Annotated in this window: 53 protein-coding genes (2 of these 53 running past the window's edge); 38 read left to right on the forward strand and 15 right to left on the reverse strand. The window is 60.6% G+C overall.

The features are described from left to right. On the forward strand, nucleotides 1-194 hold the 3' end of the coding sequence (locus MRBLPB4O_RS11795; RefSeq protein ID WP_341798566.1) for a DUF1329 domain-containing protein. It extends 1,177 nt beyond the left edge of the window; only the last 194 of its 1,371 coding nucleotides appear in the window; its start codon lies off the left edge, out of view; its stop codon occupies nucleotides 192-194. Nucleotides 195-417: 223 nt separating this feature from the next. Continuing rightward, on the forward strand, nucleotides 418-3,939 hold the full coding sequence (gene car / locus MRBLPB4O_RS11800) for a carboxylic acid reductase (protein ID WP_341798567.1): 3,522 nt from the start codon (nucleotides 418-420) through the stop codon (nucleotides 3,937-3,939). A 264-nt stretch (nucleotides 3,940-4,203) separates the two neighbouring features. On the opposite strand, the gene MRBLPB4O_RS11805 is transcribed toward car, so the two are convergent. Together MRBLPB4O_RS11805 and MRBLPB4O_RS11810 are read right to left on the reverse strand one after the other, a co-directional pair. Beyond that, entirely contained in the window at nucleotides 4,204-5,043 is an 840-nt protein-coding gene (locus tag MRBLPB4O_RS11805; protein ID WP_341798568.1) for an oxidoreductase, read from the reverse strand. Nucleotides 5,044-5,212: 169 nt separating this feature from the next. Further along, on the reverse strand, nucleotides 5,213-6,139 hold the full coding sequence (locus MRBLPB4O_RS11810; protein ID WP_341798569.1) for an FCD domain-containing protein: 927 nt from the start codon (nucleotides 6,137-6,139) through the stop codon (nucleotides 5,213-5,215). Between the two features lie 245 nt (nucleotides 6,140-6,384). Between MRBLPB4O_RS11810 and MRBLPB4O_RS11815 the strand changes: the two genes are divergently transcribed. Further along, complete coding sequence (locus MRBLPB4O_RS11815; protein WP_341798570.1) at nucleotides 6,385-7,443, forward strand: hypothetical protein; 1,059 nt, start codon at nucleotides 6,385-6,387, stop codon at nucleotides 7,441-7,443. A 76-nt stretch (nucleotides 7,444-7,519) separates the two neighbouring features. On the opposite strand, the gene MRBLPB4O_RS11820 is transcribed toward MRBLPB4O_RS11815, so the two are convergent. Beyond that, nucleotides 7,520-8,542 carry a hypothetical protein gene (locus tag MRBLPB4O_RS11820; protein WP_341798571.1) on the reverse strand — a complete coding sequence of 341 codons (1,023 nt, stop codon included), beginning with the start codon at nucleotides 8,540-8,542 and terminating at the stop codon, nucleotides 7,520-7,522. Nucleotides 8,543-8,816: 274 nt separating this feature from the next. Between MRBLPB4O_RS11820 and MRBLPB4O_RS11825 the strand changes: the two genes are divergently transcribed. Continuing rightward, on the forward strand, nucleotides 8,817-9,386 hold the full coding sequence (locus MRBLPB4O_RS11825) for a helix-turn-helix domain-containing protein (protein ID WP_341798572.1): 570 nt from the start codon (nucleotides 8,817-8,819) through the stop codon (nucleotides 9,384-9,386). Nucleotides 9,387-9,613: 227 nt separating this feature from the next. Here the strand turns inward: MRBLPB4O_RS11825 and MRBLPB4O_RS11830 are convergent, their stop codons facing one another. Continuing rightward, entirely contained in the window at nucleotides 9,614-10,513 is a 900-nt protein-coding gene (locus tag MRBLPB4O_RS11830) for an alpha/beta hydrolase (protein ID WP_341798878.1), read from the reverse strand. A 473-nt stretch (nucleotides 10,514-10,986) separates the two neighbouring features. Beyond that, nucleotides 10,987-11,685, reverse strand: coding sequence for a TetR/AcrR family transcriptional regulator (locus MRBLPB4O_RS11835; protein WP_341798573.1), 699 nt, complete (start codon nucleotides 11,683-11,685; stop codon nucleotides 10,987-10,989). 168 nt (nucleotides 11,686-11,853) lie between these two features. Between MRBLPB4O_RS11835 and MRBLPB4O_RS11840 the strand changes: the two genes are divergently transcribed. Beyond that, complete coding sequence (locus MRBLPB4O_RS11840; RefSeq protein WP_341798574.1) at nucleotides 11,854-12,993, forward strand: hypothetical protein; 1,140 nt, start codon at nucleotides 11,854-11,856, stop codon at nucleotides 12,991-12,993. Nucleotides 12,994-13,274: 281 nt separating this feature from the next. Then, nucleotides 13,275-13,499: a hypothetical protein gene (locus MRBLPB4O_RS11845; RefSeq protein WP_341798575.1), complete on the forward strand. Its 225-nt coding sequence runs from the start codon at nucleotides 13,275-13,277 to the stop codon at nucleotides 13,497-13,499. Nucleotides 13,500-13,619: 120 nt separating this feature from the next. On the opposite strand, the gene MRBLPB4O_RS11850 is transcribed toward MRBLPB4O_RS11845, so the two are convergent. Next, the gene (locus MRBLPB4O_RS11850; protein WP_341798576.1) at nucleotides 13,620-14,552 is read right to left on the reverse strand and encodes an NADP-dependent oxidoreductase; all 933 of its coding nucleotides are present in this window, start codon (nucleotides 14,550-14,552) and stop codon (nucleotides 13,620-13,622) included. A gap of 225 nt (nucleotides 14,553-14,777) precedes the next feature. Here MRBLPB4O_RS11850 and MRBLPB4O_RS11855 point away from each other — a divergent pair, with 225 nt between their 5' ends. Both MRBLPB4O_RS11855 and MRBLPB4O_RS11860 read left to right on the forward strand, forming a co-directional pair. Then, entirely contained in the window at nucleotides 14,778-15,335 is a 558-nt protein-coding gene (locus MRBLPB4O_RS11855; RefSeq protein ID WP_341798577.1) for a nuclear transport factor 2 family protein, read from the forward strand. A 370-nt stretch (nucleotides 15,336-15,705) separates the two neighbouring features. Then, entirely contained in the window at nucleotides 15,706-16,473 is a 768-nt protein-coding gene (locus tag MRBLPB4O_RS11860) for a 3-oxoacyl-ACP reductase family protein (RefSeq protein WP_341798578.1), read from the forward strand. 35 nt (nucleotides 16,474-16,508) lie between these two features. Here MRBLPB4O_RS11860 and MRBLPB4O_RS11865 read toward each other — a convergent pair whose 3' ends face one another. Further along, nucleotides 16,509-17,387 (reverse strand): LysR substrate-binding domain-containing protein, encoded by an 879-nt coding sequence (locus tag MRBLPB4O_RS11865; protein WP_341798579.1) that lies wholly within the window; start codon nucleotides 17,385-17,387, stop codon nucleotides 16,509-16,511. Nucleotides 17,388-17,566: 179 nt separating this feature from the next. Here MRBLPB4O_RS11865 and MRBLPB4O_RS11870 point away from each other — a divergent pair, with 179 nt between their 5' ends. From MRBLPB4O_RS11870 to pyk, 4 genes are all read left to right on the forward strand, one after another. After that, nucleotides 17,567-18,844 (forward strand): ribulose-bisphosphate carboxylase large subunit family protein, encoded by a 1,278-nt coding sequence (locus tag MRBLPB4O_RS11870; protein ID WP_341798580.1) that lies wholly within the window; start codon nucleotides 17,567-17,569, stop codon nucleotides 18,842-18,844. Nucleotides 18,845-18,847: 3 nt separating this feature from the next. Continuing rightward, nucleotides 18,848-20,239, forward strand: a complete 1,392-nt coding sequence (locus MRBLPB4O_RS11875; protein WP_341798581.1) for a four-carbon acid sugar kinase family protein — start codon at nucleotides 18,848-18,850, stop codon at nucleotides 20,237-20,239. Nucleotides 20,240-20,297: 58 nt separating this feature from the next. After that, the gene (locus MRBLPB4O_RS11880) at nucleotides 20,298-21,641 is read left to right on the forward strand and encodes an MFS transporter (RefSeq protein ID WP_341798582.1); all 1,344 of its coding nucleotides are present in this window, start codon (nucleotides 20,298-20,300) and stop codon (nucleotides 21,639-21,641) included. A 142-nt stretch (nucleotides 21,642-21,783) separates the two neighbouring features. Continuing rightward, a complete protein-coding gene (gene pyk / locus MRBLPB4O_RS11885; RefSeq protein ID WP_341798583.1) occupies nucleotides 21,784-23,220 on the forward strand; it encodes a pyruvate kinase in 1,437 nt (478 codons plus the stop codon). Between the two features lie 35 nt (nucleotides 23,221-23,255). Here pyk and MRBLPB4O_RS11890 read toward each other — a convergent pair whose 3' ends face one another. Then, complete coding sequence (locus tag MRBLPB4O_RS11890) at nucleotides 23,256-24,164, reverse strand: LysR family transcriptional regulator (RefSeq protein ID WP_341798584.1); 909 nt, start codon at nucleotides 24,162-24,164, stop codon at nucleotides 23,256-23,258. Nucleotides 24,165-24,291: 127 nt separating this feature from the next. On the opposite strand from MRBLPB4O_RS11890, the gene MRBLPB4O_RS11895 reads away from it, so the two are divergent. Beyond that, nucleotides 24,292-25,044 (forward strand): SDR family oxidoreductase, encoded by a 753-nt coding sequence (locus MRBLPB4O_RS11895; protein WP_341798585.1) that lies wholly within the window; start codon nucleotides 24,292-24,294, stop codon nucleotides 25,042-25,044. 153 nt (nucleotides 25,045-25,197) lie between these two features. Next, nucleotides 25,198-25,737: an Rrf2 family transcriptional regulator gene (locus tag MRBLPB4O_RS11900; protein WP_341798586.1), complete on the forward strand. Its 540-nt coding sequence runs from the start codon at nucleotides 25,198-25,200 to the stop codon at nucleotides 25,735-25,737. A gap of 28 nt (nucleotides 25,738-25,765) precedes the next feature. Here the strand turns inward: MRBLPB4O_RS11900 and MRBLPB4O_RS11905 are convergent, their stop codons facing one another. Further along, on the reverse strand, nucleotides 25,766-26,677 hold the full coding sequence (locus MRBLPB4O_RS11905) for an AraC family transcriptional regulator (protein ID WP_341798587.1): 912 nt from the start codon (nucleotides 26,675-26,677) through the stop codon (nucleotides 25,766-25,768). Between the two features lie 103 nt (nucleotides 26,678-26,780). Between MRBLPB4O_RS11905 and MRBLPB4O_RS11910 the strand changes: the two genes are divergently transcribed. The 5 genes from MRBLPB4O_RS11910 to MRBLPB4O_RS11930 all read left to right on the forward strand — a co-directional run bounded on the left by MRBLPB4O_RS11910 (nucleotide 26,781) and on the right by MRBLPB4O_RS11930 (nucleotide 31,270). After that, the gene (locus tag MRBLPB4O_RS11910) at nucleotides 26,781-27,341 is read left to right on the forward strand and encodes a carboxymuconolactone decarboxylase family protein (protein WP_341798588.1); all 561 of its coding nucleotides are present in this window, start codon (nucleotides 26,781-26,783) and stop codon (nucleotides 27,339-27,341) included. A gap of 99 nt (nucleotides 27,342-27,440) precedes the next feature. Beyond that, the gene (locus tag MRBLPB4O_RS11915) at nucleotides 27,441-28,505 is read left to right on the forward strand and encodes an acyl-CoA dehydrogenase family protein (protein ID WP_341798589.1); all 1,065 of its coding nucleotides are present in this window, start codon (nucleotides 27,441-27,443) and stop codon (nucleotides 28,503-28,505) included. Further along, nucleotides 28,502-29,323 (forward strand): ABC transporter ATP-binding protein, encoded by an 822-nt coding sequence (locus MRBLPB4O_RS11920; protein ID WP_341798590.1) that lies wholly within the window; start codon nucleotides 28,502-28,504, stop codon nucleotides 29,321-29,323. Before MRBLPB4O_RS11915 ends, MRBLPB4O_RS11920 begins: the two co-directional genes overlap by 4 nt. Continuing rightward, entirely contained in the window at nucleotides 29,310-30,515 is a 1,206-nt protein-coding gene (locus MRBLPB4O_RS11925; protein ID WP_341798591.1) for an ABC transporter substrate-binding protein, read from the forward strand. The genes MRBLPB4O_RS11920 and MRBLPB4O_RS11925 overlap by 14 nt, the downstream gene beginning before the upstream one ends. Further along, complete coding sequence (locus MRBLPB4O_RS11930; RefSeq protein WP_341798592.1) at nucleotides 30,515-31,270, forward strand: ABC transporter permease; 756 nt, start codon at nucleotides 30,515-30,517, stop codon at nucleotides 31,268-31,270. The genes MRBLPB4O_RS11925 and MRBLPB4O_RS11930 overlap by 1 nt, the downstream gene beginning before the upstream one ends. Nucleotides 31,271-31,370: 100 nt before the next feature. Here MRBLPB4O_RS11930 and MRBLPB4O_RS11935 read toward each other — a convergent pair whose 3' ends face one another. Together MRBLPB4O_RS11935 and argC are read right to left on the reverse strand one after the other, a co-directional pair. After that, nucleotides 31,371-32,057 carry a GNAT family N-acetyltransferase gene (locus MRBLPB4O_RS11935; RefSeq protein WP_258652205.1) on the reverse strand — a complete coding sequence of 229 codons (687 nt, stop codon included), beginning with the start codon at nucleotides 32,055-32,057 and terminating at the stop codon, nucleotides 31,371-31,373. 79 nt (nucleotides 32,058-32,136) lie between these two features. Continuing rightward, nucleotides 32,137-33,078 (reverse strand): N-acetyl-gamma-glutamyl-phosphate reductase, encoded by a 942-nt coding sequence (gene argC, locus MRBLPB4O_RS11940; RefSeq protein WP_341798593.1) that lies wholly within the window; start codon nucleotides 33,076-33,078, stop codon nucleotides 32,137-32,139. Nucleotides 33,079-33,192: 114 nt separating this feature from the next. Here argC and MRBLPB4O_RS11945 point away from each other — a divergent pair, with 114 nt between their 5' ends. Both MRBLPB4O_RS11945 and MRBLPB4O_RS11950 read left to right on the forward strand, forming a co-directional pair. Next, nucleotides 33,193-34,074 carry a LysR family transcriptional regulator gene (locus MRBLPB4O_RS11945; RefSeq protein WP_341798594.1) on the forward strand — a complete coding sequence of 294 codons (882 nt, stop codon included), beginning with the start codon at nucleotides 33,193-33,195 and terminating at the stop codon, nucleotides 34,072-34,074. Between the two features lie 176 nt (nucleotides 34,075-34,250). Next, the gene (locus tag MRBLPB4O_RS11950) at nucleotides 34,251-34,523 is read left to right on the forward strand and encodes a hypothetical protein (RefSeq protein ID WP_341798595.1); all 273 of its coding nucleotides are present in this window, start codon (nucleotides 34,251-34,253) and stop codon (nucleotides 34,521-34,523) included. Between the two features lie 60 nt (nucleotides 34,524-34,583). Here MRBLPB4O_RS11950 and MRBLPB4O_RS11955 read toward each other — a convergent pair whose 3' ends face one another. After that, nucleotides 34,584-35,234 (reverse strand): TIGR04211 family SH3 domain-containing protein, encoded by a 651-nt coding sequence (locus MRBLPB4O_RS11955; RefSeq protein WP_341798596.1) that lies wholly within the window; start codon nucleotides 35,232-35,234, stop codon nucleotides 34,584-34,586. A 257-nt stretch (nucleotides 35,235-35,491) separates the two neighbouring features. On the opposite strand from MRBLPB4O_RS11955, the gene MRBLPB4O_RS11960 reads away from it, so the two are divergent. Beyond that, nucleotides 35,492-35,971 carry a VOC family protein gene (locus MRBLPB4O_RS11960; protein ID WP_341798597.1) on the forward strand — a complete coding sequence of 160 codons (480 nt, stop codon included), beginning with the start codon at nucleotides 35,492-35,494 and terminating at the stop codon, nucleotides 35,969-35,971. A gap of 145 nt (nucleotides 35,972-36,116) precedes the next feature. Here the strand turns inward: MRBLPB4O_RS11960 and MRBLPB4O_RS11965 are convergent, their stop codons facing one another. Beyond that, on the reverse strand, nucleotides 36,117-37,865 hold the full coding sequence (locus tag MRBLPB4O_RS11965) for a BCCT family transporter (protein ID WP_341798598.1): 1,749 nt from the start codon (nucleotides 37,863-37,865) through the stop codon (nucleotides 36,117-36,119). A 311-nt stretch (nucleotides 37,866-38,176) separates the two neighbouring features. On the opposite strand from MRBLPB4O_RS11965, the gene MRBLPB4O_RS11970 reads away from it, so the two are divergent. From MRBLPB4O_RS11970 to MRBLPB4O_RS11980, 3 genes are read left to right on the forward strand one after another with little or no spacing between them, the layout of a single operon-like run. Continuing rightward, on the forward strand, nucleotides 38,177-38,494 hold the full coding sequence (locus tag MRBLPB4O_RS11970) for a hypothetical protein (protein WP_341798599.1): 318 nt from the start codon (nucleotides 38,177-38,179) through the stop codon (nucleotides 38,492-38,494). Nucleotides 38,495-38,502: 8 nt separating this feature from the next. Then, nucleotides 38,503-38,703 (forward strand): DUF1289 domain-containing protein, encoded by a 201-nt coding sequence (locus tag MRBLPB4O_RS11975; protein ID WP_012271937.1) that lies wholly within the window; start codon nucleotides 38,503-38,505, stop codon nucleotides 38,701-38,703. 50 nt (nucleotides 38,704-38,753) lie between these two features. After that, complete coding sequence (locus tag MRBLPB4O_RS11980) at nucleotides 38,754-39,395, forward strand: LysE family translocator (RefSeq protein WP_258652161.1); 642 nt, start codon at nucleotides 38,754-38,756, stop codon at nucleotides 39,393-39,395. A gap of 29 nt (nucleotides 39,396-39,424) precedes the next feature. Here MRBLPB4O_RS11980 and MRBLPB4O_RS11985 read toward each other — a convergent pair whose 3' ends face one another. Further along, nucleotides 39,425-40,996, reverse strand: coding sequence for an IclR family transcriptional regulator C-terminal domain-containing protein (locus MRBLPB4O_RS11985; protein WP_341798600.1), 1,572 nt, complete (start codon nucleotides 40,994-40,996; stop codon nucleotides 39,425-39,427). Between the two features lie 172 nt (nucleotides 40,997-41,168). Between MRBLPB4O_RS11985 and MRBLPB4O_RS11990 the strand changes: the two genes are divergently transcribed. From MRBLPB4O_RS11990 to MRBLPB4O_RS12035, 10 genes are all read left to right on the forward strand, one after another. Next, a complete protein-coding gene (locus MRBLPB4O_RS11990) occupies nucleotides 41,169-41,978 on the forward strand; it encodes a ribonuclease activity regulator RraA (RefSeq protein ID WP_341798601.1) in 810 nt (269 codons plus the stop codon). Nucleotides 41,979-41,981: 3 nt separating this feature from the next. Next, nucleotides 41,982-42,428 carry a nuclear transport factor 2 family protein gene (locus tag MRBLPB4O_RS11995; RefSeq protein ID WP_341798602.1) on the forward strand — a complete coding sequence of 149 codons (447 nt, stop codon included), beginning with the start codon at nucleotides 41,982-41,984 and terminating at the stop codon, nucleotides 42,426-42,428. 64 nt (nucleotides 42,429-42,492) lie between these two features. Next, a complete protein-coding gene (locus tag MRBLPB4O_RS12000; protein ID WP_341798603.1) occupies nucleotides 42,493-43,899 on the forward strand; it encodes an aldehyde dehydrogenase (NADP(+)) in 1,407 nt (468 codons plus the stop codon). 13 nt (nucleotides 43,900-43,912) lie between these two features. Further along, on the forward strand, nucleotides 43,913-44,206 hold the full coding sequence (locus MRBLPB4O_RS12005; RefSeq protein ID WP_341798604.1) for a Dabb family protein: 294 nt from the start codon (nucleotides 43,913-43,915) through the stop codon (nucleotides 44,204-44,206). An 87-nt stretch (nucleotides 44,207-44,293) separates the two neighbouring features. Beyond that, nucleotides 44,294-45,583 (forward strand): MFS transporter, encoded by a 1,290-nt coding sequence (locus MRBLPB4O_RS12010; protein WP_341798605.1) that lies wholly within the window; start codon nucleotides 44,294-44,296, stop codon nucleotides 45,581-45,583. A gap of 70 nt (nucleotides 45,584-45,653) precedes the next feature. Continuing rightward, nucleotides 45,654-46,463, forward strand: a complete 810-nt coding sequence (locus MRBLPB4O_RS12015) for an NAD(P)-dependent oxidoreductase (protein WP_341798606.1) — start codon at nucleotides 45,654-45,656, stop codon at nucleotides 46,461-46,463. Then, entirely contained in the window at nucleotides 46,460-47,548 is a 1,089-nt protein-coding gene (locus MRBLPB4O_RS12020; protein WP_341798607.1) for a mandelate racemase/muconate lactonizing enzyme family protein, read from the forward strand. The genes MRBLPB4O_RS12015 and MRBLPB4O_RS12020 overlap by 4 nt, the downstream gene beginning before the upstream one ends. A gap of 91 nt (nucleotides 47,549-47,639) precedes the next feature. After that, nucleotides 47,640-48,509: an aldose 1-epimerase gene (locus MRBLPB4O_RS12025; RefSeq protein WP_341798608.1), complete on the forward strand. Its 870-nt coding sequence runs from the start codon at nucleotides 47,640-47,642 to the stop codon at nucleotides 48,507-48,509. A 51-nt stretch (nucleotides 48,510-48,560) separates the two neighbouring features. Further along, the gene (locus MRBLPB4O_RS12030; protein ID WP_341798609.1) at nucleotides 48,561-49,841 is read left to right on the forward strand and encodes an OprD family porin; all 1,281 of its coding nucleotides are present in this window, start codon (nucleotides 48,561-48,563) and stop codon (nucleotides 49,839-49,841) included. 103 nt (nucleotides 49,842-49,944) lie between these two features. Continuing rightward, nucleotides 49,945-50,871 (forward strand): alpha/beta hydrolase, encoded by a 927-nt coding sequence (locus MRBLPB4O_RS12035; protein ID WP_341798610.1) that lies wholly within the window; start codon nucleotides 49,945-49,947, stop codon nucleotides 50,869-50,871. A 5-nt stretch (nucleotides 50,872-50,876) separates the two neighbouring features. Here MRBLPB4O_RS12035 and MRBLPB4O_RS12040 read toward each other — a convergent pair whose 3' ends face one another. Next, nucleotides 50,877-51,914, reverse strand: coding sequence for a LacI family DNA-binding transcriptional regulator (locus MRBLPB4O_RS12040; protein ID WP_341798611.1), 1,038 nt, complete (start codon nucleotides 51,912-51,914; stop codon nucleotides 50,877-50,879). Nucleotides 51,915-52,194: 280 nt separating this feature from the next. Here MRBLPB4O_RS12040 and MRBLPB4O_RS12045 point away from each other — a divergent pair, with 280 nt between their 5' ends. From MRBLPB4O_RS12045 to MRBLPB4O_RS12055, 3 genes are all read left to right on the forward strand, one after another. Continuing rightward, nucleotides 52,195-53,583: an MFS transporter gene (locus tag MRBLPB4O_RS12045; RefSeq protein ID WP_341798612.1), complete on the forward strand. Its 1,389-nt coding sequence runs from the start codon at nucleotides 52,195-52,197 to the stop codon at nucleotides 53,581-53,583. A gap of 13 nt (nucleotides 53,584-53,596) precedes the next feature. Beyond that, complete coding sequence (locus tag MRBLPB4O_RS12050) at nucleotides 53,597-54,784, forward strand: mandelate racemase/muconate lactonizing enzyme family protein (RefSeq protein ID WP_341798613.1); 1,188 nt, start codon at nucleotides 53,597-53,599, stop codon at nucleotides 54,782-54,784. A gap of 64 nt (nucleotides 54,785-54,848) precedes the next feature. Continuing rightward, nucleotides 54,849-55,436: the start of an altronate dehydratase family protein gene (locus MRBLPB4O_RS12055; RefSeq protein ID WP_341798614.1), read on the forward strand. The gene runs 945 nt beyond the window's last position; only the first 588 of its 1,533 coding nucleotides appear in the window; it begins with the start codon at nucleotides 54,849-54,851; the stop codon falls past the right edge of the window.

Consider the following 55,436-nt stretch of genomic DNA (forward strand, 5'->3'; position numbering starts at 1 on the left):
ACATGCCTTCCTACCAGATGTATGACAAGCAGATTCCGCATGCATCGTCGACCTGGTTGTTTGATTTCGCCACCGGTGTCTACTACCACAGCAGCATCAGCGGCGGCGCACGCAACGGGATATTTCCTCAGGCCAATATGCAACCTGTTCAATTCTTCACCCCAGAGTCACTGGCTCGTCAATCCCAGCGCTGATTAGTACGCCAGCAGCAGGCTCAAGTGCTGCTGGCGTTCGGCAGCATGGGCCGCGAATCGACGACGCCAGACTCTGTGTGGCGAGGAACGACCGTTCAGAAGACGCTCATATACTATATTTGAACAGCGTTCATATAAAGGAACGATAATGCCTTTCGCGCACTGCGAGTCCACTTAGGCCATGCTCAGGTGCCAATGGGGCGACCTACCCATAGGAAAAGAAATGCAGACCACCAACCCGCAATTACAATCAGCGCCTCTCAATCTCTCGGAACACATCAAGGCACTGGTAACAGGCGATGCTCAGTTGCGCGAGGCCATGCCCCTTACGCCAGTCAACGAAGCCAAGCTCAACCCTGCCTTAGGATTGGCGCAAACGGTCGCACTGTGCATGGAGGGCTATTCAGACCGCCCTGCATTGGCTCAACGCTGTATCGAGCGTGTCACCGACCCGGTTAACGGGCGAGTCAGCCAGCGTCTGCTGCAAGAATTCACAACCCTCTCGTACGCTGAACTCTGGAGGCGTGCCAAGGCCTTGGCCAGTCTCTGGCAGCAGGATGAAGCCCGACAGCTGGGGGCTAATGATTTCCTCTGCATTATCGCGTTTGCCGGGAGCGAGTTCGTCACCGTCGACCTGGCGGCCATTCATAACGGCGTCGTGGTCGTCCCCTTACAGACCAATGCCCCTTTGAGTCAACTGACTGAGATCGTCAAGGAAGTGCAGCCGCGCTGGTTCGCCACCAGCCTGGAATGCCTGCACAATACAGTGCAGCTGGTACTGCAGGGCCATCGCCCGTTAGGCGTGCTGCTATTGGACTACGATGAGCAAATAGATGACCACCGCGAAGCATTGGCCGCCGCCCAGGCCGAGCTATCGGCGGCCGGCCTGAAGGATCTGGTGCTGACACTGGAGGACGCCTGCGACATGGGCACGAAACTCCCCGTGCCACAGCTATTCGCAGAACAAGTAACAGGCAACCGCTTATCCACGCTGTACTACACCTCAGGAAGTACTGGCCTGCCCAAAGGCGCCATGTATCCGGAATCGATGCTGATGCCTAACTGGCGTCTGAATGCTCCTATTCCTCTCATTTATATGCACTACATGCCGATGAACCACTCATTTGGCCGAAGTGGCGTATTCAGTACACTAGGCAGTGGTGGTACCTGCTATTTCACTGCGAAGAGCGACCTTTCTGAGTTGTTCAATGACATCCAGCGTGTGCGGCCAACTGTCATGGCCATCGTGCCGCGGATCTGCGAGATGGTCTATCAACACTATCAGACTCAGCTGGAGCGCCGCAGTGCCGGGTGCAATGAGACCGAGGCCCTGCGAGACCAACTGATGGGCGAAATTCGAAATGTCCTGCTCGGCGGACGCCTGCTCAGCGGCAGTTTCGGTTCCGCACCGCTAGCCCCCGAATTACGCCTCTTCATGGAAAACTGTCTGGGCTTTCGGATGGACGAGTTCTATGGGGCTACCGAAGTTTCCGGCGTTTCGCGTAATAACCGCTTACTGCGACCACCGATCATCGACTACAAACTCATCGACGTCCCGGAACTTGGCTATTTCACCACCGACAAGCCACATCCCCGTGGCGAGCTACTGATCAAGACTCACTCCATGATGCTGGGGTATTATCAGCGGCCTGAAGTGACCAACTCAGTCTTCGACGAAGACGGTTACTACAAAACTGGCGATATCATGGCAGAAACGGCGGTGGATGAGCTCGTGTACCTCGACCGCCGCAACAACGTCATCAAGCTGTCCCAGGGCGAGTTCGTCGCCATCGCGAGGTTGGAGGCAGTGTTCACCAACGGTCACCCACTGATTCGCCAGGTGTATCTCTATGGCACCAGCGAGCGCTCGTTCCTGCTAGGCGTTTTAGTGGCGAACGAGCAGACGGCTCGGGATATGGGCATCAACGACGAAGCTGCGCTCAAGGCTGCGCTGCGCGAAGCGGTCAAGAAGGTTGCTCGCGACGAGCAGCTCAACGCCTACGAGGTGCCGAGGGACTTCCTGTTAGAACATACACCGTTCAGCGTTGAAAACGGCCTGCTGACTGGCATCGGCAAATACCAGCGCCCCAAGTTCAAGGAGCGCTACGCCGCCCGTCTGGAGCAGCTCTATGATGACATTGCGACCCGTCAGGCTGACAAACTTCAAGCGCTGCGCCGTGAGGGCCGCAGTGCACCGATCTTTGAGACGATTGTGCGTGCCGTGCAGGCGACGCTGGGCATGGAAGTGCTCGACCCGCAAACCCAAGCGAGCTTTACAGAGCTAGGTGGTGACTCTTTGTCTGCGCTCTCCTGCTCTGTATTGCTGGAAGACATCTACGAAGTCGAAGTACCTGCCAGCGTGATCAACCATCCGACGGGCAACCTGGGGCAGGTGGCGCAGTACATAGAACGTGCCCTGGACGAGACGTTCCAACACCCGACCTTCGCTTCTGTTCACGGTCGCGGTGCCACCGAGATTCGCGCCAGCGACCTGGTTCTTGATAACTTCTTCGATGCCAGGACACTGAAAGAAGCGTCCCATGCAACGCCACCGTCCAGGGAGCCGCGTACGGTGCTGGTCACCGGCGCGAACGGCTATCTGGGGCATTTTCTCTGCCTGGAGTGGCTGGAGCGCATGGCGGCGGTTGGCGGCCAGGTCATTTGCATCGCCCGTGGGCGAGATGCCGACTCAGCGCGCCAACGCATTGCTGAAGCGTTCGAGAGCGGCGACGCGCAGCTCAAGCAGCACTTTGAGACCCTCGCCGACAAATACCTATACGTACTCCCTGGCGATCTGGGCGAGCCGGATTTGGGTCTGAGCGCCAGTGATTGGCAGTCGCTAGCAGAGACAGTGGACGTCATCGTCCATCCTGCTGCCTTTGTCAATCATGTGCTGCCGTATGCGCAACTATTCGGCCCCAACGTTGCGGGCACCGCCGAACTGATAAGGCTGGCATTGAGCAAGCGCGTGAAGCCGATTCACTATGTCTCCACCGTAGCGGCCGCAGCGATCCCCGGCGGTGTCATTGATGAGGAAGCCGACGTCCGCGAGGCCAGCCCAGTGCGCCCCCTCGAGACTGAGAGATATGCCGACGGCTACGCAAACAGCAAGTGGGCCGGCGAAGTACTGCTGCGCGACGCCCACGAGCGCTTTGGCTTACCGGTGGTGGTGTTCAGATCGGACATGATCCTGGCGCACAGCGTTTATCACGGGCAGCTCAATGCCTCCGACATGTTCACCCGTTGGTTGTCCAGTGTAGTGCGCACGGGCTTAGCGCCACGTTCGTTCTACGCGCAGGGTACAGATGAGCCTCATTACGACGGCTTGCCGGTGGACTTCACCGCCAAGGCTATCACTGTGCTGGGCGCCGAGGCAGGCGATGGCTACCAAACTTATCACGTGATCAATCCGCACGAAGACGGCATTTCGATGGACACGTTTGTCGACTGGGCAATAAGCGCTGGGTATCCGATTCAGCGTATTGATAATTACGATAACTGGTTCACGCGCTTCGAGACTGTGCTGCGTGGCCTGCCGGAGAAGCAGCGGCAACAGTCTTTCCTGCCGCTGTTACACCAGTTGCGCAAGCCGATGCCGCGCACGGCTGGCGCTTGGGTATCAGCGACGCAGTTCCAGCGAGACGTGCGCAAGTTCGGCGTCGGCCCGGGCGGAGATATTCCTCATCTTTCAGCTGCGTTCATTGGCAAATATCTGGCGGATCTCAACCACTTGGGGCTGGTATAGGCAACTTCGACAGGTGCCCTACAGTACGGGGGCAGAGCTAAAGACCATTGATTGAAAGCGGAGGCGGCGCGTTCCCGGAACGCGCCGACATCCATTGAATTATCGCGGCGCAGCTTCAAGCAAACTTGGCGCGGCTCAGGAGAGTGCGGGGTCAATTCGGCATGTACCACTGAGTCAAGGCTGCGGCGCTTTGCACCAATAACGCTCCACCACGGCACGGTGATGGCCGTGGTAGAGGCGCTTGATTACAAGGACCCTGGGCAATCAGTCGTATAGGATGTTTTCGCTGACTTCGCGCCAGGTATCCAGCTGGTCGCTAGTAGCCTGCAGGATCGATTTGTAGGTACTGAAAGCGCTGGGATGAACCGGCAGATGCAAGGGCGGGTGTTCTGCGTCGACTGCGGCCAGAATCGCCAGTGCCGCCTTGGCAGGGTCACCGTCTTGACGACCATCCAGTTTCGCCAGCCCGCCGCGCACTGCACCGGCCGTACGCTGGTAATCGTCGATCACCCGCTCCGAGCGTACGATGGCGTCGCCAGAAGCCCATCGGGTGCGTAGGGCGCCTGGCTCGACATTGGTAACGCGAATCCCTAGCGGCCCTGCTTCGGCGGCGAGGGCGGCCCCGAGCCCTTCAAGGGCGAACTTGGAAGCGCTATAAATTGGCATGCCGGGAATTCCCATGAAACCGGCCATGGAGGTGATGTTAACTACATGCCCCCAGCGTTTTGACCGCATCGATGGCAGCACCGCTTGAGTTGCCGCCAGGGCGCCAAAAAAATTCGTCTCCATCTGCTCACGCGCTTCGCGCTCGCTGACTTCCTCCAGAGCACCGGCAAGACCGTAGCCGGCGTTGTTCACGAGAACGTCGACCCCTCCATGCTGCTGCGCTATCTCGGTGATGCGCTCCACCACCCGTGCATAATCGCGCAGGTCCAATTCCAGCGCATGGGCGCGCCCAGGAGCGAGGGCTTCGAATGCCTGCATTTGCCCAGGCTGTCGCAGCGTACCAATGACCACATCGCCACGCGCCAGTACGGCCTTGGCCAACGCCTCTCCAAGACCACTTGATACGCCAGTAATCAACCACTTTCGAATCGAAGACATGCTAAAGCTCCTTCTCTTTTATGGATATTGCGGGCTTGATGCTCTAACATACGCATTTGTGAACACCATTCACAATACCCATCTGAAAAATTCAGAGCGGCGGAGCTTGAGCCTTAGCAAAATCGCGAACAACCAGACGTATGAAATCAGCGTCATCACTCGCACCGGCTCAGGTCAACCAAGCTTTGATACCGCCGATATAGTGATCCATTAAGGCCAATGCCTGTTCTTTGTCGCGTGCGATAAGTGCCTCAGCGATTCGTGCATGCAGACGTTTAACCCGTTTAACCACCGCATTTCGGTCATGCAAAGAGCGAAAATGGAAAGTCGAATGCGCATTCGCTAATTGCAAGACCACGGAGGTGAACAGGCGCAAGGCCGCATCGCCACACAATTCACCGAGTAAGAAATGAAACTGCAAAAGCTCATCAGCGCCCGCCCGACCATCCAACGCCTCCTCAGCTGCAATTTGCTCCCTCAGGCGCAGCTCCCCTTCGTGATTCAAACGTGCAACCACTAGATTTACCGTGGCGGCCTCCAGGGTCTGCCGCGTAGCCAAAATTTCACCTGGGCCAATTTTCGCGTACTCCAAATAAACTTTGATAGCACGTGTGGTGGCCTGCAGGTCGGGCCTAGCTACCACCAGGCCGCCGCCTGCGCCTCGTTGGACCGTCGCTATGGAATCATGCTCAAGTAAACGTATTGCCTGTCGTAAAACAGCGCGACTGACCTTGTATTCTTGCATCAAGTCCGACTGTGACCCCAAGGGCAGTCCTACGGGCCATCCGAGTTGATAGATACGCTTCATGATTTCGCCAACAAGTGCTTCAGCCTGGCTCAACCCTTGCCTTAGCCCCTTAGCTGCTTGTTCCCCGTCCGCGCTCTGTGCTCGGGCATGCAGTGCCACAGCTGCCAGCCACTGACGCGATGAGAATTCGCTCTCAGGCTGCTCGCTTCGCTGCTTGCGTCGCTGAGCTGCGAGCTCCGCAAACATTTCGGTGTCTTGCGTGGGTATCAGCAAGGACACAGTGGTAAATCCTTCAGATTTCTTTCGCGCACGAAAGCTAGCAACACGCTCTGCAGTTGATTTTGGCAAGTGAATCACCCTCACGTTACATGTAACGATAAATATTTTTAGTACGCATTCATGAGTCTGCCTACTTAAAAACCGTTATACATCAATGGCAAGGCCCCAAGCGTGCAAGCCATTGCATTGAAATTAACCTCGGCGCATTTAGCCACGGTTCAAAAGGCTTTGCGTCAAAAAATAGGTGCCTTTAATCTTGCCACAAGCCCCAGCGGCCCGGAATCGAGACCTCACAAACAAAAAGGAAAATCTATATGGTGAACCTAACTCGCCCTCGTCGCGGCGGATTTGGCTGGCAGCCTCTCGTGAGCGCCTTTGAGCCCACCCTTGAGGACATGATGTCCAATCGCGCCTATTTCGGTATGCCACCGGAAGCCCTTTATCTGTGGGGGACGTTCCGCGACGAGGACGGTGAAATTTATACCGCCATGCGCCGCATCCCTGCTGGCCTGCCTGGAGACGCAAAAGACTCGCGCCGACGTTTTTATCTGCTGACCACAGCAGGTCATGAAGATGGTATGCACATGCATCCTGCTGGCCGCGACTCTGTACCCAACGACAACTGCCGCCGGACGCTCGAGACCGATCATGTTCACTGGCGAAGTGATCCCGATATGGCTGGCAACCCATTTCACGTTACCTGGAGTCCAGAAGACTGCAGCTGGCAAGAAGAGGGGGTCATGGACATACGCGGGACGCTCGTCAAGCCGGGCATGCACTGGTACCTCCCCGGCGCCGACGCAGGCATGTACTACGTAGCCAATATTTTTGAAATGGAAGGGACCATCCTGGGTAAAAAAGTGCGCGGGATGATCGGATTTGATCCCATCTACATGTATGAGGGCGGCGAGATCTACAAGACCAAGGACGCCTTGGTGCAGGAAAAGCTCGAGTTGGTCTGGTACACGTGGGCCACCCGTTACAAAGACGGCAGTATTGATGCCGGCCACTTCACGCTGGGTAATGATCAGTTTGGATTCGCCATTCTCACCAACGAACGAGGTGAAGTTCGCTTCACCTACGATGTCACCGGTAAAGTGGATTTCGGCGCCAATGGTTATTGGCAAGAAGGCATCCGCTACAGCGCGTTTGGTGAAGAATGGGAATTCATTCCTGACCCCAAGGGCCGCTTGGTGGGGTTGGGCACACTGAAGAATCCGCAGGTAGATGGTCGCTGGCGTCGAGTCGGGGATACTCGCGAGCCGGATGTTTGGTTTGCCTGGGGAGAGGCAGCGCCAGAAAACGGCCATCAACCGGTCAACCGCTTCATTGATCTTGGCGAGCGAATTGGTGTCGACTTCAAGAAATACTAATGTCTTGGACCCGGGACCCACTCTCAGCTGATGTAGAAGGTCAAGGCGAAGAATTCGCCTTGACCTTTCAGGTGTTTCAGAGTCTGAATCGGAGTTTGCGCTCGGTGCCGGTAAGCGGACTGGTTTCGCCCCAAGCCCAGTAAGTCTCTGGTTCCCTGGTGTCGCCTACTCGGCGCCAGCGGCCTTCGTTCTGCGGGGTGGATGGCTGAGATTTCCCAAGAAAATCAGGCATGCGCCCTTTCGGATCAGGGATGAATTCCCATAGCGAGTCCGCGGCGCGCAGGTAAATGGCCTCTGGGAAGTTTCGATCGGGGCCAGACTTTACGATGGCTTCGACATCGGTGCAGGTGGTGACTACCTGTTGGTCCGTGGTTATCAGTGCGAAACCCCATCGGTCATGTCCGGCGCTAAAGTGGCCTCCTTCAAATGAGCCATCCTTATAGCGCGTTCCCCACGTGTACCAGGTGACGTGTGTATGGTCGCCGGCCATTGGATCGCCTTTGCCATACAACATCGCGTCTTCGCGCATGAACACCGTGTCGGCGCAGACGAAGCCTCGAACATCCCGACCTGCCAGCTTACCGCTGACCTGGAACATGGCAGAAGCGTAATAGATGCCGGAGTCAGTCTGCGGCAAATACCAATGCAGGCCGGGGCCACAGAGTATACCGTCAAGTTCCATTACACCCTGCTCGCGCCACTGCAGGGTGTCCGAGCCGTAGACGATCTCATAGGCGGCGCCATCAGCGTCGGCTGGGCTACGACGAAATGCGATACCGTTCTCAACGCCGCTGACGACATTCTTGCCTGAGGCGGCGCTTTGGAATAGCGGGGTATCGAAATGCAAGCATCCCTCAGCATTGCGCGTTGACTGGATGATCAGAGTGTCACGCCCTCCCTTGCTCGTATCGCAGAAGCGCCGGGTGAGGGAATACAGATGACCTTCGTTGTCTCGCAGCGTCCCATAGTGCAGCGCGCCTTCCCAACCAAGACCAAAATAACCCCGGGTTTCAATCAATCGTTCGGGCTCATATAAATGAGGCCCGACAAGTGCCTTGTACCCGAAGTTACCTCGTTGAGGCCATTGCAGAGTGGACATGTGCAGTATTCTCCCTTATGTGAAACCCTGCAGTGGTGTCGGGATCAGTGATTGACAGGTGCACCGCAGAGACTAATCGCAGGATTCACCAAGGCCGTTCGAAGCGAGCAAGCGGGCCGCGGCTCGGACCATAATGGTACGAGGCTGTATCTTTATCAAGGGTTACTTGTACATGAAGCAGACTAACGAGCCTATTTCTGGCCACGCAGCAACAGCATCCGAGGAGCTTCACAAGCCGCGCAGAGGCCGCCCATCGCGAGCGGATGCTCCGCGCATGGAGCAGCATCTGCTCGATATTGCTTGTCGGCTTTTCGTCGCCAGCGGATACGATCTGACAACCATGGACGCCATTGCGATGGAGGCTCGCGTGTCCAAGCGGACGCTTTATCTACGCTACCCCAAGAAAGAGCTGCTGTTTGCGGCGGTGGTAGCCGACCATACCGCTCGTAGCTTCGCTGCGGTAGAGGCGGTGCTGGAGCGATTTGCAAGCGACCCTAGCTTGAGTTTGCGTGCACGGTTACAAATGTTGGGTCATGTCTTCGTAGAGCAGGCTGTTAATCCGGACACCTTATCCTTGGATCGGAGCATGGCGACGACCGCCCAGCGCTTCCCCGAACTGCTTGATTCGCTGCACAGGGCCGGATATGAGCGAGCTACCTCCATCGTTCAGACCTTGCTCTCAGAGGCGGGGGCCAAGGAGTCGGCAATTTCCGCACAGGCGTTTTATTCGTTGCTGGTGCTCGCCCCCATTCGAGAGCGGCTAAGGGACGGGAAGCAACAGGTTCCAGACGTTGACCGAGTGGTTGACTTCATCACCGCTGGGGCTCGAATTTCGACGACATGATGAAGTTGGCATTTGCACGGGTAGAGCGCGCCTTTGAAATGAAGGTAGAAGGCGCGACACCTTTTCCTGGGCGATTCAAAAGGCTGCTCAGGATTTACAGGGTTTCCTAACGTCCCTTCAGATCGATATTCGTCAGGACCACCAACGGCACACGCTCTAGCTCATGCTGGAAAATTCACTCACCGCTGTGTACGAATGGCAGGTAGCAAGCGCACTTTGGCTGCCAGTCACGCTGGCCGATTGATCAGCAGGGCGCGTAATACCGCGACCAGCGTAAGCGGTTGATCGAGCATTAGATGGTGATGGCCCTGGGGAATACAGATCGCACCCCGAGAATAACGCAGAAGCGAGGCGATTCTCTCGGCGCGCCAAGGCTCTACAACGCTGCTTCCTTCGCCGTACACGTAGTCCACCGGCACGTCGATGCGTCTGAGTAACGCGCTGCCGTCGCACTCGACAAGGGTGTAGGGCAGCGCGGAATCGGCGCGCCAGCGCCAGCCTCCCTCAACCTCTTCAATGGAGTGAAAGGCAACGTGCTCGAACAGATCGTAGAGGGGGAGCGGTTGTTCCGGGAGCACGCGGTAGCGTTGGCGAATGGCCTCGTAGCTGGGGTGCAGCTGGGTGCTCCCGCTTCTTGGCGAAGGGGTCGAGATAGTCTGACCGCTGTCCACGTCCAGAAAGCGCACCCGGCTGTCGAGGATAATCGCATGCCGGATCAGATCCGGACGATCGGCGCATGCACGCAGTGTGCGCAGGCCGCCGTAACTGTGGGCAATAACTGTAGCCGGGCCAAGGTCGGTCTCCAGGATGACGGTCAGATCTTCAGTGAAGGCTTCTGGGGAGTACTGCGCTCGCGGGCCGCTTTCACCCATGCCCGAAAAGTCCATCGCGAAAACCCGGTAATGATCGATGAAATAGGGAGCGATGAAGTCCCACCAGTGGCTGTTAGCCCGATAACCGTGGGCGAAAAGCAGTACGGGCTTGTTGGCGTCGCTGGCGTTCCAGCTGCGATAGTGCAGGCGTACATCCGGGTGTTGGACAAAGTGGGATATGCTCGGGGCTGAGACAGCGCGCAAAAGCCACTCGGGTGGGGCAACGTATTGAGGTGCGCCTGGTTTTTGATGCATGTGCACGCTGTCTCCTGGGTCTGTTGCCGTGATGGCCACGATATCTTCTTCGCCGTTCAACCTCGGCGGGTTAACGTGACGCCGGCGCGAATCATTATGTCCTTCTGCCGCCCGAGCACGAGCAGTGCTCCGTCGCTGCCTCCGATCCGGATCGCCACTGACGGTCCAGCGTAGGCAGGCCGTTCAGCGGTTTAGACAAGATTGCGGTAGTAGCCCAGCATCGTCGCAAGAACCCCACATCCTCAGCTGCCCAATGGGCCTGTGGTTGCGGCCTTGGTTTCGTGATTTGTATGAGGGTCGACCCCGTCGCCATGCGCCATCATGAACACTGTTCGTTAATGTAAATACAGCGAGTTTGCGTGTCAACGCGCCAGGACGCTGATGACTGAGGGTGGCAACGCCCGCCGTATGCGGAGGGTGGCTGATGTGGTATTTGTGACCGGTTACGACCGGTCACGAACGCCGCTATGGGCCTACGCCGAAACCTGCTGGGGTCGAAGATAAATGCCGTACAGCATCAGATCTATGGCCTTTTGCAGGTAGGCTTTCATCATCGTCGCATCACCCTTGGCAATCGGGTTCGCCAGTAACTCCCGCCTGGGCTGAGTGACGAGAATGTCGAAGACGATCGAGGCGGCGATGTGAATCGACTCTTCCTCGATCTCACCTCTATCGGCAGCCGAGCTTAGTAGAGACTCGATCAACGACAGTCGCCCTTTCTGAATGGTACCGGATACGCGCTGGTAGACATCGGGTATCCGGTATTGCACCAAGGCTATGAGCCGTTCCAGGCCGATCACCTCAGGGCGCAGCGAAATCTGCATCATCTCGCCGCCTAGAAAAAGCAGCTGATCTCGAAGCGTTCCGTCGGGTATCGCAGTCGAGATCGGGGTGATCAACCGCTCGATACCATGCTCTATCGCGTCCACCAACAGCGTTTCACGGTCCTTGAAGCGTGTATAGAGCGTGCGTTTGGATACCTGTGCCTCCTGGGCAATCTCGCTCAGCGTCACGCCATCAAGCCCGTGCTGGCAGTAGGCGCGCAGTGCCACCTCCAGTAGATGATTGCGTAGCTGCGCGGCAACCTCGCGGCTGGGTCGCCCCCCTTTGCTGGAACGGCCTTCAAGCAGGGCAGGCGCCTGCTGTGCCTCTTCTGTAGCTGCTCGTTTCAATCCTGTATCCCTTCAAATTGCGCCAATGATCAGCAAGTCCTTCAAGAAGAAACGGAACCCGTGAGTATACTTTACGATTATGAGCCTGTAGATTCTCAGTCTGCTACCTCTGCTTGTCGCCTATGACCGACGACACCCCGAAGCACGATAATCGAAAAGGACTGATCAATGAGCGATGATTACAATTCCAAGTACACGTCCATCAAGCATTCCCATGCGGCGATTACCCTTGACGATGAGGGAACCCATTTCGAATCACTGTCCAAACCCTCTACCGAGACCGACTTCTGGGAAGAGACGGCGTTAGGTGTGGTCGGCCAGGCTGGCGATTACGACGTGCTTCTGTGGGCCGCGGGTTATGCGCTGTCGGGCAATGGCGAAGGCATCTGGGGCAAAGGCCTGAGCGCCGAGCGGGAGATTCAGCTCATCGTAGTGCCCCGGGCTCAACGAGGCACGATGAGTGACAACAACTTCCTGCGCGTGGGCTGGACACCCACAGAGCGCTTATCGATGGACCAGCTGAAGGTGACCCGTACCGATGAGAAGGTCACGTGGGACTTCAAAGGGCTGCGCTTCGAGGCGGCCCCCCCGCACTGGGCACTGAAAGGGGAGGCCGGGGGGGCCCAGTTTGACCTTGCCTATGAGCAAAACGGCACGCCGCTCTGGAACTGGGGGCCGTTCAACAACGCCGCTCAAGCGGATCGTGCTGGCTACGATACCTTCGTGAGTGTCAATGGCTCGATCACGCTACCTGAACAGACGCTGGAGCTTACAAACGCTTATGGCGTGCGCGAGCACATTCTGACGGGGCAGATGAACGACCCGGTCAAGAACCTTCCGGCGCCCAATTGGATGTGGTGGCTTTACACCATCGATGGTGACGTGAAGGTTAATTTCTTCCAGGTCAATGACACGATGCAGCTCGGTTTTGTCAAATACGGCGAGCACGAACAGGTCAATATTTCATCGCAGGGCGATGCAGGGTCGATTCGCTTCGAAGTAACAGAGAAATGGGAAGACCCGCGGACCGGTATGAACCTGCCGGTCAAATGGAGGCTGGACATGGAGCGTGAGGGTTGCAAGGTTGCCGTTGATATCGCCGCTCATGGTCGAGCATACAGCCACTGGCCGACAGCGCATGGCACACGCATGTACTGCTACCTGTTGTCGACCATGAGCGGCACAGTCGAATTGCCGGACGGCCGAACGATTCAGTTGCACCAGCACCTGACGGTAAACTCCTTCTGCCGCACGGTCCTGACAGCCACTGAGACCATCGCAGGGGCTGCTGCCAAGAAGCCTGTCTGATCGAGAACACTCAAAAGGCGATTGGCTCGGTGAGTCGATCGCCTGTCGGGCTATTTATCGACTTACAGCGCGATCGCGTTTCGCCGCAGCCAATGCCTCGGCAAATTCGGGGTTGACCGCGGCGATACCGGCCGACAGCCTCGCGCCCGATTGATCGGAGCTCTTCGGCACTGCGTAACCCGATTCATCGAGAATACGCGGCAAGGCCTCGAGCAAGCTCTCCGGCGACATCGTCTCCAGAGTGAATGAGGCGCCCCAAGGTCGGCATAAGTGCTCGCGTTATGGATCAGCATGTCAATCCTGCCCCATTGCGCGATAACCGCATCCACCATCTGTTCAGCTTGGGCACGGTCACCGATATCGCAGCAGGCCGCCATGGTTTGGCCGCCGGTGGCGCGAATTTCTGCCACCACCGAATCGGCAGGGCCAGTATTACCACCGTGCTCGCCGCGCCCATCCACACCATAGTCATTAACCACGACCAAAGCCCCGCGTTCAGCGAGTGAAATGGCATGCTGTCGGCCTATGCCGCGCCGCGCCCGGTAATGAGCGCGACTTGCCCATCGAATCTCAACATCGTGTTGTTCCCCTGGGTGATCGCGGACGGAAATGGGTTTGCCGATCAGTCAGTCTACCGTCAGCACGATCTTGCCTCTTGCCCGGCCGGACTCGCTGCGTACATGCGCCTGACCTGCTTGGGCCAGGGGAAGGACCTGGTCAATGATGGGCGTGAGCACACCGTCGTCCAGAAGCGAGGCAAGCTTAGCGATGCGTTTGCCATTTGCCGCGACCTCGACCAGCGCCGTGCGTACCTTCAGCTGTTTTGCGAGCATGGCCTCGATCCCAGGCGGTTGCAGGGTCACGATCAAGCCATCGGTGCGCAGGACTTCCATCGATTTGACTTGGGTTTCGCCGCCCAAAGTGTCAAGCACAATGTCGATGTCTTTCACGGTGCTGGCGAAGTCAGCTATTCGGTAATCGATGACCTGGTCAGCACCCAGCGAACGTACCAGCTCGACGTTGTCTGTAGAGGTTGTTGCTATGACTTCAGTGCCGGCAAGTTTGGCCAGCTGAACCGCAAACACGCCTACGCCTCCCGAGGCTGCATGAATGAGCACTCGCTGCCCCCGTTTGAGCTCGGCGTGGTCGAACAAGGCGCTCCAGGCCGTCAGGGCGGCCAGCGGCACGCCGGCTGCCTGGGTGTGGCTCAACCGTCTTGGCTTCAAGGCAATTGCATCACTGCGCACGGCGATGTACTGGGCATAGCTTCCGCCCACCTGGACGTCCCGCATGCCGAATACTTCATCGCCTGGCTTGAAGCCCTGGACGCCTGGACCAACCCGCTCGACCGTTCCGGAGAAATCCGCTCCGGGTATGAAGGGCAGGGTGAGGTTTACGAAATCCTTGAACCAGCCGGCGCGGAACTTGTAGTCGGCTGGATTGACGCCTGCGGCCTGAATCCGCACCAGGACTTCGCCTGCGCAAAGATTCGGGGCCGGTACGTCATCCAGCACCAGCAGGTCAGGGCCACCGTAGTGGTGGAAGCGGATGGCTTTCATTCCATGTCCCCTCATTAGGCCCGGGGTCAACGATCGCCCGGTAGATAATTGTCATCCCGTCACGCTGCGTACGCGCCCAGTTGTGTTGGACAGCAGAAAGCAGAGGCGCAGGTGGCATGAGGATGCTATTGTTTTCGTGTTCCACTATACGCCCCTTGTTCTGATATTCGCACGATCAGATTCAGTGGTGAAGCGAATTCTCATCAACAAAAATAAGGAAGAGCCATGAACAGCGCAGCCATTGCACCCGAACTGCAGGAACTGATTGACCGGCAGAAAATCCATGACTGCATCGTTCGGTATTGCAGCGGTGTTGACCGGTTTGACCGAGACATGGTGAGGGGCGTGTACCATTCTGATGCCATGGATGACCACGGCGCCTTTGTCGGGCCAGTCGAGGCCTTCATTGATTGGGCTTTCGCTTACCACGCGAAATACCAACACACCCACAAACACTACGTCCTCAACCACCGTTGCGAGCTCGACGGTGATACAGCGCATACCGAGACCTATTGGCTGTTTTCGGGCAAGAACCAAATCGGGCCAGGGCTGACCCTGAGCGGCGGTCGGTACATCGACCGTTTTGAGAAGCGCGACGGCCGGTGGGCAATCGCTGCGCGTAAATGCGTCATTGAATGGAACGGCGCACTGGGCGAATTTCCCATGCCTCAGGAAGCACTTGATGCGTACGCTGCAACGGGCGTCGCTTCTCGGGATAAAAACGATCCTTCCTACGAGCGTCCGCTCTGTGTAACGCGCTCCAGCACAGTATTGCCATTCTGAAGGCCCATGTCGTCCAACAATAGGGGTTTACGATGTGTTTGAAGCGCAACTGGTTGATCACAGGTATTTCAAGTGGGCTGGGCGAAGCACTGGCTAAGGCTGTATTGCCGTTGCACAGTGTCAGCGAAAATATCTTATACGACTGATCGGTTGTCAGAGGCTGGTTGAGAATAATTTGAAACCAGCCTTGGGGAGCAACGCATGATGCCTTGCTGCCGATCCTGCTCAGCAAACGCCTTATTACCCAGCGTCGTAGTGTGAGGTTTTGTGATTTCAGCGCGAGTTTTTATCCATTGCGCAATGCCTTGTGCGGCTCTAGCCTTCTGTCCATCCAATATCGCTTTGGCGAACATAACAAGAGAGGGTTTCGATGAGCCACACAGGCAAGAAAATCGCCGTAGTAACAGGCGGTGCGATGGGTATCGGTGCTGAGGCTGCCGTATCACTGGCAAAAGACGGGCATCACATCGTTATTTGCGACATCAACGTTGATGCGGCGGAGCGATTCTCTCGACAGCTCCGAGAGCAGGGCTACACGGCAGACGCTTGCCAGGTGGATGTAGCCTCGCTGGATTCTGTAACGAATGCATTTTCCTGGATCGATAGCGAGTTCGGTAGGTGCGATGTACTGGTGAATTCCGCAGGTATCGCCAAGACCATGCCGTTCCTGGAGTTTGATCTCGACGTTTTCAACAAGACCCTGCACATCAACGTCACTGGCACGTTCATGTGCTGCCAGCGTGCTGCTCAAATCATGCGAAAAAATGGCTTTGGCAGGATTATCAACATCGCGTCGGTCGCTGGCTTGCGTGCAGTGGGCAAGGGCCGTACCGCCTACGGTACTTCTAAAGGTGCAGTCATTGCACTGACCCGGCAAATGGCCGTGGAGCTTAGCGAGTATGGCATCACTGCCAATGCCATTGCACCGGGCCCGGTCGATACGCCCATGACCAAAGAACTGCACAGCGACAGCTTCCGCCAGGCGTATAGCAATGCTATCCCCGCCAAGCGATACGGAACGACTCAAGAGATTGCCGGCGCGGTCAGCTATCTCGCATCTGACGTCGCCGCTTACGTAAATGGTATTGTTCTGCCTGTCGACGGCGGATTCCTGGCCTGGGGCGCAGGCGACCTGTAATTGGCAAGATCACAAGCGCCCATACGGGCGCTTGTTTAGCTTTGAGCCATCTCTTTTTTCAACCACGTTTCCAAATCTGCAGTATCGGGACGCAGCCTTGCATTGGGTGAAACCCACAGCACCAATTTTGCTGCGCCTTGCGCAAAGCCAAATGGAGCCACCAAGGCACCACTCTCAAGCTCTGCTTCCACCAGCATGCGTGGTACACAGGCGAATCCCAAGCCAAGCTTTGCTGCCTGGATCAATAAATAGAAATGCTCGAAATACTCCATTTCAAGCAGCTCTCCAGCCTCTCTATCAATGGAGGCGTACCAGGCTTTCCATGCGTGCGGTCGGGTTTTCGTGGTCAGTAAGCGCTCTTTACTCAAGTCGCTGACCTCCAGGACACCGGATGCTGCCAGATACCCAGGCGAACAGATGGCGCCTATCCATTCATTGGTCAATGGTATCGGTTCTATGCCTGGAGGTGGTTCGATGCTGTCGAGCCGTATCGCAACGCTCACGCCTTCATGCGCGAAATCAATAGGGCCGTGACCTGTCTTCAAGCCCAGTTCCATGGTGGGAAAACTGCTATGCAGCCTGGCCAGTCGAGGCAGCAGCCAATGCATCATGATCGAGGCGGAGCAGGACAGCTCAAGCGGGCGGGGGCGAACCTCATCGATACTTTCTTGTATCAAGGCAAAAGCCCTGGCCAGGCCCGAGGCGAGGCGTGATCCCTCTGGGGTCAGTTTGGTGCCGTGCGCATTTCGAGTGAGCAAAATGACACCTAACGCGTCTTCCAGACTTCGAACATGACGGCTAATAGCGCCATGAGTCACGCATAAGGCATCCGCTGCATCACTGAACGATCCTTTGCGCGCGATCATTTCAAAGGCTCGTAGAGCGTTGAGCGAAGGCCTGACTGGCGACGTCATTTATGCACCTCTGTAGGACCGGAGTCTTGAACTCGACAACAATTCTAATGTGAGTTTTTCTCACGCTCGACGGAAATCATATCGGTTGGATTGATGCAGGGTCAATGTATATTGATTTGAAACTGCCATGCGACATTCCGGGCAGATTCAAAATAACAAATAGATTTGAGGCACCCATCATGGTCGATCTTAAGGCCGGGCGAGAGGAGTTTACTGCCCGATTTTTTGTAGAGAGCAGCTACCCGATTGAACGGGTCAGCGAGGTAATCGCAGGGGAGCAATCCAGCGGTACCTTCCTCTCTCTTCCTGGCGAATCGGCGGAGCTTAAAGAACGCTCTCGTGCGCGTGTAGTCGCTATCGAGCCGCTGCCCTCCGTTTCAAGTGCTTCTCTGCACAGTGATTACCTGGCCCGCCACAACCCCTCTGAGACGTATCACCGAGGTGAGGTCACTATCGCGTTCCCCACGGCTAATATTGGAACGAACATCCCTGCGTTGCTGACCACAATTGCAGGCAATCTCTTTGAGATTGGCGAGGTCAGCGGGCTGAGGGTGCTAGATCTGGAGCTTCCCGAGCGGTTCGCATCTGGCTTCATCGGCCCGCAATTCGGAATCGAAGGCACCAGGGCGTTAGCCGGTGTTCATGACCGTCCGATCATAGGCACCATCGTCAAGCCGAGTATCGGCCTTACTCCAGAGCAGACTGCCTCTGTGGTCGATGAGCTCTGCGCCGGAGGTATCGATTTCATCAAGGATGATGAGCTGCTCATTGATCCTGCCTACGCGTCGTTTGATGCCCGGCTAAGTGCGGTGATGCCTGTCCTCCACAAGCATGCAGATCGCCTCGGACGCATGCCCATGTATGCAATCAACATCTCAGGCAGCATCGACGAGATGATGCGTCGCCAAGATGCAGTGCTTGAGGCGGGTGGTACCTGCGTGATGCTTTGCCTGAATTGGGTTGGGCACTCGGCGGTTGAGCACATCCGAAAGCATGCCCAGTTGCCAATTCATGGCCATCGCAATGGCTGGGGGGCTCTGACCCGCTGCCCCCAACTAGGGTTCTCATTCGAGGTGTATCAGAAGATCTGGCGGTTGGCCGGGATCGACCATCTGCATGTTAACGGTATTCAGGGCAAATTCTATGAGGCGGACGATTCGGTAATCGCTTCTGCGAAGAGCTGCCTTGCCCCATTTGCCGGCATGCGTCCCCTGATGCCTGTGTTCTCCTCCGGTCAATGGGCGGCCCAGGCGCCTGAGCTTTTCAACAGGCTTCAATCCGTTGACCTGATGCACCTCGCTGGCGGCGGCATCATCGGTCATCCAATGGGTATCGAAGCAGGCGTTCAAAGCATGCGTGAAGGTTGGGAGGCGGCTGTACAGCACGTGCCTCTGGAGCGTTATGCCGAGGGTAGGGCAGCCCTGTCAGCTGCCCTGCAGAAGTTTGGAGGCCAATAAGTCATGAGCTCCCAGCACGTTCCCACACTCCCGTTGGTCTTTTACGGCGATGACTTCACTGGTTCGACGGACGCTCTAGAGGTTTTGACGGCGGCTGGACTCAAGTGTGCCCTGTTCCTCGCGCCTCCAACCCCGGAGCTCCTGGCAGAACTGGGTGGATTTGACGCCATCGGTATCGCCGGTGACAGCCGTGCTTTGTCCAATGCTGAAATGGACGCGGTGCTGCCCGAGATTTTCGAAAGCATCAAACGTCTGTCGCCAGCGCTGATTCACTACAAGGTGTGCTCGACTTTTGACAGCGCCGACGCCGTGGGCAGCATCGGCCACGTAATTGAGTTGGCATCCCGCATTTATGATGTAAAAGGCGTTCCGATCATCGCGGGCAACCCTGCACTGGGCCGCTACTGCGTTTTCGGCAATCTCTATGCCTTGTCCAAGACGGATCACAAGGTTCACAGGATTGACCGGCACCCTATCATGCGTGCCCACCCGATCACCCCGATGCATGAAGCGGACTTGAGTATCCATATCGGCAAGCAAAAAAACTTGTCGATTGGCAAGCTTGATATTCGCCAACTCGAAAGTGGTGCAACGCTCGGCCGCTTGGTCGACGAGATATCACGGCAGCACGATGCAGTGTTGTTCGATGGCACTCATGAGTCACATATGACCACCGCTGGCCAAGTGTTGACCGAGCGCTCGTCGGCGGCGGCTCCGCTTTTCATCGTCGGTTCATCCGGAGTGGAGTATGGCCTCACACAATACTGGCGTACCGCTGGGGTGTTTCCGGCACGAGCGTCGCTGGCCGTCCCTCTGGAACCTGTCGACCAGGTGCTGGTGATCTCAGGCAGTGCTTCGCCGTTGAGTCAGTCCCAGATCGAAACGGCGATCGATTTCGGCTTTGTTGAGCTTGAAGTCGATGCTGCCGCATTGATTACGGAGTCCCGAAAAAGCGCCGCGATACGAGATGTGGTCATGGCCGCAGTATCGCACCTCGAAGAGGGGCGGTCGGTGCTGATTCACACTGCCAAAGGCCCGGGTGACGCTCGGATTGAACAGATGATCGAGGCCATGCTGCAAAAAGGTTTGCCTCGGGATGAAGCGAGGGTTCAGGGAGGTAAGCAGCTAGCCATGGAAGTAGGCCACGTTGCGCTTGAAATCCTTAAAGCATTCCCATTGAAAAGATTGGTGGTTTCGGGTGGTGACACATCGAGCCAAGTAACCAAAGTACTCGCACCCGATGCTTTGGTTATCAAATCTGATATTTCTCCTGGCGCGCCTTTGTGTCAAATGCACGCGCGCGAGCCGTACCTGAAAGACGTTGAGATTGCACTCAAAGGTGGCCAGATGGGAGACCAGGATTATTTCGTCAAAGCACTCAGGGGTGTTGAATAAGCTCTGAGGATTTTTAGCAAGACAGACTTGCCTATCTACAATAACAAAAGGTGAAACCATGCATACCTCAATATCGAGCCCTGTCGAAAGTGACCTCGATCACATGGATGATGGCGAGAAAAAAACCATGAAGAATGTTGTTGCCGGAAGCCTGTTCGGAACAGCATTGGAAACCTACGATCTCTACCTGTATGGCACTGCCGCTGCCCTTATTTTTGGACCTTTGTTTTTTCCTGGGAGCGACGAAACCGTTTCCCGGCTAGCCTCTCTTGCATCCTTCGCCATTTCATTCGTCGCCCGGCCTTTAGGGTCGCTTGTACTCGGGCATTTTGGGGACAGGATTGGCCGCAAGAAACTGCTGTATCTCACCCTCATCATCATGGGTTTGAGCACGGTAGGTATTGGTCTTTTGCCCACCTACGCCAGCATTGGCATTTGGGCGCCTATCATGCTTTGCGTGCTCCGCTTCATCCAAGGCTTTGCGTTTGCGGGCGAGTACAGTGGCGCTGTGCTGATGCTCTTAGAGCATGCGCCAAGAAGAAGGAGGGGCTTCTATGCGGCGATCAATAACATTGGCCCAGTCTTTGGCTTCATTGCATCCGCTGGCATGCTTCTGGTTGTCAGTGCCTTGCTTTCCAAAGAGGATTTCACCGCGTGGGGGTGGCGCATTCCTTTCATCGCCAGCCTTGCGCTGTTGGTAGTGGGGGTGTTTGTCCGCTCCAAAGTGCCCGAGTCTCCTGTGTTCGAGAAGACGGCTGAGAAGAGGGCAGCCACGCCTGGCAAGTCGCAATCGCCCGCGCTGCGCTTGTTCACTCGCTATCCTAAGCAACTGCTGTTAGTGGCCGGCGCTAATATCTGCCACTTCTCGACGTTCTACCTGTTCACTGTATTTGCACTGAGCTATGGCCAGCGAGAACTAGGCCTGTCAAATGCTTTCGTGCTGTCAGTGGCCATGGTTGCAATCTGTACGCATTTGGTGGTCGTACCTTTTGCAGGTTCGCTGGCAGATCGTATTGGCCGCCGTACCACGATGCTCATTGGTTTTCTGGTGACCGCCCTCGCAGCGTTTCCTTTCTGGCACCTTTTTTCAACTGGCGAGTTCTGGCCAATGGTCGCTGGATCATGCATGTTCATGACGGGATATGGTTTGGTATATGGCGCGGTGCCGTCGTTTACCGGCGAAGCCTTCGGCCCGAGCGCTCGCTTCACCGGTTTCGCAATGTCTACCAACGTCGGTGGGATCATAGGCGGTGGTACTGCTCCAATCGTAGGGGCATTCCTCCTGAGCCATTACGGTACGCCGTATGCGATCTCGACGCTCACGATAGCCCTCGCGGTGTTTTCTGGACTCTGTGTATACCTGTCTGCTGAGACAAAAGACGTGGACATCATCGACGAGTGAATGAGGCAGTTTCGTGCTTCCTTGGGGGCGCACGCAGCCTCACCCGTCAACCTCATGCGCAATGGCTGGATGCTCAGCCAGCCATAAACTTTCGAACTTAGTCAGTGCGATGAGGGCATCCTCGTGCCTGAAAGGTATCGGTATGACCATCCGTAGAACAAAGATCGTTGCAACGCTAGGCCCAGCCAGTAATTCGCCGGAAGTAATTGAAGCGCTGATCTTGGCCGGATTAGATGTAGCGCGTTTGAATTTTTCCCATGGTACGCCAGATGAACACATCGCCCGAGCTCGCTTGATCCGTGAGATTGCTGCCAGACACGGTAGGCATGTGGCTTTGTTGGGTGATTTGCAGGGCCCTAAAATTCGGATTGCAAAATTCACTGACAAGCGGATCGAGCTGAAGGTTGGCGATACTTTCTCGTTCTCCACGAGCCATCCCCTTGCATCGGGCAATGAGCGAGTCGTAGGCATCGATTACCCAGATCTGGTGAAAGATTGTGGCGTGGGCGACCAGCTCCTGCTGGATGATGGGCGGGTGGTTATGCGTGTTGAGTCGACTGCGCCCGATGCCTTGAATTGTATCGTCACCGTGGGCGGGCCGCTGTCCGATCACAAGGGTATCAACCGCAAGGGGGGAGGGCTCACTGCGCCTGCCCTTACCGAAAAAGACAAAGCGGATATCAAGCTGGCTGCGCAAATGGAGCTTGACTACTTGGCCGTTTCATTCCCGCGGGACGCCAAGGACATGGAGTACGCTCGCAAGCTGCGTGATGAGTCAGGGGGGACAGCCTGGCTCGTGTCAAAAATCGAACGAGCTGAGGCCGTTGCCGATGATCAGACCCTTGATAAGCTGATCGCAGCTAGCGATGCGGTAATGGTCGCTCGGGGAGATCTGGGTGTGGAGATTGGAGATGCGGAGCTTATCGCTATCCAAAAGAAGATCATTCTGCACGCCCGGCGCAACAACAAAGCGGTAATCGTGGCGACCCAGATGATGGAGTCGATGATCTCCAGTCCGATGCCTACCCGCGCAGAAGTGTCTGACGTGGCCAATGCGGTGCTCGACAATACTGATGCCGTCATGCTGTCCGCTGAAAGCGCTGCAGGGGCCTACCCTGTTGAGGCAGTACTTGCCATGGCTCGTATTTGCAGGGGGGCTGAAAAGCATCCAACCACTGTAAAGTCCAGCCATCGATTGCATACCTCCTTTCGGCGTTGTGACGAAAGTATTGCGCTGGCCGCGCTCTACACCGCGAACCACTTTCCAGGTGTCAAGGCAATCATTTCTCTCACCGAGAGTGGCTTCACACCGTTGATAATGTCTCGGCTGCGTTCTCATGTGCCGATCTATGCGCTTTCGCCTCATCGTGCAACCCAGGCTCGCGCCTCCCTGTTCCGTGGCGTTTATCCAATAGCGTTTGATCCTGCTTCGCTGCCCTCTGAAACAGTCAGCGAAGCCGCCATTGGCGAATTGCTGAAACGTGACCTGGTACAGCCTGGTGATTGGATTATTCTCACGAAGGGGGACCGTTATGATGTCACGGGTGGCACCAATGGCCTGAAAATTCTTCAACTGTAACGCTCAGGCGCCAGAGGCGGGTTATGCCGCTTTCCTTACCGCGTCGGCACAGGGGTGCTGCCATTCAAGGCTGGAATCTGTGAAAACACTTCAGCCATAAAATCCATGAACACGATAGCCCGCGTGGGGAGCAGTCTGTTGGCGACATAAACCATCTGCACGGGGACAGGGGGGGCCACATGGTTGGTGAGAATGAACTGTAATCGCCCGCTGTTCAGCCCTCCCTCGAACAGCCACGCAGGTCCATGCGCCACACCCAGGCCTGCCGTGGCCGCCGCGCTCACAGCGTCCGGCGAGTTGACCCTGAGTCTGCCGGTAACCGGAATGTCCACGTCCCTGAATCGCCAGGTCGCCCCGGACGACAGTAAGGTGTAGATGATGCAATCGTGGTCGAGTAGATCATCCGGGGTCTGCGGAACTCCGCGTTTGGCCAAATAATCCTTACTGGCGACGAAGACCCGGTCGTACCCTCCAAGAGGCCGGGCGCGCAAACTGCTGTCTTCCAGCTTTCCTATGCGAATGGCGAGTTCGGTGCCTTCATTGACTAGGTCTACGTATCGATCGTTGAGTTGGAGATCCAGGATCAATTGAGGGTAGCGCTCCAAAAAGGCCGGCACGTGCGGCAGGACAAACGCATGTGCGAGCGCTGTCGGACAGGCTACGCGCAAAAGCCCCGATGGGTCGACTTTGTTCCTGAAGGACGATTCGGATTCATCCACCGCATCCAGGATGCGCCGGATGTCGGCATAGTAGCGTTCACCCTCCGGCGTCAGGGAGAGCTTGCGCGTAGATCGGTGGAGCAAGCGCGTTTGCAAATGATCCTCCAGTGCCGCTACATAGCGGCTGACATTGGGCTGCCCCAGCCCCAGATCGCGCCCTGCCGCCGAAAAGCTGCCGGTTTCTACAGCACGCGCGAAGCATGTCATCAACAGAAATCGGTCCACTTCGTCCCCTCTATTCATGCTTGATTTGCATGAATTATATGCGAATAGGCTGTCTTATCTACTGTTAGGCATGAGCGCATATTTCTCCATGTCGACCGCGGTGGTCGTCATTCACCGGAGAATTCAAATGTCGCGCTTGCAAGGTAAACGTACTCTCATCACTGGCGGGACCAGCGGCATCGGGCTGGAAACGGCAAAGCAGTTCCTGGCGCAGGGGGCTCGCGTTATCGTAACGGGTGTGAACCCCGATTCGATTGCCAAGGCCCAAGCCGAATTGGGCCCGGAGGTGCCGGTGCTGCGGGCCGACTCGGCCAGCGTTGAAGCACAAAGGGAGCTGGCACAAGTCATCAAGCAACACTACGGCCAACTCGACGTTGCCTTCCTCAATGCCGGCGTATCCGTCTGGGTGCCCATTGAGGAATGGACCGAAGACATGTTCGACCGCTCTTTCGACATCAACGTCAAAGGGCCGTACTTCCTGATGCAGGCGCTGTTGCCGGTCTTCGCAAATCCTGCTTCCGTCGTGTTGACCACTTCCGTAAGCGCGCATGCAGGCGCCGATCGCTCGTCCGTATATGCCGCAACGAAAGCCGCATTGCTGAACATGTCGAAGACGCTCTCGACCGAATTGCTGGGCCGTGGAATCCGTGTCAACGCAGTGAGCCCTGGCCCCGTCGAGACCCCTCTTTACGATAAGCTCGGTATTCCTGAGGCTTATCGCGAGCAGCTTAACAAAGCGATCGCGGCAACCATTCCGCTTGGGCGCTTCGGTAGCGCCGACGAAGTGGCCAAAGCAGTGCTGTATCTGGCATCCGACGAGTCGCGCTGGACGGTCGGCTCTGAAATCGTCCTTGACGGTGGCCGCCTGCTGAATGGCTAAGCACCCAGCTTCAAAATTGCGTGAATGCCACTTCAGCTGAGCTGAGTCAGTTTGGTACTCAAAGCCCGCATCTCGGCCAGTCAAGCGGGGAAGTGTTTTGCCGTACTGGCGCTCCCCGCGTATCATTTGCGACATGGTGGGTCGGAGATTGATATGTCGCTTTACAGTGCTGGCGTCGAATACGGCATCCATTGCCTGCTGTTTCTGGTAGGCGAGGGCGGTGAGAGCCGTGATTCCAGCGTGCGCGACCTGGCCGAGTTGCAGGGCGTGCCGCAGGAATACCTGGCCAAGGTTTTCACCAAGCTGGCGCGTGCCGGCTTGGTGGCCGCCACCGAAGGCGTGCGCGGTGGCTTCCGCCTGGCGCGACCGGCGGCTGAAATCACCGTGCTGGATATCGTCAACGCCATCGACGGGCCGAAGAAGATTTTCGATTGCCGCGAGATTCGCGAACGCTGCACGTTGTTCGAAGGCTCGCCGCCCGCTTGGGCGACTGAGGGCACCTGTGCGATTCATGCAGTGATGCTAGGGGCGCAGAAGCGCATGGAAGAGGCCTTGGCGCAGCAGACCATCCTCGATCTTGCGAGACGGTTCGGGCGCAAGGCCCCGGCCGAGTTCGGTCAACAGGTGAATAGCTGGATGGGGGAGCGGCGCGAGGGTAAAGGTGGCGGGGATATACCGGTCAACCAGGTCTGATCGTCTTGCCTGTACAGGAGTAACGCGTTCAGCGCCCCTCATGCTGGCGCCGATACGCCCCCGGCTGCACCCCCATCGCCTTGGCAAACGCCCGGGTAAACGCTGCCACCGACTGATACCCCACTTGCGCGCCCACCTGCTCCACGGTATTGCCCGCCCGCAGCAACTGGCTGGCATGGCGCATGCGCAACGCCAGCAGCACCTGCCCCGGCGATTGCCCAGCCAGTTCATTGAAACGCTTGAAAAACGCCGACCGCGACAAGCCGGTGCAGGCGGCCATGCTCTCCAGCGTCCAGGCTTGACCCGGTTGCTCGATCAACTGTTCCAGCAGCCCGGCAAACGCTGGCTGGCGGGCGAGGGTGACCAGCCCGCCCAGTGACTGCCCGGCTATGACCTGCTGGCGCAGCACGTACAAGAACAACAGGTGCGTCAGGCGCTCCAGCAACGCCTGCGACGGGCCGGCGGTGCGCCGGCATTCTTCCAGAATCAGCTCGAACAGCGCCCGCGCCGCACTGCCGGCGGGGTCTTCGGCGCGCAGCAGGATCCAGTCGGCCAGGCCTTCGACAATCAGTGAAGACAGGCCGGACTGGAAATGGAAGAAGCCACAAACCAGCCCGACGCCGTCGCTGGCCTCGTTCTCCAGTGCCTGCATGGCCTGGCGCGGTTGGGCACAGGCGTCGACCGGGTCCTGAACGCTGGACAAGCGATAGGCAAGGTCGCGCAACAGGAATACTGCATCTCCCTTCTTTAGGCGCACCGGTTGCGGCTGGCCGTCGATGTGCAGCCAGCAATGCCCTTGGACCACCAGGTGGAAGCTGGCGCGGCCCATGCCCTGGGTGCTGGCGTGCCAGCCACCGCAGTAGCGGCCGACATGAAACAGGCTGGCATCGAGCTCCAGGCCTTCTAATAACCAATCAACAAGGTGGCTGGACGAAATCATCTAATGCAAAGACTCAGGAACAAGGAAAGGCGACTGATGAATATGGAGGGTAATTCTTATAACCAACAGACTGTACTGACACCCATCAAAAGGAGACCACTCCATGTCCTCGCGCATTACTTTACACACGCTGCAGAGTGCTCCGGAAGCGGCCCGGCCGTTTCTCGAGAATGCCCAGAAGAATTCCGGCTTCATCCCCAACCTGCTGGGCGTGCTGGCCAACGCCCCGGCGGCGCTGGAAACCTACGTGACCGTTTCGGCACTCAATGGCAAGTCTGAGCTGAGCCTGGCCGAGCGAGAAGTGGTGCAACTGATTGCCGCCACCCGGCATGGCTGCGACTTCTGTGTAGCCGGCCACACCGCCGTGGCGCTGAACAAGGCCAAGCTGCCGCAGGAAGTAGTCGATGCCTTGCGCGCCCGCGGCGAACTGCCCGATGCCCGTTACGAAACCCTGGCCGCCTTCGCCCGTGAAGTGATCGACACTCGCGGTAACGTCAGCGAAGCCACCTACATGGCGTTCCGTGAAGCTGGCTTCAGTGAAGGCAACGCGCTGGAAGTGATTCTGGGGGTAAGTCTCGCAACCCTCTGCAACTTTGCTAATGTTTTCGCCCAGACGCCGCTCAACGAAGAGCTTGGCAAGTACCGCTGGCAGCCTTCTGCATAGCCCACGTGTGAGAGCGGCCCTGACGCGGTCGTTGTAGGAGCGGCCTTGTGCCGCGAATGGGCCGCCAGGCGGCCCCGGCGTTCCAAAAGGAGCAAGACCATGCAAGATTGTGCATTTCGACACTGGCTGGATGCCAATGCCGAGGCCATTGACCGGGGCCTGTGCGAACCGCAGCAGGTACTGGCGCAGATCGCCGAATCGCAGCTGTTGCGCATTGGTGTCGACCCGGCCCTGGGCGGCACGGGCGGGCAGGTGACTGATGCGGTCGAGGCGATTGCCGCCATCGCCAGCCGCTCGTTGGCCGCAGCCTTCGTCTGCTGGGGCCAGCGTGCCTTTATCGAATATCTGTTGCACAGCCCCAACCAGCCCCTGCGCGAGCGCCTGCTGCCGCGCTTGCTGACGGGCGAACTGGCCGGGGCCACCGGGCTGTCCAACGCCATGAAGTTCCTTTCCGGCATCGAAGCGTTGCAGGTGCGTGGCCGGCCCGCAGCCGATGGCTGGCACCTGGAAGGGCGCCTGCACTGGGTGACCAACCTGCGCAAAAGCGGCTTCGTGGTGGCGGCGGCCATCGAAGATGAAGCCGGCGGCGCGCCGTTCGTACTGGCCATTCCGTCCGACGCCCAGGGCCTGGAGCGCTCCGACGACCTGCAACTGATGGGCCTGCAGTCGAGCAACACGGCGGCACTGGCCTTCCACCAAGTGCCGTTGGCCCGTGACTGGCTGCTGCACGCGAATGCGCGCGAGTTCCTGCCACGGGTACGTCCGGCATTCCTGGCGCTGCAATGCGGCATGGCCATCGGCCTGGCGCGACGGGCGCTGCAAGAAGTTCAGGCGCACCTGCACGGCCGGGCCTCGTTCCTCGATGAAGCCCGTCAGGTGCTCAGCGAGCGGCTGGAAAACACCGTCAGCGAGCTCAAGCAGGGCCTGCTCGATGACCGTTTTCAGCAACAGCCGGCGGCCCTGTTCAAGCTGCGCATTACCTTGGCTGAATGTGCCGCCGATGCAGTACAGCTTGAGTTGCAGGCCAGCGGCGGCAAGGCCTACCTCAGCGAGTATGGCGAAGGCTTTGCCCGCCGCTGGCGCGAGTCGGCCTTTGTGCCGATCGTCACCCCCAGCCTGGTGCAATTGCGCGCCGAACTGCAACGCCAGGCGGGCGCGGCATGAGTGACGTGTTGCTCGAAGCCCGCGACATCAGCCTGGGCTACCCGCGGGAGGGTGGCTGGCAGCAGGTGCTGGCGCAGTTCGACCTGCAGCTGGCACCGGGCGAAGTGGTGAGCATTCTTGGCCCCAGTGGCGTCGGCAAATCCAGCCTGCTGCGGGTGCTGGCCGGTCTGCAACAGCCCGGCGGCGGCAGCGTGAGCCTGCACGGCCAGCCGTTGCAAGGGCCGCACCCGCGCCTGGCGGTGGCCTTTCAGGACCCGAGCCTGCTGCCTTGGCTGAGCCTGGAGAAGAACGTCGCTTTTGGTCTGGACTTCGCCCGCCAGCCGAAACTGGCCGCTGCCGAGCGGCGCGCGCGCATCGACCACGCGATTGCCGCCGTGGGCCTGGCCCACGCCCGTGGCCAGTACCCGGCGCAATTGTCCGGTGGCATGGCCCAGCGCACCGCACTCGCCCGCTGCCTGGCCCGCCAGCCCGAGGTGCTGCTGCTGGACGAGCCGTTCGGCGCGCTGGATGAAGTGACCCGCGCCGACATGCAGCAACTGCTGCTGCAACTGATCGCCACCCACAACACCGCGGCAGTACTGATTACCCACGATATTGACGAAGCCCTGCTGCTGTCCGACCGGGTCCTGCTACTGGGCAACCATCCAGCGCACATCCTCGGCCAGTGGCACATCGACCTGCCGCAACCGCGCGACCACCGGGTCGAAGAACTGGGCGCCTTGCGCATCGAAATCCTCAAAACCCTTCGGCGGGCAAGCCGCACAGTCGAACCTACCTCAACCCCGTTGCCCTCGGAGGCTGTCCATGTGCTTGGATGACTGCTGTTCCTCTTCATCGCGTCGTGATTTTCTCAAGCTTGGTGCCATGCTCACGGCCGCTGGTGCGCTGCCATTGCTCTCGAGCCTGCAAGCCCGTGCCGCTTCCGAGCCGGACGCGCCAGTGCGTATCGGCTACCTGCCAATCACCGACGCCACGCCATTGCTGGTGGCGCATAACAACGGGCTGTTCGAGGCCGAAGGCATCAAGGCCGAGCGCCCGGTGTTGCTGCGCAGTTGGGCGCAGGTGATCGAGGCGTTCATCTCCGGGCAGGTGAACGTCATCCACCTGCTATCGCCGATGACCGTATGGGCGCGCTACGGCAGCAAGGTGCCAGCCAAGGTCGTGGCCTGGAACCATGTGGGCGGCTCAGGCCTGACCGTGGCGCCCGATATAAGCGACATGAAACAGCTCGGGGGCAAGACCGTGGCCATCCCGTTCTGGTATTCGATCCATAACGTGGTGTTGCAGCAGATGCTCAACGACAATGGCCTGACGCCTGTGTCGAAGCCTGCCAATGCGCAGTTGGCCGCCAACGAAGTCAACCTGCTGGTGCTGCCGCCATCCGACATGCCGCCAGCCTTGGCCAGCAAGCGCATTGCCGGCTACATCGTCGCCGAGCCGTTCAACGCCCTGGCCGAGAACCTCAAGGTTGGCCGCGTGCAGCGCTTTACCGGCGATGTGTGGCGCAACCACGCGTGCTGCGTGGTGTTCATGCATGAGCATGACTTGAACAACCGCCCCGAATGGTCGCAGAAGGTGGTCAACGCCATCGTCAAGGCCCAGCACTGGACCCGCGACCACCGCGCCGAAGCAGCTGCGTTGCTGTCGAAGGCCGGCCCCAACAAGTACACCCCGCACGAGCCCGCGGTGCTGGCCAAGGTGCTGGCGCCGGCCGCCGAGGACCGTGCCGGCTACGTTGCCAGTGGCGCCATTCGCCATCAGCAGTGGGACGAAAAGCGCATCGACTTCCAGCCATACCCGTTCCCCAGTTACACCGAAGAACTGGTCAAGCGCCTGAAAACCACCTTGATCGAGGGCGACAACGCCTTCCTTGCCGGGCTGGACCCGGTGCAGACCGCCCGCGACCTGGTCGACGATCGCTTCGTGCGTCATGCCATCGCTGCGGTTGGTGGCCCGTCGGTGTTCGGTATTGCCGACAACTTCGAGCGTAGCGAGGAGTTCGCCGTCTGATGCGCACGCATGTCGTACACGCCAGCCTTGGGCTGGCCGGGTTGTTGGCGCTGTTGCTGTTGTGGTGGGCCGGTGTTGCCGTGTTCGGCCAGGCCGACGGCCTGTCGGCGCGCTTTTCACCGGCGGCAACCTTGGCCAGCCTGGTCGAGCTGTTGGGGCAGGGCGAGGTTTACGGGCACATCTGGGTCAGCCTCAAGCGCATCCTGGTCGGGTTGCTGCTGGCGCTGCTGATCGGCGTGCCGCTGGGCTTGCTGGTGGGCAGCTACCGGCACCTGGAGGCGGCAACCACCCCGGCGTTCCAGTTTTTGCGCATGATCTCGCCGTTGTCGTGGATGCCGGTGGTGGTGATGTTGATGGGCGTGGGTGACCAGCCGATCTACTTCCTGCTGGCGTTTGCCGCGCTATGGCCGATCTTGCTGAACACCGCGGCGGGCGTCAGGCAGCTGGACCCACGCTGGCTGCAACTGAGCCGCAGCTTGAGCGCCACGCGCTGGGAAACCTTGTGCAAGGTGATCGTGCCGGGGGTGATCGGTCATGTGTTGACCGGCGTGCGCCTGGCCATCGGCATTTTGTGGATCGTGCTGGTGCCGTGCGAAATGCTCGGGGTGAGTGCGGGGTTGGGGTATTTCATCCTCGATACCCGCGACCGGCTGGCGTATTCCGAACTGATGGCGATGGTGCTGCTGATTGGCGTGTTGGGGTTTGTGCTGGATGCGCTGGCGCGCGGGCTGCATCGGCGCTGGGTGCATGGCTGACGGGCCAATGGGGCTTCTTCGCGGGCTCGCCCGCTCCCACAGGTACATCACCTAACGGTATTCCTGTGGGAGCGGGCAAGCCCGCGAACAGGCCATCGGATCAATGCACGGTCTTGCGCTGCCGTACACACTCCAGCGCTTGGGCGGCCAGCTCATCCAGCCGCTCATCGCGCATCTGCTCTGCTTCGATCATCGCATCCTCACCCTGCTGGTTAAGCAGGTAGGTGTGAATCTGCATCACTTCAGCGGTTTGATAAATCGGCGCAATGTCCAGGCGCCCGATCAGCGCACCACTGGCCTGGCCGGTACTGCTCATCAGCACCTGCGGCCCATTGGCGGCCACCACCTGCATGCCCATCGCCTCAAACCACGGCACCTGGCTGGCAAAGGCGTTCAGCTCCACGCAGGCATGGCGAGCCTGCAGGTCGCCCAGCAGGGCGCGGGCGATGCCCTGGCGGCGATGACTGGCGCGCACGGCAAGAAAGGCCAGTGAACACGCCTGCTCATCGTCGTCGGCCGGCAGCGACAGGGCAAAGCCCAGCAATTGGTCCGGCGCCTCTGCATCCAGTGCAAGGGTCAGCGCCACGGCAAGGCCGCGAGTGCCATCCAGTGCTTGCAGGTACTGGTGCACCTCCATGCCGACGCCGTACTGGTACAGCGGGTACAGCGGGTTGTCGGCGGTAATGGCGACACTGCTCAGTTCGCCGACATGGTGGATCACCAGCTCGCGGATCTGGTTCTGGAAAGATTCGGGCGGCACGCTGTCGAGGCGGCTCAGGATGAACATCGGGGGCGGGCTCCGGCGGGTGGAAATACAGCCCGGGCCAGGTTGGCGCGGGCTGTACAGTTTAACCGGTTTTGCCGTATCAGCCTTGTTGCTGTAGCGCACCAAGCATCAGGTCGAGGTTTTGCACCGCCGCGCCGGAGGCACCTTTACCCAGATTATCGAACACTGCGGTCAGCAAGACCTGGCCATGCTCGGGGTTGGCATACAGCGCCAGGCGCAGGTCGTTGCTGTCGTTCAATGCCTCGGGGTCAAGGTTTGCAGCTGCGCCTTGCTGATGCAGCGGCATCACCTGCACATGGCGGGCGCCCTGGTAATGCTGCTGCAGGCAGGCCTGTAGCTGTTCGGCGCTGACCTGGCCCGGTAACAGGCGCAATTGCAGTGGGATACTCAGTACGATGCCCTGGCGGTAGGCACCGTAGCCTGGCATGAACACCGGCCGTGCCGACAGCCCGGCATGTTGCTGGATTTCGGGTACGTGCTTGTGCGCCAGCTCCAGCCCATAAAGTTGCAAGACCGGGGCATTACCGGCACCGGGTTGTTCGTGGCGCTCGACCGCCGCGCGGCCACCGCCGGAGTAGCCGGAGATGGCATGGATGCCCAGCGGGTAGTCGGCTGGCAGTAGCCCGGCCTTGACCAGCGGGCGTAGCAGGGCGATGGCGCCAGTGGGGTAGCAGCCCGGGTTGCTGACGCGCTTGCTTTGGGCAATGCGTTCGGCCTGCTGGTCGTCCAGTTCTGGCAGGCCATAGACCCAGCCCTCGGTGGTACGGTGCGCCGAACTGGCGTCGATCACCCGCACCTGCGGGTTGTGGATCGCTGCCACCGCCTCACGAGCGGCGTCGTCGGGCAGGCACAGCAGGGCGATGTCGGCGCTGTTGATGGCCTCGCGGCGGCGCTGCGGGTCTTTGCGCTCGGCCTCGGGCAGGGTGAGCAGGCGCAGGTCGCTGCGGCCTTGCAGGCGGGCGTGGATCTGCAGGCCGGTGGTGCCTTGGTCGCCGTCGATGAAGACAACAGGGGTATGCATGGTCAGGGTCCGGTCGGGTTGGGATGGCCCATGCTCGCCTGTGGCTGGACTAAAGGAAATTTGAATATCATGATGCTGATGTTCATTTATTCTGAATATAGGCCAATAAAGACCATGCGCGAAATCAGCCTTGACCGCCTCCGCACCCTGGTGGTCATCGCCGACCTGGGCTCTTTTGCCGAGGCCGCCCGCCAGCTCAACCTGGCACCGCCCACCATCAGCCTGCATGTGGCCGAACTGGAGGCACGTATCGGCGCCCCGTTGCTCAGCCGCACCCGCGGCCAGGTGCGCCCCACGGCCATTGGCGAAACGCTGCTGGCCCGTGCCCGGCGCCTGCTGGCCGACGCCGACCTGGCGCTGGACGAAGTACGCCGACAAGTCGAGGGGCTGACCGGCCGGGTACGCCTGGGCGCATCCACCGGTGCTATCGCCCACTTGCTGCCGCAGGCGCTGGAGCACCTGCGTGCGGACCATCCGGGGATCGACGTGCAGGTACAAGTGCTGACTTCCCAGGCATCGCTGGGGCGATTGCGTGAAGGGACGCTGGATATCGGCCTGGTGGCCTTGCCGCAGGTGGCCGGCAAAGGGCTGACCGTTACCCCCTGGCGGCGGGACCCGATCCTGGCCTACGTACCGGCCGACTGGCAGCCGCCGGCGAGAGTGACACCGGCCTGGCTGGCGCAGCGGGCGTTGATTCTCAACGACAGCAGTACCCAGCTGTCACGGGTTACCGGCGAGTGGTTCGCGGCAGCAGGGTTATACCCCGAGCCGCGAATCGAGCTGAATTACAACGATGCGATCAAGAGCCTGGTCGGGGCCGGGTACGGCGCGACGTTGCTGCCCGAGGAAGGCGAGGCCGCCGAACTGGATCGGCGCATTGCGCGCCGGCCGCTGCGCCCAGGGTTGTGGCGGCAGTTGGGTATCGCCTGCCGGGAAGGCCAGGTGGAACGGGCAACGGGGTATGTGTTGCAAGCCTTGGAGCGCTTGCGACAGTAGGGCGCAGGCGTCGTACATGCCGCTGCGAGTGCGGGTTTTCATCGATTTCCTGTTCGCCGAGACCGGTTTACCGCTGGGCTGAAGCCCTGCGATTCAAGTTTCTGCCAACTATGCTGTTTGCTGCGTCGAGCCGAATACACCTCGACGAACCCTACGGTTTTCCAGGAGAGCGCTCCATGAAGCCTATGAAATGCGTACCTTTGCTGGTGATTGCTTCTGTGTTGAGTTTTACCGCCCATGCTGACCCGGCAGCCAACTGTGCAGCCAAGATCAAGGAACTTGAGGACTTCCACAAGGCGAGTGGCCAAGCGATGCATGGTGGCATGGCCCATGACTTCAAGGTCCACCTGCAAAACGCCAAGGATGCTCAGAGCAAAGGTGATATGACTCAGTGCCAGGCCTCGGCGGACCAAGCCAAGACCATCTATAACAAGGCGCGTAGCAAGTAAGCCTTGGTCGGCCCCTTCGCGGCGTTACCCGCGAAGGGGCCGGTGCAGGATGGCCCGCTGTCAGAACCAGCGATCGTTCTTCTTCCGCCCACGGGTCAACGCCGGCAAGATCAGCCCGGCCAGCAAGCCCGCACCGGCAATGCTGCCGCCATACACCATGTAGCGCATCATCACCTGCTTGTTCTCGTCACCCAGGCGCGCCTGGGTATCGCGCAGCTCCGACTGGCTCTGGTCGAACTGTTCATTCAGCGCCTTGTTGCGCGCCTCCAGTTCGTCGATGAGCTTTTTCCGTGAGTCGAGGGTTTCCTGCATGCCCTGTACCCGGCTCTTCCAGCTGTCGTCGATGGTCTTCAACTGCCCGGTCAGCTCCACGACCTGGGCGTCGAGTTGCGGCAGGCGCTCGTTCTGGCCCGGCACCGCTTGCAAGTCGTTGCTGAGTATCCATACCACATCGCCATTCTGCCCACGCACCTGGCTGTAATTGCCCTGAGTGCCGAGCAGGGTCAACTGTTGCCCCGACTTCAGGGTACCGACGATGCGGTGGCCGTCGGTGGGGCCGCTGCGCACATAGGTACTCAGGCTGTCGCTGACCCAGCGTGCATCGCTGGCGGGCTCTTCGGCGTGCACCGGCGCGGCAAGGGCCACCAAGGCGGCAATCAGGCCACCGCGCAGGGCAGGGAGGACGGAAGCGGTTGGGCGGGAATCGGGCATGTTGGGTCTTCGCTGAAACAGGACAAAAGTAGGCCCGATGACTGGGCCGATGAACCGGTCGCTGAGTTGACCGTCAGCCAAAGACCCTTTTTTTGTCAGCAGGTTCACTACCTGATATCGGAAATGTCTGCAGGATATTGCAGAACTCGCCCCAGAGCGCTTCGCCGCCGATGCTCTTGTGAATTCAACCGGACAGCCTTTTCATGCGCAAGGGCGGGGCTAGACTCAAAGGTCCATACCCTTCATGGAGCAAGGCCATGACTGCCAAAAACACCGTCTGCCTCTGGTACGACAACGATGCCGAAGAAGCCGCCAACTTCTACGCCAGCGTCTTCCCGGACAGCAAGGTGGTCGCACTGCACCAGGCGCCAGCTGACTACCCATCGGGCAAGGAGGGCGATGTGATTACCGTCGAATTCACTGTCATGGGCATACCCTGTGTGGGGCTCAATGGCGGCTCGACGTTCAAGCACTGTGAGGCGTTTTCGTTCCAGGTCAGTACCGAAGACCAGGCCGAAACCGACCGCTTGTGGGATGCGATCATCGCGAATGGCGGCGAGGCCAGCGTCTGTGGCTGGTGCAAGGACAAGTGGGGGATCTCCTGGCAGATCACCCCCCGTATCCTGATCGAGGCCATCGGCCACAGCGACCGCGCGGCGGCCAAGCGGGCGTTCGAGGCCATGATGCAGATGGGCAAGATCGATGTCGCCAGGATATCAGCGGCATTGAAGGGGTGAACCGTAGGCGTTTCATGGACTGTGGTTATCGATTTGCCCTGGAAAATCGCTTATCGAGGAGGCGCTGTTCCATCACTCAAGTGGCGCCCCCGAACCAGGCGCTTTACCCGCCCGCTCCTGCAAGGGACCGGGCCGGGTTGGCGTGTCAGGTTTCGGACACTTCGCCCGCTGCTACCGCCTCCTTCACCGCAGCCTTCTTCTCCTGCACCACGATGTAGAACTCCTCACCATGCTTCACCGCCCCATACAACACAGCCTTCTCGATCAGCTCGTTGCCGCGCAGGTGACGCAGCATCATCGGGTCCTTACGCAGGTCGCGGTACAGCGCCAGGCACAGCAGCACCATCACCACCACAAAGGGCAGGGCCACGACGATGGTCAGGTTCTGCAGCCCGTTCAGCGCCTGGCCCGGGTCTCGCGGGTCGCCGATCGCCAGCATGATCGCCGCCACCGTCCCGGTCAGCGCGCCCCAGAAAATCACCGTGCGCCGCGATGGCGCGGTGGTGCCGTGTTCCGACAGCGTGCCCATCACCAGTGACGCCGCATCGGCACCGGAAACGAAGAAGATGCCCACCAGGATCATCACCAGCACCGAGGAAACCGACGCCAGCGGGTAGCTGTCCAGCAGCTGGTACAGCGCGTGGTTGCTGTTGACCGCACCGTTGGCCAGCTGGAAGGCGCCTTCGCGCAAGGCATCGATGGATGCACCGCCGAAAATGGTGAACCACACCAGGCTGACCAGGCTCGGCACCAGCAGCACCCCGGTGACAAACTGGCGAATGGTGCGGCCGCGGCTGATGCGGGCGATGAACATACCCACGAACGGTGTCCAGGAAATCCACCAGGCCCAGTAGAACACGGTCCAGCCGGCCAGCCAGCTGTTCATCTGATCGCCGCCGCTGGCGTTGGTGCGGGCCATCATTTCCGGCAGCATCTTGATGTAGATACCGATCGAGGTCGGCAGCAGGTTGAGCATGAGCAGGGTAGGGCCGACCATGAACACGAACGCCGCCAGCACCAGTGCCAGCACCATGTTGGTGTTGGACAGCCACTGGATGCCCTTGCCGATGCCCGACACCGCCGAGGTGACGAAGGCAATGGTCAGCAGGGTGATGATGGCGATGTAAAACAACTTGCCGGGGCTTTCGACCCAGCCGTTGTATTCCAGCCCGCCGGCAATCTGCAGCGCACCCAGGCCCAGCGAGGCCGCCGAGCCGAACAGCGTGGCAAAGATTGCCATCATGTCGATCAGGCGGCCGAGCGGGCCGTTGGCGTGCTTGCCGATCAACGGCCGGAATGCGGCGGATATCAGCTGCGAGCGGCCACGGCGGTAGGTGCCGTAGGCAATCACCAGGCCGACGATGGCGTACATCGCCCAGGGGTGCAGGGTCCAGTGGAACAGGGTGGTGGCCATTGCCACCTGCATCGCTTCGCTCGTCTGCGCGGTGGCCGAGCCGGGTGGCGGCGTCACATAGTGGGACAGCGGCTCGGCAACGCCGAAAAACATCAGGCCGATGCCCATGCCGGCGCTGAACATCATTGCCACCCAGGACACCGTGCGGAATTCTGGCTGTTCGCCATCACGACCTAGTGGCACCCGGCCATAACGGCTGGCGGCCAGCCACAGCACGAACACCACGAAAAGCGTCGAGGTGAGCACGAAGAACCAGCCAAAGTTGAGGATGACCCAGGATTGCGCGCTGGAGGCGCTGCTGGCGAGGCTGGCCTGGTTGAGAAAGCCCCAGAGGACGAACGCGATGGCCAGCAGGCTGGTGAAACCAAAGACAATCCAGTCGAGTTTGCCCTCGAAATGCCGGTCCTGGCGGGCTTCTGCGGTTTTCGAGGGGTCTGTCACGCCAAGGTCGAGTGTTTCGATGATGTGTTCCTTTGCCATGAATGATGAGGCCCCTTTGTGGTTTACCTGAACGCGCAGGCTTCTTGTTGTATGGGCGACCGAGTTCGATGACGGCCTCGGCGGGGAGATTGCCGGCCGATTATCCTGTGCCTGAAACGGCTGTACCTGTCCCGTAAACGTCCTGGGGCGTCCATTGCGCGACCTGCCAAATACTTTTAGTTCTGGGGGCGGTGGCCCTTTCTGCCTCGCGTTCTGGTAACCTGTGGGCATTACCCTGGCCTGCACATCCGGGCACCGTAGAAGCGTTGCTGCTTGTGGGCCAGGCCGCACCAGGAAACGGAGATTCGTCAATGGCCACTGACCGTGTGAGCCTGATTCATTTCGATAAATTGAGCATGAGCCCTGCCGCCGCCGATCGGTTCCAGAACGCCCTCGATGCGCTGGCAGCGCTCAAGCTGCAGGACCGTTACGTGTACCTCATCGCTCCTTATCTGGGTGATATCGCTGACGCCTCTGACGCTGAGCAACTGGACACTGCCCTGGGCCAGTGCATTCGTGTGGTCGATGAACTGCTGGCTGCCAGGTCGGTCAGCAGCGCCAAGGCTGAAGAAGTACGCCAGGTGTTCCACAGCGCGGCCGAACGTGCACGGGCAGACATGGCCGGCTGAGTGGTGGCATGGCCAAAGACATCGATAACCCCTGCGTCTCGTTATGCCAGCTCAACAGCGAGCTATGCGTGAGCTGTGGCCGCACCCGTGACGAAATTCGCAAATGGCGGGGCATGAAACGCCCGGAAAAGATGGCCACCGTGCAGCGTGCGGCGACACGGATGAAAGCTATCGCCAAGAAGGCAGCCAAGCGGCAGAATGCTGACTGAACCTGCGTGCCCTGCGCACGGCCTACCTTGATCTGCTTGACGAGCCTGAAATGGATTCTCACTCGCTGTTTGCGTTTACCCTGGTCGCCGCCATCGCGATCGCCAGCCCTGGCCCCGCCACCCTGATGGCCATCAACAACAGCCTGGCCCACGGCCAACGCAGCGCGGTCTGGTCGTCGCTGGGCAATGGCTCGGGCCTGTTCTGCCTGTCGGCTGCGGCCATGCTTGGGCTGGGCGCGTTGCTGGCCAGTTCCGAAGTACTGTTCAACGCCGTGAAGATCCTGGGGGCAGGCTATCTGTTCTACCTCGGTGCGCGGCAGTTGCTGAAAAAGAGCCCGATGCTGGAGCAGGGCGCTGCCGAGGGTGCTGTCAAGGTACGGCCCACACCGCTCAAGTTGTACAAATCGGCTTTCCTCACAGCGGTGACCAACCCCAAGGCAACCATGTTCTTCACTGCGCTGTTCCCGCAGTTCATCGACCAAGGGGCGGCCCTGCTGCCGCAATTCCTGACCCTGACCGGGATTTTCGTGGGCTTGTCGCTTGCTTCGCTGAGCTTGTATGCCGCACTGGCTGCGCGGGCCAAGGGTGTACTGACCCGGCCGTCGATGTCACGATGGGTCAGCCGGGTGGTGGGTACCACCTTTATCGGCTTTGGCGCGGCGATTCTGGCAATGCGTCGGCAGGGCGCCTGAGGCCCATGGGCCGCAACGCGGCCCCGTTCTCAAGGCTTGGTACGCATCTGCAGCAAACACCCCGAATCGGGTGCACTGCCCAGCACCTCCAGCTTTAGCGCTTGCCGGGCACTGGTAATGAACAGCGTGGTGCCATCTTCCCCGCCAAAACACAGGTCGGTCGGGCAGGGCACCGGCAGGCCGATCATGCGCTCCAGGTTGCCGTCTGCATCGAAGCGGGCCAGGCTCCAGCCGTCCAGCTGGGTGGTCCACACGCCGCCGGTGGCATCCAGCGCCAGGCCGCCCAGTCGGCCACCGCCCCGCGGCAGCGAGGCCAGCCTGCGCATGCTGCTGCTGCCAGGCTGCAGCAGCAAGATGTCGCCAGACTCCGGTGCCAAGGCATACACCGCGCTGCCCTTGGCGTCCCAGCGAAAGGCACTGACCTGCTCTGGTAACGCCCAGCCATGGCGTAGTTCGCCTTCGGCGCTCAGCTCGCCGATCAGGCAGCCACTGGCCGTTTTCCCACACGCCCACAGCGCGCCGGAAGGGTGTGTGGCCAGTGCCAGCAGGCGACTGCCGAGCAAATCCTGCCGGGGGTGTTCGTGGCCGTTCCAGTCGATCAGCGACCAACCGCCAGCCTGGGCTACCAGCAAACCGTCGGGGTGCAGTTCCATACCGCGTACGGGCAGGTCGAGGCGGGCCAACAGTCGGCTGCTGTGGCCATCCCAGCAATGGATGGCCGGTGCCAGGGTGTCTGCCCAGTACAACAGCCGCTGACCGGCATGCCAGCGCGGGAACGCCCCGTGGAATGCCCAGGGCCCAGGTAGCACGCCGATCTCGCCCCCAGCTTGTGGCGCGTTGTCCGGGCGTAGCTGTTCTCCCACCCGGCGTGCCGCCTCGGCCAGCTCCGGGCCGAGCAAGGTCAGGCGCTCCAGAGTCAGGCGGTACGCTGGCCCAGCGACGCTCAGGGCTCCACGTACCTGCCCTTGCTTGTCGATGATCGGCGCGGCGACGCAGCGAATGCCCAGGCGGATTTCTTCATCGTCCAGCGCGTAGCCGCGGGCCTGGGTGATCTGCAATTCGGCCAGCAGCCTGCGGCGGTCGGTGATGGTCAGTGGCGTCAGCGGCGCCAGCACCAGGCCTTTGAGGATTTCGTCGCGTGCCGAGGGCCTCAGAGCCGAGAGAATTGCCTTGCCTTGCCCCGTGCAGTACACCGGCTTGCCCTGGCCCAGGCTGGCTGCCGAGCGTTGGGTGTGGGCGCCCTCACAGCGCTCCAGGGACAACACCTGGTTACCGTCGAGCACTGCCAGGTATGAGGTTTCGCCGGTCAGGTCGCGCAAGGCGCGCAGTTCTTCGCTGGCCGCCGCCACCAGGTCGGGCTCCAGGTAGGCATTGCGCACCATTTCCAGGTAGTTGAAGCCCAGCCGATAGACCTTGCGGGTCGGGTCGCGGCGGATCATGCCCCGCTCCACCAGCGTGGCGATGATGCGGTACAGCGTGGTACGTGGTAGCGGCACCTGTTCGGCCAGTTCGGCCTGGCTGATGCCGCTCGCGCTTGCGCCAATGGCCTGGAGCACGTCCAGGGCTTTTTCAAGTGCTGCAGTGCCTTCACCCGTTTTCATTGTTTTCCCACCCTTTGGAACATGGCCGCGTAAGCGTACAGAATGCCCCTTTCTCGTGGGAAATTCCGCCATAGAATCAGCCTCAGCAGGGCTTGCAATGAAAATGAGTCCCACATAGTGGGAATTCACCCTTGCAGCCCATCGGATGAACCCGCGAGGAGAACCTACAACAATGTCCGTCATCCACAACTACGCCGATGCTCACGAGAGCGTCTCCGGCAAGCAGGTCGAAGTCAGCGACGAAGTGCTGGCCAAGCTCGCCACCTGCAGCAGCGGCTCGCTGACCACCCAGTTGTTCAAACGCGGCTTCCGCCAACCGGCGCTGGTCGGCCTGCGTGCCATGACCCGTGACGTCAAACCGTTCGCCGGCCGTGCCTTCACCATGCGTTTCATCCCGGCCCGTGAAGACATCGACACTTATTCGACCATGACCACCAAGCCCAACGACGACAACCTGCAATGGGTGGGCGTGGAGCAGATCAAACCCGGCGATGTGTTGGTCATCGACAGCCGCAACGACCCGGCAGCCGCCTCGGCTGGCAACATCCTGGTAACCCGCCTGCTGGCCCGTGGTGCCAAGGCCATCGTTACGGATGGTGCCCTGCGTGACGGCAGTGAAATCGCCAGCATGAGCCTACCGGCGTATGCCCGTGAAATCACTGCCACCACGCGTATTTCCTACCACCACGTGGCCGATTTGCAGGTGCCGATTGGGTGCGCGGGCGTGGCTGTGTACCCGGGTGACATCATCGTCGGCGACGCAGATGGCCTGACCGTGGTGCCGGCGAACGTGGCTGAAGAACTGGCCGAGGTGTGCAGCGTGCAGGACGACATCGAAAACTACCTGGCCATGCGCATCGCCTCGGGTGAAGCGCTGTGGGGCGTGTACCCGCCGAGCCCGGCGTCGGTGTCCGACTATCACGCCTGGGTCGCGGCCGGGCGCCCGGCGATCCCTTCGATTATCGACAAACAGGAGGCCTGAGCCATGGCAGAGCACAAGCATGCGCAATTGATTCGTCGCTATTTCGAAGCCTGCAACGAAGGCGACTACGACAAGCTGGTGTCCTGCTTCACCCCGGACGCCGTGCATTACTTTCCGTCAGGGCTACCGGAAATTCCATGGCGCACGGCCGACACCATCGCCAGCAAGTGGGTGTGGTGCGTGGAGAACCTGGGGTCGCAGTGGACCATCGAGAAGATTCTGGTCAGCCACGACAGCAACGAAGCAGTGATCGAGTGGACCCACTGGAAAAGCAAGCTGGGCACCGCGCTGCGCGGGGATGAGTGGTACGTGTTCGATGAGCAGAGCGGGTTGATCAAGGAGATCCGTGCCTATTACGCATCACCTGCTGATAAAGACGTGGCGATCAACGAACTGGTCGATTTCGACTATGTCGGCCGCGGGTATCACCTCGAGCCGAAGGCGCGATAAGGCCACGGGCCTCTTCGCGGGCACGCCCGCGAATGGCCGCACCGCAATGTTGAAGGAGTTTTCAATGACCAACCCGCAAAACCCCGGCTTTGCAGCCATCGACGCCGTTGTCGCCAAGTCCGCCGCCGCCGCCGACTTCTGGGCCGACTCCAGCGCCACCCAGCGCGCCACTTTGTTGCGCGGCCTGGCCACCGCCCTGGAACAGCAACAAGCCGAACTGGTCGCCATCGCCGACCGCGAAAGCGGCCTGGGCGAAGCACGCCTGAATGGCGAAGTGGCGCGCACCGCCTTCCAGCTACGCGGCTTCGCCAGCGAAGTGGAAGCCGGAGTGCCGTATCGCCAGGTCGATGACCAGGCCATTGCCGGCGCTCCGCCCGCCGGCCGCCCCCGCCTGACCCGGGTGCAGCGCGCACTGGGCCCGGTGGCGATGTTCTCGGCCAGCAACTTCCCCTTCGCCTTCTCGGTGCTGGGCGGTGATACTGCCTCGGCCTTGGCTGCTGGTTGCCCGGTGGTGGTCAAGCCGCATTCGGGTCACCCCGAGCTGTCCCGCGCCGTATTCGCCCTGGCCGCTGGCGTGGTCCGCGCCCAGGGCCTGCCGGAAGGCCTGCTGACCCTGGCCGAAGCGCCTGACCGCGCCACCGGCACCTATCTGGTGCAGCACCCGATGATTGCAGCGGTGGCTTTCACCGGCTCCTACCAGGGCGGTAAAGCCCTGTGGCAGGCGGCCAATGCGCGCGCTCGCCCTGTGCCTTTCTTTGGCGAGCTGGGTTCGATCAACCCGCTAGTGGCCTTGCCTGCCGCGCTGGAAAAAGACAGCGAAAACCTGGCCAGGACCCTGGCGGCGTCGATCACCCTCGGTTGCGGGCAGTTTTGCACCAGCCCAGGCGTGATCGTGCTGCTCGATTCGCCGCACAGCCAGCGCTTCGTCGCCCAACTGGGCGAAGCCATTGCGCCGATCGCCACGCACCGTATGCTCACCCCGGGCATCCAGCAGGGGTTCGAAGCCGCTGCCGCCACGGTGGCCGCCAACGCCACGCCGGTGTTCACCGCGCATGCCGATGCCGCCGGCCCGGCACCGCGCCTGTTCGCCACCGATGCCGCCGCGTTCATCGCCAACGCCCACCTGCGTGAAGAGATGTTCGGCCCGGCCGCGCTGATTGTCACTGCGCAGTCAGTAGCCCAGGTCGCCGAAGTACTCGACGCCGTGGGAGGCACCTTGACTACCACGCTGTGGGGCCTGGACGCCGAAAGCGAAGACAATCGCCAACTGCTGCGTGCTGCCCAACGTGTGTCCGGGCGCGTGCTGTTCACGGGCGTGCCGACTGGCGTTGCCGTGTGCCACGCCCAGCAGCACGGTGGCCCGTGGCCGTCGTCCACCGCCCCGCAGAGCACCTCGGTGGGCTATGCCGCCATCGAGCGATTCCTGCGCCCGGTGGCCCTGCAGGACGCGCCGGCCTGGGTGCTGGGCTGAGGAGGGCAGGGCGATGATGCGACATATCGTGCTGTTCCGCCGCCTGCCTGGCGTCGAGGCGCAGCCTGAACGGGAAGCGACATTGGTGGCGCAGATGCGTGACCTTGCGCAGCAAATCGACTTCATCCGCGACTGGAGGGTCGCCGCCAACGAGCTGGACCGGCCGATCTGCTGGGACTACATCCTCGAGTCCAGCTTTGACGATGCCGATGCGGTAAAGCGTTACCTGCCACACCCGGCGCACCAGGCCCTGGTCGCCGACCTCAAGCAGTACTTCGAGTGGGTGGCGGTGGATTACAGCGTCTAGACCCCTGATCAGCACTTGGCCCACTGGCTGGGGCCAGGCGCTATAACAAAAAAGATCTGGCATCACCGGTGCCGGGCGGAGTCGTACATGAACAAGAAAAAGAATTATCGCTGGACGATCCTGACCATGTTGTTTCTGGCCATGATCATCAACTATGTCGATCGCGCTGCCTTGTCGATCGCCATGCCCTTCATTACCCAGGAGTACCACCTCACGCCGGCCGAGAAGGGCATGATCTTCAGCAGCTTCTTCTTCGGCTATGCGCTGTTCTGCTTTGTGGGTGGCTACCTGGCCGACCGCTTCGGACCCAAGCGCGTGCTGACCTGGTCGATGGGCTTTTGGTCGGTGCTGTGCGGTTCCACCGCACTGGCGTTCAATTTCTGGTCGTTGCTGATCGTGCGTGCACTGTTTGGCGTGGGCGAAGGGCCGGTGTCCACCACCGCCAACAAGACCGTAAACAGCTGGTTCCCGATCAAGGAGCGCGCCCGCGCCATCGGCATCAACCAGGCCGGCGGCCCGCTGGGTGGCGCCCTGGCCGGCCCGATCGTAGGCTTTCTCGCCCTCTGGCTGGGTTGGCGCGTGGCCTTCGTGGTGATCGCCGTGATCGGCGTGCTGTGGGCCGTCGTCTGGTGGCGCATGGCAGCGTCAACGCCCAAGGAGCACCCGCTGGTGTCAGCCGAAGAGCTGGCGCTGATCAACGAGGGCCGCGAGGTACCGGTCACTGCGGTGGCGGACGCGCCACGCACGCCGGTGCTGCAGATTATCCTGCAGCGTTCGGTGCTGGTCACCGGTGTGTCGCTGTTCTGCTACAACTACATCCTCTATTTCTTCATGACCTGGTTCCCCAGCTACCTGATTGACGCCAAGGGTATCGACCTGAAGGCCATGAGCATCGTCACTGCGCTGCCGTGGCTGGTGGGGACGGTGGGGTTCATCTGTGGTGGCCTGCTGATCGACTGGGTGTTCAAGCGCACCGGCAAGCAGTTGTTCTCGCGCAAGGTGGTGCTGGTGACCTGCCTGCTGATCGCCGCCGTGTGCATCGGGCTGACCGGCCAGGTGCAGAGCGTGACCAGCACCGTGGCGGTGATGACCGTGGCCATCGGCTTCCTGATGCTGACCGCACCGGCCTACTGGTCGCTGATCCAGGATGCCGTACCGGATCATCAGGTGGGAACCGCAGGTGGCTTCATGCATGGGCTTGCCAACCTCAGCGGCATCGTCGCGCCCACCGTGACCGGCTTCATCATCCAGTCCACCGGCACTTACGCCAGCGGCTTCGGACTGGCGGCGGCCCTGGGTATCCTGGGAGCGCTCATCGTTGCCTTGTTCGTCGGCCAGAAGCCGGCCAAGCAGGCCGCCGTGGCCGCCACCGCCTAAGCTGCGCGCACGCCTGGCGGCGGAATGCCGCCAGGCCCTTTGCACCACCTTTGTTTTTCGGGAATTCGCTATGCCTACGCTACTTGTCACCGGCGCCGCCGGTATCGTTGGAACCGCTCTGCGCCCTTACTTGCGCGAACGCTTCAACCTGCGCCTGCTGGACCGTCGCCCCGTCACCGACCTGGCTGCCGGGGAAACCGTGCTGGTCGGCGACCTGACCGACCCGGCCTTTGTCCGCCAGGCAGCGCAAGGGGTCGATGCGGTGCTGCACCTGGCCTGTGCCCACGGCACTGATATCCAGTTCCAGAGCACCGTGGAGCCCAACTACCACGCCACCCTGTACCTGCTGGAAGCTGCCCAGCGCGCCGGCGCCAAGCGTTTTGTGTTCGCCAGCAGCCACCATGTGCTTGGCCAGTACCACAGCGAGGCAGCGACCCACTTCGATGACAGCCCGGTAGCACCGGACAGCTACTACGCCCTGAGCAAAGTGTTTGGCGAGGCGGCTTGCGCGACCTTCTCGCAGCGCAGCGAGCTGGCCACCTTCATCGTGCGCATTGGTAATGCCGATGCCAAGGTGGCCGATGCCCGCCGCCTGCGCTTGTGGACCAGCGCCCGCGACCTGGCCCAGTTGGTGCTGATCGGCCTGGAGCACCCGCAGGTGCGTCACGACATCGTCTACGGTGTGTCGGAATGCCCAGACGCCTTCTTCCACAACCGCCGCGCGCGCGAACTGGGTTACCGGCCGCAGGACAATGCGGCCGATAACCTGGCAGATAATTTCCTCGCCTATGAGGCCATGGCAGCGGTTGGTTCCGGTCGCGATCATGTGGGCGGCGCCTACGCCGGCGTTCCTTTGGCCAGTGTGCTGGAGCAAGCATGAAAATCGTCCGTATCGATACGCAAATCGTCGAAATTCCCTTTCACGATGGCGGCAAAGGCCAAGGCATCACCCCGACCACCTGGCACACCCTGGAAAACGTGCTGATTCGCCTGGAGGACGAGCACGGCAACGTCGGGTGGGGTGAAGCTTTCGGCTATTTCGTCGCTGATGCCACCAAGGCCCTGATCGACCGCCTGATTACACCTTTGCTGGCGGGGCGGCAGGTGGATGATATCGCCGCGTTCAACCGCGAGCTGCAGCTGCGCCTGCACCTGTTCGGCCGCTATGGGGTGACGATGTTCGCCATCTCCGGGGTCGATATTGCCCTGTGGGATCTGGCGGCACGCCGCGAAGGCGTGCCGTTGCACAAACTGCTCGGCCAGGCCCGGCGCGAGCAGGTGGCAGCTTATGCCAGTCTGGTGCGTTACGCCGACGACGAGGTTGCCCCGGTAATCTGTGAAAAGGCCCTCGCGATGGGCTTTCGCGATATCAAACTGCATGAAGTGACGGTGCCGGAAGTTGCCGCCTGCCGCCGGGCTATTGGCTTCGATGTGCCGTTGGCCACCGATGTGAACTGCAGCTGGAGCGTGGCCGATACGCGCGAATGGCTGCCGCGGTTGTCCGAGCTGCAGTTGGCCTGGCTGGAAGAGCCGATCTTCCCGCCCGAGGACTTCGCTACCCTGGCCAACCTGCGCGGGCATGGCGTGCCTTTATCGGCGGGCGAGAACTGGTGCACGGCGGTGCAGTTCGAGCAAGCCCTGCTGGCCGGTGCGGTGGACTCGATCCAGCCCAGCGTGACCAAGGTCGGCGGTATTTCAGAGTGCTTGCGCATTGCTGCACTGGCCGAGCGGCATGACGCGGTCGTGCTGCCGCATTGTCCGTACTTTGGCCCCGGGCTGGTCGCCACCTTGCACCTGGCTGCGGTGCAGCCACGGGTGCCGCAAGTGGAATACCTGTTCGTCGAACCGGCCGGCTGGCTGTACCCGGTGGAACAGTTGCGTCAGGGCAATCAGCTGCAAATCCCGCAGGGGCCGGGCCTGGGCCTGGACATTGACCTTGCCGTGGCCGAGCGCTTCCGCCGCTAAGCCTACTTCATCACCCGTTGAGCTTCCCACCGCTGCGCTCCGGCGCAGCGGCAGGGCCATGCCGTGCCCGGAAAAGGGCACAGGAGGTTCCATGCAACCCTTGCTGCTGAGCAATGCCACCTGGTCACTTGGCCTGCTTCCGACCTGGGGCGGGCGTATCGCCCACCTGCGTGCGGACGGGCTCGACCTGTTGCTGCCGATTGCTGTCGGGTCGTTCGACCCGCTGGACTGGCCCCGGGCCGGTGCTTATCCGCTGATGCCGTACTCCAACCGTATCCGCAATGCCCGCCTGCATTTCGGGGGCCGCGATTACGCTTTGCCAGCGCACCCCGCCGCGCAGCCGCACACCTTGCACGGCGTGGCTCATGCCGTGCCGTGGCAGGTAGTGGAGGAGGGGGGGCAATGGCTGACCCTCGCCTGCGACTACCAGGGCGAACACTGGCCCTGGGCATTCCGGGCTGAGCAACGTTTCGTGCTTGACGGCAAGCGGCTGCGCATCGAGCTGGCGCTGGTCAATCGGGGGGAGACACCGATGCCCGCAGGGCTGGGGCTGCACCCTTACTTCAAGCGTCACCCCGGCATGACGGTCCGTTACCACGCAGGCCGCGAATGGCAAATCGACGACCAGTATCTGGCCACCGGTGATTTCCGGGAGATGACCCAAGCGCTGTTGATCGATACCGACGGCGCCCAGGGGCTGGCGCACTACCAGTCGTGCTGGGATGGTCAGTTGCAGCTCGACTACACCAGCGGCAGCCTGTGCCTGCAGGCTAGCGGGCCGCTGAGCCATTTTGTTGCCTTCGCCCCTGCCGGCAGCCCCTACCTGTGCCTGGAGCCGGTTTCGCACCTGGCCGATGCGTTCAATCAGCCGCGGGACAGTTGGGAGCAGACCGGTACCCATGAGCTGGCCCCCGGCCAACGCCTGCAGGCATCCCTCGATTTCACCTGGCAAGGACGCTGAGTTACTGCCCGACCGCTGTACCCGACACAAACCATAAAGAGAACAACAACAATGAAACACTCCTCGACTGGAGCGGGCTTCGCTCGCGCTGCAAAACCGTTGTCGCTGCTGCTGGGCCTGGTGCCTCTCTGTGCCCAGGCAGCCTTTCTGGACGACAGCAAGGCCAACCTGACCTTTCGCAACTTCTACTACAACCACGATCTGCGCGACTCGACCAAGCCGGCCCAGTCCAAGCTGGAGGAGTGGGCTCAGGGCTTCATTCTCAAGGGTGATTCCGGCTACACCGACACCACGGTCGGGGTGGGCGTGGATGTGTACGCGGGGCTTGGCTTGAAGCTCGATTCATCGCCTTCACGCAGCGGCACTGCTTTGCTGCCCGGTGCCTATGACCGTGCGGGCGGGCCGCGCAATGCCGACCCCCGCTCGGTCGATGAGTACTCCGAAGCCACAGCAGCGTTCAAGCTCAAGTACTCGAAGAGCGAGCTGAAAGTGGGCGGGCTGTTCCCCAAAATCCCGCTGGTCAGCTCAGGCGACGCCCGTTTGCTGCCCCAGTTTTTCGAAGGGGCCATGCTCGATATCCGTGAGCTGGACAACATCGACATTGGCCTGGGCCAGATGCGCAAGGTCAACCAGCGCGAGTTTGCCGGTGCCCGTGATATCCAGGTGGGCAACTACTACAGCGTGTTCAGCGACCGCTTCGACTACCTGGGCGGCACCTGGCGCGCCACCCCGCAGACCTCGCTGGGGTTGTGGAGCGGCCGTTTACAGGACGTCTACCAGCAGACGCTGTACACCGCTACCCAAGGCTTCAAGGCAGGTGACTGGAACCTGTCTGGCACCCTCAACTACCTCGACACTGGCGAGTCTGGTAGCGAGAAGGCCGGCACTCTGGACAGCCGCATGACCTCGGCCATGCTCAGTGCCAACCTGCGGGCGCAGACGTTGCGCCTCGGTTACCAGTACAACGCTGGCGACAGTGCCCTGCCGTTCATCCATGACACCGACCTGCCGGGGGTTGCTAATGCCGTGCAGGTGCTGCGGTTCGACCGTGCGCAGGAGCGCTCCTGGCAGCTGCGTTACGATGTGGATTTTGCAGCGTTGGGCGTGCCGGGGCTGACGGCGTTCGCCCGTTATGTGCGCGGGGACAACTTCAAGGTGGCGGGGGAGGAAGGCAGTGAGTGGGAGCGCAATCTTGATGTCACGTACGTGATCCAGAGCGGGCCGCTGAAGAACCTGGCGTTGCGCTGGCGCAACGTTGAACTGCGCGGGGATGCGACCGGGCGGCGCGACGAGAACCGCGTGATCATTGCCTACACCTTGCCGCTGTTTTGAGTCTTTGGCCTGGGGCTGCTTTGCAGCCCTGTGGGAGCGGTCGTACAGCGACCAGGTCCGCGGAGAATCATCCCCCCCTTCACACATCCCCAGGAGGACACCAATGCTCCAGCCCTTGGACCCTGCCATGCAGGCCTATATCGACAACAGCAAACGCTTCACCCCGGGCGACAGAAGCCTGGGCGCCCGGCGCTCAGCATTCCTCCAAGCTTGCCGCCATTGCACCCCGCCACCGCCTGAAGGCTGGCGCATCGAGGACATCGACTTGCAGGGCCTGCGCGTTCGCTGCTATCAACCCGCTGGTCGGGCGCCCGAAGGTGGCTGGGCAACGCTGCTGTACATCCACGGCGGCGGCTGGGACCTGGGCAATCTCGACACCCACGACTGGTTTGCCTACACCTTGGCGCAACGGGTTCGGTTGGCCATCGTCGCAGTCGAATACCGCCTCGCCCCCGAATATGCCTACCCCGCACCCCTGGAGGATTGCTTGAAGGCGTGGGCGGCACTGCGAACCGGCAAAGTCCACGCCAACCTTAGCCAGACCACGCTCATGGTCGCTGGCGACAGCGCTGGCGGCACCTTGGCAGCGGGGCTGTGCAGGGCACTGCTCAATGCTGGCCAAGCGCAGCCCTTGGGCCAGTTGCTGGCCTACCCGGTGCTCACGGCCAGCCAGCACCTGCCGTCGATGCAGGAGCATGCGCAAGCACCCCTGTTGACGGTGGCTGGGCTGATGCAGTCGCTGCAAGGTTTTGTTCCCAACGAGGCCGAGCGTACCGACCCCTGTGCCATGCCACTGGAGGCTGATGACTTTGCCGGGTTAGCGCCGGCGCTGGTGGTGGTCGCACGGGTCGATCCACTGTGTGACCACGGCATCGACTATTACCACGCGCTTTCGGCACATGGGGTGCCTGCCGAGCTGTGGGTGGGCGAGGGGATGGTGCATTCCAGCCTGCGGGCGTTCGGCGTGGCCGAGGTCGAGCAGGCCTGGGTGCGCATGGCCGCGCAACTGCAGCGCTGGGCGCAAGGCTGATACATTCAGGTACTTTCGCGCACCACCAGGCGGAATCCGACATCCTCCACGCATTGGCCGCGCCCCAGGCTGCCATCCATGCGTTGCAACAGCAGCTCGGCAGTACGCAGGCCGATGCGCTCGCCGTCAATGCTCACCGTGCTCAGGCGCGGGTGGGTGTGGGCGGCGAACTCCAGGTCGCCGAAGCCCATCACGGCGATATTCGTCGGGATTTGCAACCCCTGGGCCTGGGCTTCGGCCATGGCGCCCTGCGCCAACAGGTCAATGCTGCAGATCACCGCGTCCATTTTCACATTGGCGGCCAGCAGGCGGGCCATGGCCTGGCGACCGTGGCCCATGTTCACCGGAGCCGACTGCAACTCGCAGGCAACAATCTCGACACCCGCTTGTTGCAAGCAGGCCACACACGCCTGGCGGCGTCGGTTGGCACGGTCGTCATCGCTCCACACCAGGCCGACCCGACGATGGCCGCGCTCGATGATGTGTTCTGCCATGGCACGGCCAACGGCCTCATGGGAAAACCCCACCACCGTGTCGATCGGCCGCTCGGTCAGTTCCCAGGTCTCAACCACGGGTATGCCACGGATCAGCAGTTTTTCCCGCGCGGCATCGCTTTGCAGGTGGCGGGTGAGGACGATGCCATCTGGGCGGCGGGCGAGGATCGTGTCGATCAGTTCGGATTCATGGCTTTCGTTGAGGTCCGACTGGCTCAGCAGCAGTTGGTAACGCGCCGCTGCCAGGCGCTTGCCCAGTTCGGTGATGGTGTCGACGAAAGCGCGATTGGCCAGGTTAGGCACCACCACGATGACCAGCCGGCTACGCTGCGAGACCAGCGCACCCGCGAGCATGTTGGGCACGTAGCCGGTCTTGCGGATGGCGTTGCGCACTTTTTTCTGGGTTTTTTCCGACACCAGTTCCGGCCGGTTGATCACCCGGGAAACAGTGATCGGCGACACCTTGGCCATTTTCGCCACGTCATCAAGAGTGGCAGGGGTGGCGATAAGGGGCTTGGGATCAGCGACGGTAGCGGGCGTTTCCAGCATCGAGGGCCTCTGCGCAGGAGCTTTGAGCGTGTTGCCAATTCTACCGGAATGGTCGCGCTTTTTTGCACTTCCTGCGTATTCCCAAAGCATGGGAATTCACCTTCATTTGCGATTTGCAAAGCCCGCTAGCTCAGGCCTAGGATAAATGACAGCGCTGTCATTTGATAGCGCTGTCATTGGTCTGAGGCAGCCCGGCAAAGGGCTGCCAGCTGACAGAATTCAAAGCAGGCGCCGGTGCAAGGCTCTGTACGACGCCAATAAAAACAATGAGGCAACCGCGATGCACAACCATGACACATACGCCGCTGGGCCTGCTCCTGGCGCCGTGGCCGCGTCCAGCACGGCCACCCGTTATCGCTATCTGATCCTGGCTTTGATCACCATGGTCCTCGCGCTTAGCAGCGGGGATCGCGCTGCGCTGTCGGTGGCCGGTTCAGATATGAGCAAGGAGCTTGGCATCAGCTCGGTGGAAATGGGCTACCTGTTTTCCATCTTCAGTTGGGCCTACGTGATCTGCCTGATCCCGTCGGGTTGGCTGGCTGACCGTTTCGGTTCCAAGAAAACCATGGCGCTGGCCATTTGCGTCTGGTCGGTGTTCACGGTGTGCATGGGTCTGGTCCATTTCGTCGGGATGATCGTGCCGCTGTTGCTGGCCCTGCGTTTTCTCTTGGGCATGGCCGAGGCCCCCGTAGGACCGGCATCTACACGAGTAATCGCGTCCTGGTTCCCGTCGACGGAGCGGGGTATGGCCGGGGCGATCTTCAACAGCGCGCAATACATCTCGCTGGCGTTCTTCACTCCCTTCATGGGTTGGCTTTGCTACGCCTTCGGCTGGGAGTACGTGTTCATCGTCATGGGCACCGTCGGTTTCGGCGTTGCCGCGATCTGGTGGAAAAATTATTACCTGCCAGTCAGCCACCCAAAAATGAACGGCGAAGAGCTGGATTACCTGCGCAAAGGCGAAGCACTGGTCGACCTCGAAGCCCAGGCCGCGCTGCCCAAGGAAAAGCGCCGCAGTTCGCTGGCCGAAGTGGGCTTGCTGTTTAAGAGCCGCATGCTGTTGGGCATGTTCATCAGCCAGTACTGCGTCAGCGCGGTCACCTGGTTCTATGTCACCTGGTTCCCCATCTATCTGGTCAAGGAGCGTGGATTCGACATCCTTCAGGCCGGCCTGGTGGCTTCGATCCCGGCCATGTGCGGGCTGATCGGTGCAGTGTCGTCGGGCTTCTTCTCCGACTACCTGTTGCGCCGCACCAAGTCCCTGAGCATCGCCCGTAAGACCCCGATCATCACAGGCGTGCTGCTGAGCTCGACCATGATGCTGTGCAACTACGTCGACGCCCAGTGGTTAGTGATTGCGGTGATGAGCCTGGCGTTCTTCGGCAAGGGCTTCGGCAACCTCGGCTTCAGCGTGGTAGCCGACACCGCCCCGCGGGAAATGATCGGCATGACCGGCGGGGTGTTCAACGCCCTGGGTAACACTGCCGGCATCGTAACCCCCGTGGTCATTGGCTACTTGCTGCACTCAAGCGGCTCGTTCAGCAGCGCACTGATTTACGTCGGCGCACACGGCCTGCTTGCTGCGTTTTCCTACCTGGTCATCGTCGGTCGCATACAGCGCCTGCATCTGTCCGACCTGACCGGCAAATCTTCCATTGCCCAGCGATAACAAGGACTACAACATGATCGAAAGTAACGTCGACATCGACCCGAAAGTCGCCGCCCTGCAACCCGGGCCAGCGACCACCGACAGCATTGCCTGGATCAAGCTGTCCTACACCGTGCTGCCACTGGGGGCGCCGATCAGCGATGCCAAGGTGCTGACCGGGCGGCAGAAGCCGCTGACCGAGATTGCCTTCATCTTCGCCGAGATCCGCACCCGCGAGGGCCATGAAGGCATCGGTTTCGGCTACTCCAAGCGCGCCGGTGGCCCTGGTATGTACGCCCATGCCCAGGAAATCGCCCCGACGCTGCTCGGGGAGGATCCCAACGATATCGCCAAACTCTACAACAAGCTGCTCTGGGCCGGCGCGTCGATGGGCCGCAGCGGTCTCACCACCCAGGCCATCGCGCCGTTCGACATCGCCCTGTGGGACTTGAAAGCCAAGCGTGCTGGCCTGCCACTGGCCAAGCTGCTCGGTGCTCACCGCGATTCGGTGCAGTGCTACAACACCTCCGGCGGCTACCTGTCGACGCCGCTCGAGAAGGTCCTGGATAACCTCGAGACCTCCCGCGGCAACGGCATCGGCGGCATCAAGATCAAGGTTGGCCAGCCAGACACCAGCATCGATTTCAAACGTGTGCAGGCGGTACGCGAGCAGCTGGGCGAAGGCTTCCCGCTGATGGTCGACGCCAACCAACAATGGGACCGGGTGACCGCCCAGCGCTTCTGCCGCAAACTTGAACAGTTCGACCTGACCTGGATCGAAGAGCCGCTGGACAGCGCCGACGTGGAAGGCCACGCCGCCCTGGCCGCGTCGCTGGACACCGCCATTGCCACCGGCGAGATGCTCACCAGCTTCAACGAGCACGCCCAGCTGATCACCGCCAACGCCTGCGATTTCGTCCAGCCCGATGCGCCGCGGGTCGGCGGTATCACGCCCTTCCTGCAGATCATGAGCCTGGCCAGTTTCAAGGGCCTGAAGCTGGCGCCGCACTTCGCCATGGAGATCCACCTTCACCTGGCCGCGGCCTACCCGGAAGAGCCATGGCTGGAGCACTTCGAATGGCTTGAGCCGATGTTCAATGAGCGCCTGGAGCTGCGTGAAGGGCGCATGTGGGTACCCAATCGTCCAGGACTGGGTTTCTCGCTCAGTGAACAGGCCCTGGCCTGGACCCAGAACAGCGTCGAATTCGGCAAACGCCCCTGAGCAAGCCTCGGCGGTGGCGCTTCTGTCGCCATCGCCGTGTATGACATACCCATAGGAAAACACCATGAGTCACCGTGAAGTGAGCCCCGTCATTCGCCTCGATGCCGCTGACAACGTGGTTGTCGCGCGCGTCGAAATCCCCGCCGGCACCGCCATCCCCGGTGAAGGTGTGACTACTCTGCAGCCGGTGCCGCTGGGGCACAAGGTCGCTGCCCGGCTGATCGCCAAGGGCGAGCCGGTACTCAAGTACAACACAGTGATCGGCTATGCCAGCGAAGACCTGCCGCCAGGCACCTGGATGCACAGCCACAACATCGCCTTTGGTGAAACCGACCGCGACTATCGCTACGGCCTGGACTATGTGCCTACCGACATGCTCCCGCTAGAGCAGCGTGCCACGTTCCAGGGCATCGTCCGCGACGACGGTCGAGTGGCCACCCGTAACTACCTGGGTGTCTTCGTGGTCGGTAACTGCGGTGCGACCGTGGCGCGCAAGATCGCCAACCACTTCGACGAGCGCCGCCTGGCCGGCTTCCCGCACATCGACGGGGTGGTGCCCTACGTGCACGAAATCGGCTGCGGCATGGAAATGACCGGCGAGCCGATGAACCTGCTGCGCCGCACTATCGGTGGCTACATCAAGCACCCTAAC

The sequence above is a fragment of the Pseudomonas sp. LPB4.O genome (assembly GCF_038383825.1).
GTDB lineage: Bacteria > Pseudomonadota > Gammaproteobacteria > Pseudomonadales > Pseudomonadaceae > Aquipseudomonas > Aquipseudomonas putida.

Coding starts and splice junctions, on each gene's coding strand:
- car (WP_341798567.1), top strand. CDS start 418: ATGCAGACCACCAACCCGCAATTACAATCAGCGCCTCTCAATCTCTCG.
- MRBLPB4O_RS11805 (WP_341798568.1), bottom strand. CDS start 5,043: ATGTCTTCGATTCGAAAGTGGTTGATTACTGGCGTATCAAGTGGTCTT.
- MRBLPB4O_RS11815 (WP_341798570.1), top strand. CDS start 6,385: ATGGTGAACCTAACTCGCCCTCGTCGCGGCGGATTTGGCTGGCAGCCT.
- MRBLPB4O_RS11820 (WP_341798571.1), bottom strand. CDS start 8,542: ATGTCCACTCTGCAATGGCCTCAACGAGGTAACTTCGGGTACAAGGCA.
- MRBLPB4O_RS11825 (WP_341798572.1), top strand. CDS start 8,817: ATGGAGCAGCATCTGCTCGATATTGCTTGTCGGCTTTTCGTCGCCAGC.
- MRBLPB4O_RS11830 (WP_341798878.1), bottom strand. CDS start 10,513: ATGCATCAAAAACCAGGCGCACCTCAATACGTTGCCCCACCCGAGTGG.
- MRBLPB4O_RS11840 (WP_341798574.1), top strand. CDS start 11,854: ATGAGCGATGATTACAATTCCAAGTACACGTCCATCAAGCATTCCCAT.
- MRBLPB4O_RS11845 (WP_341798575.1), top strand. CDS start 13,275: ATGGATCAGCATGTCAATCCTGCCCCATTGCGCGATAACCGCATCCAC.
- MRBLPB4O_RS11850 (WP_341798576.1), bottom strand. CDS start 14,552: ATGAAAGCCATCCGCTTCCACCACTACGGTGGCCCTGACCTGCTGGTG.
- MRBLPB4O_RS11855 (WP_341798577.1), top strand. CDS start 14,778: ATGAACAGCGCAGCCATTGCACCCGAACTGCAGGAACTGATTGACCGG.
- MRBLPB4O_RS11860 (WP_341798578.1), top strand. CDS start 15,706: ATGAGCCACACAGGCAAGAAAATCGCCGTAGTAACAGGCGGTGCGATG.
- MRBLPB4O_RS11865 (WP_341798579.1), bottom strand. CDS start 17,387: ATGACGTCGCCAGTCAGGCCTTCGCTCAACGCTCTACGAGCCTTTGAA.
- MRBLPB4O_RS11870 (WP_341798580.1), top strand. CDS start 17,567: ATGGTCGATCTTAAGGCCGGGCGAGAGGAGTTTACTGCCCGATTTTTT.
- MRBLPB4O_RS11875 (WP_341798581.1), top strand. CDS start 18,848: ATGAGCTCCCAGCACGTTCCCACACTCCCGTTGGTCTTTTACGGCGAT.
- MRBLPB4O_RS11880 (WP_341798582.1), top strand. CDS start 20,298: ATGCATACCTCAATATCGAGCCCTGTCGAAAGTGACCTCGATCACATG.
- pyk (WP_341798583.1), top strand. CDS start 21,784: ATGACCATCCGTAGAACAAAGATCGTTGCAACGCTAGGCCCAGCCAGT.
- MRBLPB4O_RS11895 (WP_341798585.1), top strand. CDS start 24,292: ATGTCGCGCTTGCAAGGTAAACGTACTCTCATCACTGGCGGGACCAGC.
- MRBLPB4O_RS11900 (WP_341798586.1), top strand. CDS start 25,198: ATGTCGCTTTACAGTGCTGGCGTCGAATACGGCATCCATTGCCTGCTG.
- MRBLPB4O_RS11905 (WP_341798587.1), bottom strand. CDS start 26,677: ATGATTTCGTCCAGCCACCTTGTTGATTGGTTATTAGAAGGCCTGGAG.
- MRBLPB4O_RS11910 (WP_341798588.1), top strand. CDS start 26,781: ATGTCCTCGCGCATTACTTTACACACGCTGCAGAGTGCTCCGGAAGCG.
- MRBLPB4O_RS11915 (WP_341798589.1), top strand. CDS start 27,441: ATGCAAGATTGTGCATTTCGACACTGGCTGGATGCCAATGCCGAGGCC.
- MRBLPB4O_RS11920 (WP_341798590.1), top strand. CDS start 28,502: ATGAGTGACGTGTTGCTCGAAGCCCGCGACATCAGCCTGGGCTACCCG.
- MRBLPB4O_RS11925 (WP_341798591.1), top strand. CDS start 29,310: ATGTGCTTGGATGACTGCTGTTCCTCTTCATCGCGTCGTGATTTTCTC.
- MRBLPB4O_RS11930 (WP_341798592.1), top strand. CDS start 30,515: ATGCGCACGCATGTCGTACACGCCAGCCTTGGGCTGGCCGGGTTGTTG.
- MRBLPB4O_RS11935 (WP_258652205.1), bottom strand. CDS start 32,057: ATGTTCATCCTGAGCCGCCTCGACAGCGTGCCGCCCGAATCTTTCCAG.
- argC (WP_341798593.1), bottom strand. CDS start 33,078: ATGCATACCCCTGTTGTCTTCATCGACGGCGACCAAGGCACCACCGGC.
- MRBLPB4O_RS11945 (WP_341798594.1), top strand. CDS start 33,193: ATGCGCGAAATCAGCCTTGACCGCCTCCGCACCCTGGTGGTCATCGCC.
- MRBLPB4O_RS11950 (WP_341798595.1), top strand. CDS start 34,251: ATGAAGCCTATGAAATGCGTACCTTTGCTGGTGATTGCTTCTGTGTTG.
- MRBLPB4O_RS11955 (WP_341798596.1), bottom strand. CDS start 35,234: ATGCCCGATTCCCGCCCAACCGCTTCCGTCCTCCCTGCCCTGCGCGGT.
- MRBLPB4O_RS11960 (WP_341798597.1), top strand. CDS start 35,492: ATGACTGCCAAAAACACCGTCTGCCTCTGGTACGACAACGATGCCGAA.
- MRBLPB4O_RS11965 (WP_341798598.1), bottom strand. CDS start 37,865: ATGGCAAAGGAACACATCATCGAAACACTCGACCTTGGCGTGACAGAC.
- MRBLPB4O_RS11970 (WP_341798599.1), top strand. CDS start 38,177: ATGGCCACTGACCGTGTGAGCCTGATTCATTTCGATAAATTGAGCATG.
- MRBLPB4O_RS11975 (WP_012271937.1), top strand. CDS start 38,503: ATGGCCAAAGACATCGATAACCCCTGCGTCTCGTTATGCCAGCTCAAC.
- MRBLPB4O_RS11980 (WP_258652161.1), top strand. CDS start 38,754: ATGGATTCTCACTCGCTGTTTGCGTTTACCCTGGTCGCCGCCATCGCG.
- MRBLPB4O_RS11985 (WP_341798600.1), bottom strand. CDS start 40,996: ATGAAAACGGGTGAAGGCACTGCAGCACTTGAAAAAGCCCTGGACGTG.
- MRBLPB4O_RS11990 (WP_341798601.1), top strand. CDS start 41,169: ATGTCCGTCATCCACAACTACGCCGATGCTCACGAGAGCGTCTCCGGC.
- MRBLPB4O_RS11995 (WP_341798602.1), top strand. CDS start 41,982: ATGGCAGAGCACAAGCATGCGCAATTGATTCGTCGCTATTTCGAAGCC.
- MRBLPB4O_RS12000 (WP_341798603.1), top strand. CDS start 42,493: ATGACCAACCCGCAAAACCCCGGCTTTGCAGCCATCGACGCCGTTGTC.
- MRBLPB4O_RS12005 (WP_341798604.1), top strand. CDS start 43,913: ATGATGCGACATATCGTGCTGTTCCGCCGCCTGCCTGGCGTCGAGGCG.
- MRBLPB4O_RS12010 (WP_341798605.1), top strand. CDS start 44,294: ATGAACAAGAAAAAGAATTATCGCTGGACGATCCTGACCATGTTGTTT.
- MRBLPB4O_RS12015 (WP_341798606.1), top strand. CDS start 45,654: ATGCCTACGCTACTTGTCACCGGCGCCGCCGGTATCGTTGGAACCGCT.
- MRBLPB4O_RS12020 (WP_341798607.1), top strand. CDS start 46,460: ATGAAAATCGTCCGTATCGATACGCAAATCGTCGAAATTCCCTTTCAC.
- MRBLPB4O_RS12025 (WP_341798608.1), top strand. CDS start 47,640: ATGCAACCCTTGCTGCTGAGCAATGCCACCTGGTCACTTGGCCTGCTT.
- MRBLPB4O_RS12030 (WP_341798609.1), top strand. CDS start 48,561: ATGAAACACTCCTCGACTGGAGCGGGCTTCGCTCGCGCTGCAAAACCG.
- MRBLPB4O_RS12035 (WP_341798610.1), top strand. CDS start 49,945: ATGCTCCAGCCCTTGGACCCTGCCATGCAGGCCTATATCGACAACAGC.
- MRBLPB4O_RS12040 (WP_341798611.1), bottom strand. CDS start 51,914: ATGCTGGAAACGCCCGCTACCGTCGCTGATCCCAAGCCCCTTATCGCC.
- MRBLPB4O_RS12045 (WP_341798612.1), top strand. CDS start 52,195: ATGCACAACCATGACACATACGCCGCTGGGCCTGCTCCTGGCGCCGTG.
- MRBLPB4O_RS12050 (WP_341798613.1), top strand. CDS start 53,597: ATGATCGAAAGTAACGTCGACATCGACCCGAAAGTCGCCGCCCTGCAA.